We start from the raw sequence: 54,843 nt of genomic DNA on the forward strand, positions 1-54,843 counted from the left end.
GGGCGCGGTTGGCGTCGTCGTGCTCGAGGAACGGGATCATCGCCGTCGCGACCGACACCATCTGGCGCGGCGAGACGTCCATATAGTCGACCTCGTTGGCGGGGACGAGCTCGTTCTCCTCGTTGCCGCGGCGGCAGAGCACACGGTCCTCGAGGAAGCGGCCCTCCGCGTCGACCGGCGAGTTGGCCTGGGCACGAACGTGCCTGTCCTCTTCGTCGGCGGTGAGGTACTTGACCTCGTCGGTCACCTTGCCGTCGACCACCTTGCGGTACGGCGTTTCGATGAAGCCGAACGGATTGACCCGCGCGTACACCGACAGCGAACCGATCAGGCCGATGTTCGGGCCTTCCGGGGTCTCGATCGGGCACATGCGGCCGTAGTGCGAGGTGTGCACGTCGCGGACTTCCAGACCGGCCCGCTCACGGGACAGACCACCCGGACCAAGGGCCGACAGGCGGCGCTTGTGGGTCAGACCCGACAGCGGGTTGTTCTGGTCCATGAACTGCGACAGCTGGGAGGTTCCGAAGAACTCCTTGATCGCGGCGACGACCGGGCGGATGTTGATCAGGGTCTGCGGCGTGATCGCCTCGACGTCCTGGGTCGTCATCCGTTCGCGGACCACGCGCTCCATGCGGGACAGGCCCACTCGGATCTGGTTCTGGATCAGCTCGCCGACGGTGCGCAGGCGACGGTTACCGAAGTGGTCGATGTCGTCGACGTCGACCGGGACCTCCTGACCGCCGGGGGCGGTCATGACGCGGTCGCCCGCGTGCAGGCGGACCAGGTACTCGATCGTGGTGACGATGTCTTCCTTGGTGAGCACCGATCCGGTGACCTGCTCGCCGAGGTGGATGCCCAGCTTCTTGTTGATCTTGTAGCGACCGACGCGCGCCAGGTCGTAGCGCTTCTCCTTGAAGAACAGGTTCTCCAGCAGGGTCTGCGCCGACTCCTTGGTCGGCGGCTCGCCCGGACGCAGCTTGCGGTAGATGTCCAGCAGCGCCTCGTCCTGACCGGCGGTGTTGTCCTTCTCCAAGGTCGACATCATGATTTCGGAGAAACCGAAACGCTCGACGATCTCGTCGTTGGTCCAACCCAGCGCCTTCAGCAGCACGGTGACCGGCTGGCGACGCTTGCGGTCGATGCGGACACCCACGGTGTCGCGCTTGTCGATGTCGAACTCCAGCCACGCGCCACGCGACGGAATGACACGCACGCTGTGCAGGTCCTTCTCGGTGGTCTTGTCGACGGAGTGGTCGAAGTAGACACCCGGCGAGCGAACCAGCTGGGAGACGACGACGCGTTCGGTGCCGTTGATGATGAACGTGCCCTTGTCGGTCATCATCGGGAAATCACCCATGAAGACCGTCTGGCTCTTGATCTCACCGGTGTTGTTGTTGATGAACTCCGCGGTGACGAACAACGGCGCCGCGTAGGTCATGTCCTTGTCTTTGCACTCGTCGATGGAGGCCTTGACCTCTTCGAACCGAGGGTCAGAGAAAGACAGGGACATGGAGCCGGAGAAGTCCTCGATCGGCGAGAGCTCCTCGAGCACCTCCTCGAGTCCCCCGACTAGCCCGACATCGCCGCGAAGGGCGACCTTTTCACGCCATGACGGCGAACCGATCAACCATGCAAATGAGTCCGTCTGTAGATCGAGAAGTCCGGGCACCTCCAAGGGTTCACGGATCTTCGCGAAAGACACCCGCAACGGGGCTCCGGGGATTCCGGCAACTGCCTTGGTCTGGGTGGAGACTGCCAAGATGCGTCCTTCCAGCACCTCACGCGCGTCGCGTGGTGGTCCGCGACCGTCGCTTGTCTGCTACGAATTCCGCTGGTTACAACCCGAACGAAACCCGAACAGGCAACAACGGAAGTAACACCGGAAGGGTGGAACTTACGTGTGCAAATCGAGGTATGGACAGGAGGCAGCCAGCGCAACGTCCAACCGTACACCAATCGTCACGGGGGCGTCAACCTACCACCCGTGCGCACATTCACAAGGCTGGCGCGCCGTGTCCGAATCGCTGGCTGCGTCGGGGACGACGGGGCGTTATGGAGCCACTGTGACAGCTGCCGCTGTTGTGAATAGCGTGACTGCTCGGGCGAAAGTCGTCAAGTAGGGCGGCCTCGCGCATTCGCGCTCGCAAGCGCTCCTGGGCACCGACCAGGCGTCGACGAGATGCCATGGGCCGCTACGCGATCACTGGTCGACGATGTCGCTGGCCAGCCAACGATCATCCACCTTCTGCATGTGCAGCACGATCGGACCCGCGACGCTCTGCTGCGCGACACCGTCCTTCGTGGCGCTGACGACCAGGTTGACCAGCAGCTCGGCCCGATCGTCGGTGAGCAAGGTCACAGCGATCGGATCGGCCTTCGCATCGGCGCTGGTCTGCGCCTGTTTTACCGCCGAGATGGTGGTGTCGGCGTACTTGTCGAGATCGGCGAGCATCTTGCCGGTGAGCACTTGGCGCGCCGTGTCGCGGTAGCCGTCGATGTTCTTCACGTCATAGGCGTAGACGGTCTTCAGGGCGTGATCGGCGGCCGCGCGCACCTCCTCGGTGGCCTTGTTGTCGACGAAGGCCTTGTTCGAGTCGTCGACGCCGGGACGCGACGCGGCGACGGCAGCGAATCCACCGAGCAGGACCGCGGCGATCAGGCAGGCGGCGACAAGGGACCAGAACGAGCGACCCGTTTTAGCGGGGCGCGCACCGCGCTTCCGGAAGCGGCGGGCCGGGCGCGGTTCGGGTCGCTGCTCGGAACGTGTCGCGCGCGTTACCGCGGGGCGGGTGGTGCCCGTCACCCGTGGCTTGCGAGTCGGGGTGGTGCGCGGCGCGGCGGCGCGAGACTGCTGCTCGGTGGACGGCCGTCGCTTGGAGGTGACCCGGTTGACCGGCTTACGAGAAGTCATGTCTGGTTCCTCCTACGATCCAGGCTTGGGCACGCCGGGCGGCTGGTCGGCGGGCGGCTGCGGGGACCGACCCTGGCCACCGCTCAGCAGCACCGGCTGGCTCAGCGAGGAGATCTGTTCGGCCTTCCAGACCTCGCCGGCCTTGGTCACGTCGACGTTCCAGGTGTAGCGGTATTCGGCGGGTGGCTTGTCCTTGCCTGTCTCGGTCACCTGCAGCACCACCAGGGCCGAAGCCTTGTCCTTCTCGCTGTTCAGCGTGGTGAGCGCGGCGCCGAGCACCTTCGAGGTCATGCCGACACCGGTCTGCTTCGCCAGCGTCTCGGCCTGGTCCTTGTTCTTGTCGGCGGACTCGAGCAGCGCACCGGTCATCGAGGAACGGGCCAGGGCCAGCGACCCGGGAACGTCGTCGAGATTCATCGAGGTTATGTTGATCGCGGCTTGGCGAGCGGCGTCGAGTGCGGTGTCGCGGGCGTCGGCGCGCGGGGCGTCGCTGACCGCCGAGCGCACCCAGCCGGTGCCGAACCAGACGGCGGCGACCAGGGCGACGACGAGCAGGGCCGCCGATCCGATCAGCGCGAACGCGCGAACGATGTCGGTGCGACCGGCGGTCTCGGGCTTGTCGTGCGCGCCCTCGACCGGAGCCTCGGCGGCCGCCTCGGACCGGTCCGCGGCGTCGGCGGGGTCCGGCGTTTCCCGCGGCTCCGTGGAGTCGGGCTGCTTGGACAAATCTGCACTCACCTGCGCCACCCTAACGTCATCGGTCCTGGTCACCGCTTCGGCGTAACTCCCATCAGGGTCGCCAGCTGCACGGCGATCGGAGTCAGGTTCAGCCGCTCCGGATCGGTCTTCGGGTTCGAATCCCACGGCTGCACGATGTTCGGATCGGCCAGTTCGGCTCGCTCGCCGCCGCGCACTGCGGTCGGATTACCTTGCGGCACAAGGCACTTGGCATCCTTGTTGAACGGGAACTCGTCGCGGGTGTCGTCGAAGTCGGGATTCTGCGCCTTCATCTGCTCGAGGATCCGCTGCGTTCCCTCGTAGCCGACGGTACAGGCCGGCGGGTTGTTGGTTTCCAGCACGAGGCCGAAGTGTGTGGTGCCATCGCCGGGCGCGGTGGACGAGCCGCCGATCGACAACTGCGGCAGCATCTGCAGCAGCGGGCGGATCGCATAGAACTTGGGCGAGATGGCCTGCAACAGCGACCGCAGGTTGGCCAAGTCCTGGGTGATCGCGCCACCGCTTTCGTGCAGCAGCGCGCCGATCTGCTGGCCCGCGTCGGTGCCGGTGCCGATCAATCTGCGGATGTCCGGGTCGCTCGAGCGCAGCTGCGCGGTGAGCTTGTCGAGGCCGTCGCTGAACTCACGGATGGCGCCGGACTGCTCGGCCTGGGTACCGAGCACCACCTTGCCGTCGCGGATCAGCTGGATGGTCTGCGGCAACGTCTCGTTGAACGTGGTGGTGAACTTGTTCAGCGAATCGACGAAAACCTGCAGGTCGTCACCCTTGCCGTCGAACGCCTTGCCGAGCTCGCGGACGGTGGTGTTCAACGCCGCCAGGTCGACCGAGCGGGTGAAGCTGTCCACGCTGGCGACCAGCTGCTCGACCGGCACCGGCGTGGCCGCCGAGGTGATCACCGAATTGTCGTGCAGGTAGGGCGCGGAGTCGGTGTCCGGTTGCAGATCGACGTACTGCTCACCGATCGCGGAACGATTGGCCACCACGGCTTTCGCCGAGGCGGGAATCTTCGGCGAGCTCGAATCGACGATAAGGTGCATCAGCACGCCGTCGCCGGTCAGTTCCAGCTCGCCGACCCGGCCGACCGGCACCCCGCGGTAGGTCACCTCGGCACCCTTGTAGATGCCGCCGGTCTGGGCCGCTTGCACCTTCACCTCGTACTGACCGAAACCGAGCATGTGGTCGAGCCGAATGTATTTGGCGCCGACGTACACGACGCCGACCACCGCGACGATGGCGAACATGACCAGCTGCCAGCGGACCAATCTCGTCATCGAGCACCACCCACTCCGAGTTGCTCCAGAATCGCCCCCACCGGATTCGGCGGCACGCCCGGCGCGGGCGGCTGCGCCATGTTCGGCGGCAGCGGCAGGATCGACACGGTCGGCCAGCCGGGGCGCGGGCCGTTGCCGTTGTAGTACGGGTTGGTCGGATTCACCGGTACCGGCGGGCCGTTGGTCGGCGGGACGTACACCGGATCCGGTTTGCCCACACCGAGATTGCTCAGCGTGACACCGATCTGCTGATCCACCGACAGCCAGGTATTGACCGAACCACCGAACGTGGACTCCAGGGTGGAGTCGGGGAACGGATAGGTCGGAATCAACGGCAACGCGCTGACCAGATCCGGCGCGGCCTTACCCAACTCCTGCAACGTCGGGCGCAGCGAAGTCAGGTCGCGGATGAGGTCGTCTTTCGAGTGGTTCAGCACGTCGAAACCGGCCTGCCCGACCCGATCCAGCTGCCCGAGCAGCCCGACCAGCTGCGGACGCTGCTGCTCCAGGATCTTGACGCCCTCCGGCAGTTGCTCGAGGATCTTGCCGATCTGCTCGGTCTGCCTGCTCACCCGGCTGCTCAGTACATCGAGACCGTCCAGCGCCCTGGTGATGTCGTTCACCTGATCATCGAGTCCCTTGATCAGGATGTTCGCCTGTTCGAGCAGCGAACGCACCCGATCCTCGCGTCCGCCCATAGTCTTGTTCAACTCGGTGACGATCGGCTGCAGCTGCGCGACGCCGCCGCCGTTGAGCAGCAACGACATCGCGCCGAGCACTTGCTCGATCTCGGTGGCGTGCCTGGTGTGGTCGACCGGGATCACCGAACCGTCGCGCAGCGGCTTCGGGTCTGGATCGCTCGCGGGCTTGGACAGCTCGATGAACTTCTCGCCGAGCAGATTCGACTGGCGCACTTCGGCACGCGCGTTCTCCGGCAGGTTCACCGAGGAGTTCACCACGGCGCGCACGGTCGCGGTCCACTGGTCTTTGCCGATCTTGATGTCCTCGACCCGGCCGACCGGCACGCCCTCGACCTTCACCGCGGACTGCGGCACCAGGTCGAGCACGTCGTCGAACTGGATGTCGATGCGCATCGGGTGCGCACCGACATCGGCGCCACCGGGCAGCGGGACGCTGTAGATACCGTCGGACGCGCACGAGGTGACCAGCGCCGCGGCCAGCCCGACAATCAGCGCGGAGCCGAGACCACGTGTGACAGAACGGATTCGACTCACCGCTCACCTCCCTGCGACGGCGGAAGCTGATCCGACGGCGTGCCGGGCACGGTGCCGGGCACCGGCGCACGCTGCTGGTTCTCATTGCTGAGGATGCCGAACGGCAGGATCAACGTCGGCGTCTTCACGCCGGCGGTGATCTGGTCCGAGATCTCCTTGCAGTGATCGAGAATCGGCCGCATCTGCCTGCCGAGCGCCTCGAACTGCGGATCGCCGGGCCGCAGCTTGGACAGGTCGATCAGCTTGCACATGACACCGAACGGGTCCTGCAGGTCGGTGAAATTGGCACGCATGTCGAGGGTGCCTGATTCGGCATTGTGCACGTTGATCAGGTTGCTCAGCGCCAGCGGCAGCACCGGGAGGGCCGCGGCCAGGTCGTCGCGCTGATCGGACAGCGTCTTGGTGAGCTGGACCAGCCCTTCGGCATTGCTGGCGATCAGGTCGCGGTTGTTGTCGATGAACCGGGCGACGTCGCCGAGCGCGACCGAGAGCAGATTCAGCGCGGCGCCGAGGTCGTCTCGCTCGTTCGCGAGGAAGCTGGAGAGATCGGCGAGCTGGACATTGAATTGGCGCACCTGCGCGTCGTTCTGCGCCAGCATGGTGACGAAGCTCTGCAAATTCTTGACGGTGTCGAAGATGTCGCCGCGCGCGTCGGACAGATACTTGGCGGCTTTGGACAGCTGGGTGAGGCTGTTGGCCAGCGCCTCGCCGTTGCCGTCCAGGTTCGCGGCACCGGTGCGGACCAGCTCGTTCACCGCGCCCTCTTTGTTGGCGCCGTTGGGGCCCAACGCATCCGAGAGTTCGGTGATGCTCTTGTACAGCTGATCGACCTCGACCGGGGTGACCGTGCGATCGCGCGGAATGGTCGCGGTGCGCGCCATCTTCGGCCCGCCGGTGTAGACCGGAGTCAGCTGGATGTAGCGGTCGGACACGATCGACGGCGTGATCTGGGCGGCCCGCGCATCGGCGGGCACGTCGTAGGAGCGGTCGACGCTCATCACGATCTTGACCTGATCGCCTTGCGGCTCAACGGAATCCACCCGGCCGACCGGAACGCCGAGCACCCGCACGTCCGAGCCCTCGTAGATGCCGACCGAGCGATCGAAGTACGCGGTGATCTTGGTGGTGGTCAGCCGATCGAACATCCACCAGAGCACCCCGGCAACCAGCACCGCCACGATCACGACCAGCGCGATGGCCACCTTGCCCTTGCCCGAATCACGCAGTGCGCGCAGCCGATCCGCCATGTCAGTTACCTCCCATGTTGCGGATCGGCGGACGGGCGCCGGGGATCTCCGGCAGCGCGGGCGGGATCAGGTTGACGATCACCGCGTCGAACCAGCGGCCGGTGCCGAGCACATTGGCGTAGAGCCCATAGAACGGCGCCGCGAGTTCCAAGGTCTTGGAGATGTTCTGCTGGTTGGCATTCAGCAGATCGATCGAACCGCGCAGATTCTTCAGCGCCGGGCCGATCTGCTCCTCGTTGTCGTGCACCAACGCGCTCAGCTCGGCGGACACCGTCTTGGCGCCGGACAGCAGCTGCGCGATGGATTGCTGGCGAATGTTGAGCTCGGCGAGCAATTGGCCACCGGAGGCGAGCAGCCGCTCGAACTCCGCGTTGCGGTCGGCGAGCACCTTGGTGGTCTGCCTGGTCGCGGCGAACAGCTTCTTCAGCTCCTCGTCGCGCTTGGCCAGCGTCTCCGACAGGCGGGCGACGCCGTCGATGGAGCCGCGCAGTTCCGGCGGCGTCGTCGCGAACGCATCGGAGAGCACCCGCATGCTGGTGGCCAACTGCGCGGTGTCGATCTGGTCGATGTTCTTGGCCGCATCGGTGAACGCATCCACCACGTCATATGGAGATACGGTGCGCGACAACGGAATCCGTTTCGCCGGGTCGGCCGCCTTGGACCCCTTCGGGTCCAGCGCCAGATATTTCTGCCCGAGCACCGTCTTGATCTGGATCGAGGCGGTGGTCTCGCTGCCGATCCAGGCGTCCTGGGTGCGGAAGTCGACGAGCACCTTCGCGCCGTCGAGCCGCACGTCGGACACCGAACCGACCTTCACCCCGGCGATGCGCACCTCGTTGCCCTTCTTCAGGCCAGCGGCCTCGGAGAATTCGGCGGTGTACTTGGTGCCCGCGCCGATGATCGGCAGCCGGTCGAGGTAGAACGCCGACAGCGTCACCAGCAGCACCATCGCCAGGCCGAGCACACCCATGAAGACGGGGCTGCGGCGGCCGAGCAGAATCCGGTCGTCCATCAGCGGGCCTTCCCGGAGCAGCGCGGCGCGGCGTTGGTGTACAGCGGCTGGTTGATCGTCGGTAGTCCGGCGGGCAGGTTGAGCTGCGGCGCGTCCACCGCGCCGGGGCCGACGACGATGTCGATGCCGCACAGATAGAACTGGAACCAGGAGCCGTAACTGCCCACCCGGCCGAGCTTTTCCATCTTGATCGGCAGGTTGTGCAGCACCGCGTTCACATCGTCCTGGCGCTCGTTGATGGTGCCGGTGAGCTGGCTCAATCCGGCGATCGAACCTTGCAGCGTCGGGCGAACCGGAACCAGCAGATCGGCGGTGGCCGAGGCCAGGTTGCCGAGTGAGGTCACCGAGCGGCCGATGGTGTCGCGTTCCGCGGACAGCCCGCTGACCAGTGCCTCGGTGTTGACGATGAGCTGGTTGAACTGGTCGTCGCGCTGGTTGACGGTGTCGAGCACGGTGGTCAGATTGCGGACCAGCTCACCGATCACCGCGTCCTTGTCCGCGATCTTGTTGGTCAGACTCGCGGTGGTCGCCACCAGGTCGTGGATCGTGCCCTGCTCACCCTGGAACACCTGAATGATCTCGAAGGAGAGCTTGTTCACGTCGTCGGCGGTGAGCGTGCGGAACAGCGGACGGAAGCCGTTGAACAGGGTGGTCAGGTTCAGCGCGGGGTTGGTGCGCTCCAGCGGGATGGTGCCGCCCTCGTTGAGCTTGCGGCCCTGCTCGCCGGTGCCCTGTTCGAGCGCGATGTAGCGCTGGCCGACCAGGTTTCGGTAGCGGATGCTCGCGGTGGTCGAGGCGGGCAGCCAATCCCGGTCGGTGAGTTCGAATTTCACCTCGGCCAGGCGCTTGTCGACGATCGAGACGCCGGTGACCTTGCCGACCCGCACCCCGGCGACACGCACCTCGTCGCCCGTATTCAACGACGTGACATCGGTGAACCTGGCTTTGAACTCGGTGCCGCCACCGCTGTAGTTGGCGATGGACAGGCCGAGCACGGTGGTCGCGAACAGCGTGACGACGACGAAGATGATCAGCTTGGTGAGCGGACCGCCCAAGCCGCGCAGTTTCTGCTTCATCGAACGCTCACCTCGCTGCCACGGAACGCGGGCGCGCCGGCCCTGGTGACCCAGCTCGGCACCTGATCAGGCGAAACACCATGCGCGGCACCGTAGATCGCGCCGAGCGACTGCTGCTCCAGCGGCGAGCCAGCGATAGTCGCGACATTGCTCGCCGGGTAGACGCCGAATTGCGGCGGCGACAGCTTGCCGGTCTCCAGGTCGCCGGGGTTGCGGCTCGGCACCGCGTAGGAACCGTCGTTGTTCGCGCCGCCGGTGTACTGACCGGGGTCGACACCGAGCGGCTTCTCCGGAATGCACCACGGCCCACGGTCATCCAGCCAGCGCGGCTCGTCCTGGTTCGGCAGGTACTTGCCGCGCGGATTGGTCAGCTCGATGGTGACCCGCGTGCCCGGGTGCTCGGTGCCCTTGCCGAGGATCTCGTCGATACGCGGCTTGAGCTGGGCGAAGTTCGCCATCACGCACGGGAAGGTCGGTGAGTAGGTGGCCAGCTGCTCCAACAGTGGACGTGAATCCGCGGACAGGTCGATGATGTTGTCGCGGTTGGCGATCAGGAAGTCGGCGGTGTCCGAGGAGGTCGGCGTCAGCACGGCGTACAGCGAGTCGATGTCCCACCGCCGCTGCACGATGGTCGCGTTGGTGGTTCGCAGGTTGTCCAGCGCGTTGACCAGTTGTGGCGCGGCATCGGAGTAGGTGGCGGCCACCTCGGCGAAGCTGCGCAGGTCCTCCTGCAGGTCCGGCAGCACGCCGTTGACCTGACGGAAGATATTGTCCAGCTTGTCGACGCTCTCGCCGAGCGCGTGGCCCTGGCCGGACAGCGCCTGCGAGAGCGCGCCGAGGGTGGCGGCGAGGTCCTGCGGCGGAATCGCCTGCAGCAGCGGCATCAGGTCGTCGAGCAGCTTGCTCAGTTCGATCGCGTTGCCGCTCTTGTCCTGCCGCAGCGTCACGCCATTGGTCAGGTGCTCGGCACTGCGGTCGGCCGGGATCACCAGATCCACATAGCGCTCACCGAACAGCGTCTTCGGCAGCAGCCGCGCGGTCGCGTTGGCCGGGATCTGGTTCGCCTTGTCCGGTTGGATGGCCAGGTTCAACGTCACCTTGCCGTTGTCGGAGTAGCTCGACCGCACCTCACCGACGCTGACACCGCGGACCTTGACATCGGCGTTCTTGGTCAGCGCATTGCCGACGCTGTCGGTGACCAGGTCGACATCGACCGTCTTCACGAACTGCTTGTTGTAGATGGCGATGGTCGTCCACAGGAACAGCGCCACCACCACGAAGAACGCGATACCGAGCAGCCGGATCCGGAGCTTCTCGGTCGACCGCCACGCCTGCACGCCGCGAGTCATCCCGCCACCCGCACAGTCGTAGTGGTCCCCCAGATAGCCAGGCTCAAGAAGAAGTCGAGCACGTTCACCAGCACGATCGCCGCACGCACCGCGCGGCCCACCGCGACGCCGACGCCGGCCGGTCCGCCGGTGGCGTGGAAGCCGTAGTAGCAGTGCACCATGATGATCACGAACGCGAACACCAGCACCTTGAGGAACGAATAGAGCACGTCCTCAGGTGGTAGGAACAGGCTGAAATAGTGGTCGTACGAGCCGCTGGACTGCCCGTTGAACCAGATGCTGATCATCCGCGACGCCAGGAACGTGCCGAGCAGGCCGACGATGTACAGCGGGATCACCGCGAGGAAACCGGCGATCACCCGGGTGGTGACCAGGAACGGCACGCCGGGCACCGCCATCACCTCGAGCGCATCGATCTCCTCGGAGATTCGCATGGCGCCGAGCTGGGCGGTGAAACCACAGCCCACCGTCGCCGACAGCGCCAAAGCGGCGACCAGCGGCGCGATTTCGCGGGTGTTGATGTAAGCGGTGAGGAAGCCGGTGAGCACCGAGCTACCGAGCGCGTCCAGCGCCTTGAAGCCCTGCAAACCGACGACAACGCCGACCGACCCGGACATGAACACGATGACGCCGATGGTGCCGCCGATCACCGCGAGCGCGCCGCTGCCGAAGGTCACCTCGGCGAGCAGCCGCATGACCTCCTTGCGGTAATGCACCGCGGTGCGCGGGATCCAGGCGATGGCGCGCGAGTAGAACGACATCTGCTCGCCGGCCCGATCGATCACCTTCATCGGTGCGCGGACGACATCGCCCGCCCGGCGCAGGGACTTGGCGATCACGGGGTTGCGGTACTGGGTGGCCACCGGTCAGGCGCCCTTGGCCGGGACGACCTGCAGGTACACCAGGGTCAGGATGAGGTTCACGAAGAACAGCACCAGGAACGTGATCACCACGGATTGGTTCACCGCGTCACCTACTCCTTTCGGACCCCCTTTGGGATGCAACCCCTTGTACGCGGCGATCACACCGGCGATCAGGCCGAATACCAGCGCCTTGATCTCACCGATCCACAGGTCGGGCAGCTGCGCCAGCGCGGAGAACGAGGCGAGGTAGGCGCCCGGCGTGCCGCCCTGCAGCAGCACGTTGAAGAAGTAGCCGCCCGCGATGCCGACGACCGAGACCAGGCCGTTCAGCAGCAGCGCGACCAGGGTCATGCCGAGCACCCGTGGCACGACCAGCTTGTGCACCGGATCGACGCCGAGCACCTCCAGCGCGTCGATCTCCTCACGGATGGTGCGCGAGCCGAGATCGGCGGCGACCGCCGATCCGGCCGCGCCCGCGATGATCAGCGCCGTGACCACCGGCGCCGCCTGCTGCACGGTGGCCAGCACACTCGTGGCACCGGTGAAGGATTCGGCACCGAGCTGCTTGATCAGCGAGCCGGTCTGCAACGCGACGACCGCGCCGAACGGGATAGCGACAAGTGCGCTGGGCAGGATCGAGACGCTGGCGATGAACCACGACTGCTCGATGAACTCCCGCCACTCGAAGGGCCGGCGAAACGTCTTGCGCAGCACGTCGACGAACAGTGCGAAGATGTTGCCGGCCTGGCCAAATCCCGACTCCAGGGGAGTCCGCAATCGCGCCAGGGCAGAGTTCACGAACGCAGATGTTACCCGTTAGTTGTGTTGTGTCGAGTGGTGGTGTCGTACGCGCCGCCCGGGTAACTACCCAGGTCGCTGTTGTTGTACGCCATCACCTGGGTCTCGTCGTTCTGATCAAGTGACTCACGAATCGCCACCTGTGCCGCGTGCGGCAGGGTGTGCATGATCTCGCGAACCCGCTCTTTGCGGCGCAGCACGGCCTGGCGCACCGGCATGCCGGGAGTTGCCTGCATCTGCGGAATGATGCCCTCGACCTCTTCGGCGCCGCCGTGGTGGTGGCCCGCGTCGAACATCGCTTGCTCGCGCGCCATCTGGGCCTCGTCCTTCTCCTCGGACATGCCGATCGGGCCCTGCATGCGGCCGTTGAGGAACTGCTTGACCACCGGCTCCTCGGAGGTGAGCAGCACCTCGCGCGGGCCGAACATGACCAGCTGGCGACGGAACAGCATGCCGATGTTGTCGGGCACGGTGCGGGCCAGGTTGATGTTGTGCGTGACGATCAGGATCGTGGCATCGATCTGCGCGTTGATGTCGATCAGCAACTGGCTCAGGTAGGAGGTTCGCACCGGGTCGAGGCCGGAGTCCGGCTCGTCGACGAGGATGATCTGCGGGTCGAGCACCAGGGCACGAGCCAGGCCGGCGCGCTTGCGCATACCGCCGGAGATCTCGCCGGGCAGCTTGCCTTCGGCCCCGAGCAGACCGGTCAGCTCCAGCTTCTCCATGACGATCTTCTTGATGTCGGATTCCGTCTTCTTCGTGTGTTCACGAAGCGGGAAGGCGACGTTGTCGAAGAGGTTCATCGAGCCGAACAGCGCACCGTCCTGAAACAGCACGCCGAAGAGCTTGCGAATCTCGTAGAGCTCCTTGTTGGAGCAGGTGGTGATATCGGTATCGCCGATATAGATCGAGCCGCGTTCCGGACGCAGCAGCCCGATCAGCGACTTCAGAAAGACGGACTTACCGGTACCTGACGGGCCCAGCAGTGCGCTGACCTCGCCGGAAGGCAAGGTGAGTGAGACATCCTGCCAAATTCGCTGTGACCCGAAGGACTTGGTAACACCTTCGGTTCTGACCTCGACGCCCACGCCAACCTCCACAATTTCTCAGCGAGCTGCCCACCGGCGAACCGCGTGCTCGGTCTCGCGGTGTGTCACGTCACAGTGGGTCCGGCCACTGTATCCCAAGAGCGAGACGGGGCACAGCCCAACCTGACTGAAGAGTAACCCCGTTTCACTCGCTATTTCCGGATTGTTGGCGCAGGTCGCCGGAAACAGCAAACGGGCGGCCCCCCATAGGGGACCGCCCGTCGGCGATTCGGTCGTGAATTACTTGACCGACACCTTGGCGCCGGCGTCTTCCAGCTTCGCCTTGGCGGCCTCGGCGGCATCCTTGGCAACCTTCTCCAGGATGGCCTTCGGGGCACCCTCGACGAGGTCCTTGGCTTCCTTCAGGCCCAGGCCGGAGACGATCTCGCGGACCACCTTGATGACCTGGATCTTCTTGTCGCCCGCACCCTCGAGGATGACGTCGAACTCGTCCTGCTCCTCGACGGCCTCGGCAACGGCGCCCGGGCCGGCGGGGCCCGCGACGGCGACCGGAGCGGCCGCGGTGACCTCGAACTTCTCTTCGAACTTCTTGACGAAGTCCGACAGCTCGAGCAGGGTCATGTTGCCGAAGGTCTCCAGCAGTTCGTCAACGTTGGCCATGATGTTGTTCCTTTCGGTAGTTGATGTACATGAGGGCGACGCGCACGCGAATCACCCGCACGGGGTTATTCAGCGGCAGCGGTGTCGCCACCGGCTTCGGCCTGCTTCTTCTCGACGAGCGCGGCGGCCAGACGGGCCACCTGCGACGCCGGAGCGTTGAACAGACCGGCGGCCTTGGCCATGTTGCCCTTCATCGCACCGGCCAGCTTGGCCAGCAGGACCTCGCGGGACTCCAGGTCGGCGATCTTCTCGACCTCGGACACGGACAGCGGTGCGCCGTCCATGTAGCCGCCCTTGATGATGAGCGCCTTGTTTTCCTTCGCGAAGGTCTTCAGGGCCTTCGCCGCGGTAACCGGCTCACCACTGATGAAGGTGATCGCGGTCGGTCCGACGAACAAGTCGTCCAGGCCCTCCACGCCAGCCTCGGCGGCAGCGCGCTTGACCAGGGTGTTCTTGGCGACGGAGTACGTGGCTTCGGCGCCGAGCGCGCGCCGCAGCTCGGTGAGCTTGCCGACCGACAGACCACGGTATTCCGTGACAACGGTGGCAGTCGAGCTCTTGAACTGCTCCGCGATCTCCTCGACCGCAGTGACCTTCTCGGGTTTTGCCATACTTCGCCTCCTCTCTGATGGTCGGTTCGTTGCGGACTACCGATCAGGGGACGGCGACAAAACAAACGCCCCGGACGCAGAGCGTTCCGGGGCGCACAAATAAATACACGGCCTCGGTTCTCCCTGCGTGGGCCGCCGGCAATGTCGCCGGACCTTCGATCGAACCCATGTGGGCTCGACGACCAACGGTCTTCGGTAGAACGGATTTGGGTAGGAATCGAACTAGTCGATAACTGATGTCCAATGTACCTGGACCCACCCCCATCCGCCAAAACGGGGGGGTTTACAGGGGAATCGAGGCCATTCGGTATCCGATTCGCTGTGCTTCGAATCACATCCGCGGCGACATGTGGGCGAGATCGCCCAAAGAAAGTGTTACCAACGGTGACAGTTACTGTTTGACTGCTTGACTATGGCAACCTCCATAGTCGATCCACCGATGCTGCTGGAACGACGTAACCAGCGCTTTATCGCCTTGGCCGTGATCTGCCTCGCCGAGCTGCTGGTCGTCCTCGACAACACCATCGTGAACGTGGCGCTCCCCTCGATCGGAGTGGAACTCCAGACCGGTGTCAGCGGCCTGCAATGGGTCGTGGACGCGTACACCCTGACTTTCGCCGGGCTATTGCTCGCCTTCGGCAACCTCGGCGACCGCTACGGCCGCCGCCGAGTCATGATCATCGGCCTGGTCGGCGTCGGCGCCATGTCGGTCGCGGGCGCGCTGTCCGGCTCCATGGGCGGTGTGATCACCGCGCGTGCGGCGATGGGCGTGTTCGCCGCGGCGGTCTTTCCCGCGACGCTGGCTCTGATCATCAACATCTTCCGCGACACACGCGAGCGGGCACTCGCCATCGCGGCGTGGACCGCCATGGCGGGCTTCGCCATCGCGATCGGCCCGATCTCGGGCGGCTGGCTGCTGGAACACTTTTCGTGGCATTCCGTTTTCTGGATCAATGTGCCGCTCGCGCTCGTCGCGGTGGTCGCGACGATGATCTGGGTGCCCGAATCGCGGTCCGCCCAGGTGGGGCGGCTGGATCTGCCGGGCATCGCGCTGTCGATCGCGGGCATCACGCTGCTGGTCTGGTCGATCATCGAAGCACCGCGCTTCGGCTGGCTTTCCACCACGACACTGGGAACCTTCGCGCTCGGCGTCGCACTACTCGCCGCGTTCGTCCTCTGGGAATTGCGCACGCGGACACCGATTTTGGATATGACGCTGTTCCGGAATCGCCGGTTCTCGATGCCCGCCTTGGCCATTGCGGTGTGCTACTTCTCGATGTTCGGCTTCCTCTTCCTGATCACCCAGTATTTTCAAGGCGTACGCGAGTACACCCCGCTCCAATTCGGTATCGCCTCACTACCGTTCGCGTTCTCGGTCGCGGTGGGCGCACCGATCGCCACCCTGCTCGCGCAGCGGTTCGGGCCGACGCCGGTCATCGTGACCGGTCTGCTGAGCACCGGACTCGGGCTGTATCTGGGCGGCCAGGTGACCGTGGACAGTCCGTATGTCACTGATGTGTTGCCCGCCATGGTGTTCATGGCGCTCGGCGTCGGCATCGTCCAGGGGCCGGCCACCGAGTCGATCATGGGTTCGCTACCGCTCAATGAGGCAGGCGCGGGGTCGGCGGTCAACGACACCACCCGCGAAATCGGCGGGACCCTCGGTGTCGCGGTGCTCGGCTCGATCGTCGCGTCGTATTACACGACCCGGATCGCCCCGCGCATCGATGCCCTACCCGCCACGTTGATGAACGACAACGAGAAGAGCCTGGTGAAGTCCAGCCCGCTGAGTGTGCTGGAACTCCGCAAACGCCCGCTCCCCCCGTTCTTCGAGAGCCAACGCGAAAACCTGATCATCGCAATGAAATCGGCGGCACTGGAGGGTTCGCACACCGCCTCGCTGGTCGCGGCAGGCGCGGTCGTAGTGTGCGCGATCGTGGTTGCGATCTTCCTCCCGTGGGGTGCGCAAGAGGGTGAGTCGGTCCTACTGGCCTGGCGCAAATCCCCTGCCGATAAACCGGATTCGCCGCACTAGCGCCTGACAACCCCGATCTCACAGAGCGTCCGCACCCTTCACAGAGCATCTACCCCCCGGTGAGGCGTACGGACGCTCTGTGAGATCGAAAGTGCCGGGGGTCAGGGCGATACGCGGGCGACCAGTTTGGTGAGTGCTTCTCTTGCGCCGGTTCGGAATTCCGGGGTGGCGACCAAGCCGTCCGGGCCGACGTCGTCGCGGTCGACCGGCAGCCTGGCGCCGCAATCGGGTGCGATGGCGGCGCCTACGTAGCCGAGGACGAGGGCCAAGGTGGCGGCGGCGCCTTCGCCGCGGCCGGGGGCGGCGACGTTGATCCAGGCGGTGGGCTTCTCGTACAGATCGGCATTGCCGACGGTCCAGTCCAGCAGGTTCTTCAGGCTGCCGGGCAGGGTGCCCGCGTATTCGGGGGTGCAGAACAGTACCGCGTCCGCGCGCGAAAGTTGTTCGCGCAGTGCGAGAACCGATGGATGTGCGGTGCCGTCGTCGTCGGGGTTGAAGGCGGGCAGCTCGGCCAGGCCTTCGTACCACTGCATTTCGACGTCGGCCGGGGCGATCGCCCGCACCGTGCGCAAGGCGGCGGAGTTGGTCGAAGCACTGCGGGTGCTCCCGGAGATCAGCAGGACAACCGTCACCTCATGGCCAACGACGGGGGCCCGGGAATTAGTCCGACCCGGAAACGCGCAACGGCGGGAACGCGAAACGCGTTCCCGCCGTTGCGGACTTGCTCGAGTGCTACTTACGCATCCTCGTCGAGGAGGTTGCGGGTGCGGTTCGGGTCCACCGGGATGCCCGGTCCGGTGTTCGTCGAGACCGTCACCTTCTTGACGTAGCGACCCTTGGCGGTCGACGGCTTCACACGCAGGATCTCCTCCAGCGCGGCGCCGTAGTTCTCCACCAGCTTGGCGTCGTCGAAGGACGCCTTGCCGATGACGAAGTGCAGGTTGGCCTGCTTGTCGACGCGGAAGTTGATCTTTCCGCCCTTGATCTCGTTGACGGCCTTGGTCACGTCGTTGGTGACCGTGCCCGTCTTCGGGTTCGGCATCAGGCCACGCGGTCCGAGGACGCGCGCGATCCGGCCGACCTTGGCCATCTGGTCCGGGGTGGCGATCGCGGCGTCGAATTCGAGCCAGCCGCCCTGGATCCGCTCGATCAGGTCCTCGGCGCCAACGGCGTCCGCACCGGCGGCTTCGGCCTCGGCGGCCTTCTCGCCTGCCGCGAACACGATGACGCGGGCGGTCTTACCGGTGCCGTGCGGCAGGTTGACCGTGCCGCGGACCATCTGGTCGGCCTTGCGCGGGTCCACACCGAGACGAACGGCGACCTCGACGGTCGCGTCGGTCTTGGTGGTGGCGGTCTCCTTGGCCAGCCGCGCTGCGGCGAGCGGGGAGTACAGCTGATTGCGATCGACCTTCTCGGCCGCGGCGAGATACGCCTTGCTTCGTTTTGCCATGATTCTCTGTCCTTAAGTTTCTGGTTCAGACGTGGTTCTCGGGCCTGGCCGGCCCTCCCACCTGTGAGCGCGGACGCTCAGCCTTCGTGCTCGATGGAAGTCTTCGCTACGCCTACGTGGTGACGCTGCGCTACCTCCTCCGGCGCTGAGGCTCAGCCTTCGATGGTGATACCCATCGAACGAGCGGTGCCCGCGATGATCTTCGCCGCCTGATCGATGTCGTTGGCGTTCAGGTCTTCCTGCTTGGTCTTGGCGATCTCCCGGACCTGGTCCATGGTGACCTTCGCGACCTTCAGGCGGTGCGGCTCAGCCGAACCCTTCTGCACACCGGCGGCCTTGAGCAGCAGCCGAGCGGCGGGCGGGGTCTTCAGCTTGAAGTCGAACGACCGATCCTCGTACACCGAGATCTCGACCGGAATGACGTTGCCACGCTGCGACTCGGTCGCGGCGTTGTACGCCTTGCAGAACTCCATGATGTTGACGCCGTGCTGACCCAGCGCGGGACCCACCGGAGGGGCGGGGTTCGCCTGGCCGGCCTGGATCTGAAGCTTGATGATCCCGGCGAGCTTCTTCTTCTTGGGGGGCATCTTTCTTTCCTAGGTGTCTGTTTTCCTTGCTCTTTGCAAGTCCTGGTGAACCAACCCGTGGTCCGGGCCGATTCATCCCGTCGAAGGCCCGGATCGCGTCCGGGCCGACGGAACGTCTTAGATCTTCGCGACCTGGGTGAACCCGAGCTCGACCGGAGTCTCGCGGCCGAAGATCGACACGAGCACCTTCAGCTTCTGCTGCTCGGCGTTGACCTCGGAGATGCTGGCGGGCAGCGTCGCGAACGGGCCGTCCATCACGGTCACCGACTCGCCGACCTCGAAGTCGACCTCGATGACCGGCTTGGTCACCGACTCGGCGGCGGACTCGGCGGTGCCGGCGGCAGCGGCGGCCGGAGCCTTCTTCTGCTGCGCGGCGGGGACCAGGAACTTCACCACGTCGTCGATGGACAGCGGCGACGGACGCGAGGTGGCACCGACGAAACCGGTGACCCCGGGGGTGTTGCGCACCGCGCCCCACGACTCGTCGTTGAGTTCCATCCGGACCAGGATGTAACCGGGCAGCACCTTGCGGTTGACGTTCTTGCGCTGGCCGTTCTTGATCTCGGTGACCTCTTCGGTCGGCACCTCGACCTGGAAGATGTACTCCTCGAGATCCAGGTTCTGCACGCGGGTCTCGAGGTTGGCCTTCACCTTGTTCTCGTAACCGGCGTAAGAGTGGATGACGTACCAGTCACCGGGGGCGCGCCGCAGCGCTGCCTTCATTTCGGCGACCGGATCGGCGGGTTCCGCGTCGATCGGGGCGGCCTCGGCAGCGGCGTCCGCGGACTCGGTGGCGGCGTCCGCAGCGTCCTCGGAAGCCACGTCCTCGGAGTCTTCGGCGGTCGCGACGTCTTCGGTGGTGGGCTCCACCACCGCGTCATCGACCGGGAACTCTTCGTTTGTGTCGTTCTCCGGGGTGCTCACTGGGGCACTCGCTTCCTGTGTCGTCACGTACATCCTCTGCGTGCCGGGGCCGGGCGCGCGGCGGAATTACTCCGCCGGTGTCCGCCCCGGGATCGGCCGGCGGCGTCGGCCGACCGGGTCGAGCGACCGGCAAGCAGTCGCAAGCGCCGGTTCTGCTAGCCGAACAGCCAGGTGACACCCTTGATGAACGCCACATCCAATCCACTGATGAACGCGACCATGAAAATCACGAACACCAGAACAACGCTCGTATAGGTGACCATCTGTTTCCGGTTGGGCCAGATGACCTTGCGCAGTTCTGCGATTACCTCACGCAGGAACTTGATCAAACGCTTGAAGGGGTTACCCGTCTTCTGGCGTTCGGCCCGATCGGTCTTGGCTGCCTTGCGCGACGAAGGTCGATCGAGTGTGGCGATCGAACCCGTGTCGGCCGACGCACTGCGCGTCCGCCGGGCGGATCGTTTGCCGCTCGGCCGAGCCACCGCGGCGGTGTCATCGCCGTCGTCGGCCGCATGCGCGCCGTGGCGAGGGTCCCGCTCGTCGACCACGTCGATCCTTTCGTCGCTGGCATGCTGGTTCTTTCGAGCGACCTGCTAGCTGTCGCTACGGAAGGCAGGGGCGACAGGACTTGAACCTGCAACCTGCGGTTTTGGAGACCGCTGCTCTGCCAGTTGAGCTACGCCCCTTCGGTTGGACCGTGTTGGCCGTCCAACCACCGTTCGATATTCAGTTGTGCGGTTCCGGCGTCACCACAACACGCGCCACTGTGACATGACACGCGCGCTGCCTTGTCAGTTGCCGGCCCCATCGGCGAAATCCTTGCGGATTCGCCAGGAACCAGTCCCACAGAGCAGCGCGCAGCGGCTGGTGACCCCAGAAACCTGAGTGTACGTTACCGTCCGCGCCGTTAGCCAATCAGGGTCAGTCGACCAGGTCAGGCCAGTTGCACGGTTGCCGTCGCGCGCCCGAAGATCTTGCGCCCCGCCGACTTCGCCACGATGGCGACGACCGCGGTCCGCGTCTCCGGATCCACTGACTTCACTTTACCGGTGTACTCGATTTCGGCGGCCTCATCGGTGCCGACGTAGACCGGGCTGGTGAAGCGGACGTTGTACTCCTTGACCGCGCCGGGATCGCCGAGCCAGGAGGTGACGAAGCCGCCGCCCAGACCCATGGTGAGCATGCCGTGCGCGACCACGTTGTCCAGGCCGACGAGCTTGATCACCTCGTCGCTCCAGTGGATCGGGTTGGCGTCGCCGGAGACGCCCGCGTAGTTCACCAGATCGCCGCGGGTGAGCCGGACGATGCGGGTGGGCAGCTCGTCGCCGACCGTGACGTCCTCGAACCTGATCGCGTGCTTGCTCGGCGCGACTTCGGGCACCGTGGTCGCGGCCACGGGCGGGTCGATGACGTTGGCGCGTGGGCGGTGGTCCGGCGCGTCTTCGCCGATGCCGTGCATCAGCACGTTGCGCACCACGGTGTTGAGGTTCGGGTCGATGTCGCCGCCGCTGCGGCCGATCAGCGTGGTGTAGGTGGTGAGCACCAGCTCGTCGTTCTGCGCGGTGACAATGTTCTTGGTGACGATGATGTCGCCGCCGAAGGCCTGCCGGAACGAGTGCAGGTAGACGTCGCAGACCAGTTGGTCGCCGACCTTGATCGGCCGGTGGAATTCAAGGATCTGGTCGGTCTGCAGGATCTGGCTCAGGTCGTAGCCGGTGACGATCTGCTCGAAGAGCTTGCGCTGGGCCAGAATGCCGACCAGGGAGATGAAGGTGAGCGGCGCGAGCAGGCCGTCGTAGCCGTACTCCTGCGCCAAGTCCTCGTCCCAGTGCACCGGGTGGTAGTCCTGCACAGCGCGCGCGTATTCGCGCACCTTCTCGCGGCCGACCTCGTAGTAGTCGTCGACGCGGTAGTGGTGCCCGACCATCGAGGCCGCGTGCGCCGCGGGGTCGAAGGTGTCGACCGCCTGAACCGCTTCGTCTGTACCGGTGTTGATTGTCACGGGAGGACTGTACCTATCTGACCCCGAGCCCGGAGTCGGCGGAGCGTCTACCACCGCGCATCGGACCGTAAAATGCGTCAGGGCCGGACTAACGTCCGGCCCTCGCACTGTCACGATTCGAGATTGCCGAGAGCGATCAAGCTCCCGACGCCGATCCACGCGGCAGCATCACGCGTGGCGGACTAGCGGGATTCTTTATGTCCCCGGTGCGTGCCGCAGTTCGGGCAGAACTTCTTGAGTTCCAGCCGATCCGGGTCGTTGCGCCGGTTCTTCTTGGTGATGTAGTTGCGGTGCTTGCACTGCTCGCAGGCCAAGGTGATCTTTGGCCGGACATCGGTGGACTTCGCGGCCACGATATTCCTTCTTTCGGGTCAACCAGTTGGTCTGATCGGTTTTGGTAGCGATGGCCGGACTTGAACCGGCGACACAACGATTATGAGTCGTTTGCTCTACCGACTGAGCTACACCGCCATAGGGTCGCATTGCTGTGGTGCCGCGCCCCGGCCCCACCAGAGTGGGAACTAGCCCCACCAGAGTGGGAACTATATGCGATGCCGAGTCGGTCACCACCGGCAATCCGGCGAGCCCCCTAACGGAATCGAACCGTTGACCTTTTCCTTACCATGGAAACGCTCTGCCGACTGAGCTAAGGGGGCATGACTACTTCCGCACCAGGCTCCGAACACTCGACCCCGGCGCGGCGAAGTCTTGAACGAGGTTACACACTCAGGGGTCAGAGCTCCAAACCGGGTGGTCAGACCCGGTATTCAACCAACCTTCACACAGCAGACCGCCACCCAACAGCGTCGAGCAGCGGTGCGGCGGTACTCAGCGGTGACAGAACCTATGCGCTCGCCGCGACCACCGAATGGGGGTCCGGGGGGCGAAGCCCCGCCGGGCAGGGTGTGGGGGTTGCACCCCCACAAGACACGAACGAAGTGAGCCCCGCACGCGCTTTCTGCGTGCAGGGCTCACCAAGCGAACGGAGTGGCAGGTGTAGGATTCGAACCTACGTAGGCTTTCACCGACAGATTTACAGTCTGCTCCCATTGGCCGCTCGGGCAACCTGCCGTTCACGCCGTTTGAGGCGCGGAGAGCAGAATACATCGAACCCCAGCCCTGAATGCAAACCGGCTGGCTATCGGCCGTGCGCGCGCACTAGCGTCCTAGTTCCGGGTACAACTGTCGAGTGCCGGTTTTCCGGTGAAGTGACCCGTCGAACCGTGAGGAACAGGAGCGCAGTGTGGCCGATTCGTCTTTCGATGTCGTCAGCAAGGTCGACCGTCAGGAGGTCGACAACGCCCTGCATCAGGCCGAGAAGGAGCTGACCACCCGCTACGACTTCCGCGGTACCGGTGCGTCCATCGAGTGGTCCGGTGAGGACAAGATCGTGCTGACCGCCGAGGCCGAGGAGCGGGTGAAGGCGGCGTTGGATGTGTTCAAGGAGAAGCTGATTCGCCGCGACATCTCGCTCAAGGCGTTCGACGCGGGCGATCCGGTCGCGTCCGGCAAGACCTACAAGATCACCGGCACGCTGGTGCAGGGCATCGATACCGAGCACGCGAAGAAGATCACCAAGAAGATCCGTGACGAAGGCCCCAAGGGCGTGAAAGCGCAGATCCAGGGCGAGGAACTGCGGGTGAGCAGCAAGAAGCGCGACGACCTGCAGGCCGTCATCTCGCTGCTGAAGGGCGAGGACTTCGGCATCGCCTTGCAGTTCGTCAACTATCGCTAGCCCGGGGGCACCTCAGTAGCGCTTCGGCCCGCCCGCCATTTCTTCGAGGCGGGCGATGCGCTCGGCCATCGGCGGATGCGTCGAGAACCAGCGGGCGGCACGCTCACCCGTGCGGAACGGGTTGGCGATCATCATGTGCGACTGGGCGGTCAATTGCGGCTCAGGCGGCAACGGGGCGGCTTGCACGCCGCGTTCCAGCTTGCGCAGGGCCGAGGCGAGGGCCAGCGGGTCGCCGGTGAGTTCGGCGCCGGACTGGTCCGCCTGATATTCGCGGGAGCGGGAGACGGCCAGCTTGATCAGGCTCGCGGCGATCGGACCGAGCAGCGAGACGAGCAGCACACCGAGCATGTTGGGTCCCTCGCCGTTGCGGTTGCCGCCGAACGCCGAGGCGAAGAAGGCCAGGTTGGCCAGGCCGGAGATGACGGCGGCGAGGGCGCCCGCGACCGAGGAGATGAGGATGTCGCGGTTGTAGACGTGCGATAGCTCGTGACCGAGCACGGCACGTAGTTCCCGCTCGTCGAGGATCTGCAGGATGCCGCTGGTACAGCAGACCGCGGCATGCCGAGGACTGCGGCCGGTGGCGAATGCGTTGGGGGCGTTGGTCGGGCTGATGTAGAGCCGCGGCATCGGCTGTCGCGCGGTGGTCGCGAGCTCACGCACGATCCGGTAGATCACCGGCGCCTCCAGCTCGCTGACCGGCTGCGCGTGCATGGCCTTCAACGCGAGTTTGTCGCTGTTGAAGTACGCGTACGCGTTCATGCCGACGGCGAGCAGAATGGCCAGAATCAGGATCGTCGGGCTGCGGAACATCGCCCCGGCGAACACGATCAATGCCGAGAGCCCGACCATCAAAACAAAGGTCTTGAGCCCATTCGCATATCCGTGCCCGTGCATAGGTCTCCTTGCCCACTCCCCCGATCGTCGAGTGTCTTACAGCAGCTCAACGATAGGAGCACGAACCAAAGTTCCTGCTGAACTCAGCCGACACGCTCGATGGTGTAGCGGACCAGGTGTTCGAGGGCGTCGTTGGCCGGTCCGGCGGGCAAGGCGGACAGTTCGGCGTGGGCGATGTCGGCGTAGCCGTGCAGCTTCTCCTTGGCCAGCACCATGCCGCGGGAGCGGGCGAGCAGGTCGAGTGCCTCCTCGACTTCCGCGTCGGTTTCCAGCGGGTGGTCGAGCAGCTTGCGCAGGCGGTCGCCCTCGACGCCCTCGTCGCGCAGCGCGTAGAGCACGGGCAGGGTGTGCACGCCCTCGCGCAGGTCGGTGCCCGGCGTCTTGCCGGACTGTTCGGCGGCCGAGGAGATGTCTATGATGTCGTCGGAGATCTGGAAGGCGGTGCCGACCGCGTCCCCGAGCCGGGCCAGCCGCTCGACGTGCTCGGTGCTCGCACCGGAGAAGGTGCCACCGAACCGGCCCGCGGCCGCGATCAGCGAGCCGGTCTTCTCCCAGACGACCCGCAGGTAGTGCTCGACCGGGTCCTGGGATTCGCGGGCGCCCATGGTCTCGCGCATCTGGCCGGTGACCAGTTCGGCGAAGGTTTCGGCGATGATCCGCACCGCGTCGGGGCCCAGCGTCGAGGTCAGCCGGGAGGCGTGCGCGAACAGATAATCACCCGCCAGGATGGCGATGTTGTTGCCCCAGCGGGCATTCACGCTCGGTGCGCCGCGACGCATGGTCGCCTCGTCCATCACGTCGTCGTGGTAGAGCGTCGCGAGGTGCACCAGTTCGACGACGGTGCCCGCGGTGATCAGCGCGGGATCGGTCGGGCGCGGGCCGAGTTGTCCGGTGAGGATGGTGAACAGCGGCCGGAACCGCTTGCCGCCGGCCTTGGCCAGGTGCAGCGCCGCCTCCTGCAGGAATTCCTCGCCGTCGGACAGCTCGGCGACCAGGAGCTTCTCGACCTCTTCCAGGCCGTTGCGCACGGTCGCCGCGAGCTCGACGTCGACGAGATCGACCCCGGCCACCACCGTGCTCTCGTCCCGCACTGCCGATGCGCTCATTTCTTCTCCCACCGATCCGTCCGACCCCACGGTAGAGAACCTAGCGTGTCCCCAGCCGATGGCCCATGAACACCGTCACTATGCGGTGTATCAGACACTTTCGCACACCGTTTTCCGCCTGCCCCGGTGGCCCGCGTTCCTGGTGACGCGACCGCCGTCGACACGAACAAGATTGCCCTGCAAGTATTGAGACATGGGTTCACCCGAAGTCACCCCCGATGCCGGGGACGCGCTGCCCGCCAGGGCCGAGGTGCTCGTCGTCGGCGCGGGCCCGGCCGGATCGGCGTCGGCCGCCTGGGCCGCGCGGGCCGGGCGAGACGTGGTGCTGCTCGACGCCGCGGTCTTCCCCAGGGACAAGACCTGCGGCGACGGGCTGACACCGCGCGCGACGGCCGAGTTGGAACACCTCGGCCTCGGCGACTGGCTGCGTGCGCACACGGTCAACCACGGTCTCCGAATGACCGGTTTCGGCCGGGAAGCCTTGCTGCCGTGGCCCGCCGGTTCCTTTCCGACTTATGGAAGCGCCGTTCCCCGAACCGAACTCGACGACAAGCTGCGCGAGACCGCGATGAAGTCGGGCGCGCGGATGATCGACGGAACCAAAGTGGTCGATGTCACCCGCGAGGGTGATCGCGTCACCGGTGTGATCGTGCGGACTACCGAGGGCACACACACCATCGAGTGCGCGACGCTCATCGTCGCGGACGGTGTGCGTTCGCCGATCGGACGCCAGCTCGGCCGCACCTGGCATCGGCAGTACGCCTACGGCACGGCGGCCCGCGCCTACATCAAGTCCGGCCGCAGCGACGACCAGTGGATCACCTCGCATCTCGAACTGCGCGACGCCGATGGCGCACTGGTCCCCGGCTACGGCTGGGTGTTCCCGCTCGGCAACGGCGAGGTCAATATCGGTGTCGGCTCGCTGGCCACCGAGAAACGGCCGTCGCACATCGCGTTGAAACCCCTGCTGGAGCACTACACCAAGCTGCGCTTCGACGAGTGGCAGTTCGAGGGTTCGCTGCGCGCGGTGGCCTCGGCCCTGTTGCCGATGGGCGGCGCCGTGTCGAATGTGGCCGGGCGCAACTGGGTGCTGGTCGGTGACGCCGCGGGCTGCGTGAATCCGTTGAACGGTGAGGGCATCGACTACGGCCTGGAGGGCGGCCACATGCTGGCCGAGTTGCTCGACGAGCCGGATCTCACGCGCGTCTGGCCCGAACTGCTGCGCGCGAAGTACGGCCGGACCTTCTCGGTGGCGCGGCGGATCGCCGGGCTGGCCACGCACCCGCGGATGGTGCCGGTCGGCGGGCCGCCGGTGATGCGGTCGAAATACTTGCAGCGCACGGCGGTCCGGGTGATGGGCAACCTGGTCACTGACGAGGACGTGGACCTGACCGCGCGGGCGTGGCGGGCGGCGGGCCGGATGTCGATGCGCGTCGATGACCTCCCGCCGTTTGCCTGACCTCGCGGACCTGCTGTTTCCCAGCTCGCACAGCGGTCCACCGGTACCCTGATCATGCTGTGCGAACCAGCGACGCACGGGACGACAGGGTCGGCAACCAATGAGCGGACAAGCAGGTGGACGACCCGCGCTGTATTTGCTGCCGCATCTGCGGCGGGCGCGGGACCTCGCGGATCGGCAGTATGCCGACCCGCTCCGTCTCGATGAATTGGCCACTGCCGCAGGGGTTTCCAAGTATCACTTCCTCCGGGCGTTCGCCGCCGTCTATGGGCTCACCCCCGCCGCGTATCTGGCGGAACGACGGATCGAGCGCGCCCAGGACCTGTTGCGCGCCACCAACCTGACGGTGACCGAGGTCTGCATGCTGGTCGGCTACAGCAGCCTCGGCTCGTTCAGCAGCAAGTTCCGCCAGCTGGTCGGCGTCTCCCCTTCCGAGTATCAGGCCAAGTTCGCCGACGGCGCGCCCCGCATTCCGGGCTGCTTCGTGTTCATGCACGGCCTGAGCGACCGCAAGCGCGATACCTGAGCCGATCGCGCAATTTCAGAGAAGCGCCGACCGATAGCGCGCCCATAGCCTGGTCGCATGACAACGATTACGAACGTCTCGCTGGTCACCCTGTACGTCACCGACCAGACCGAATCGAAGCAGTGGTACATCGATAAGCTGGGGTTCGTCGAGGTTGCCGATATCACCATGGGCGACAACGGGTTCCGGTGGGTCACCATCGCCCACCCGGCGCATCCGGAGCTCGAGATCGGGCTGATGATCCCCGGGCCGCCGCTGGACGAGAATCTGGCCGAGGCCATCCGCCGCGCCCTGGCGAACGGCACCCATGGCGCGCTCGGCCTACGCACCGAGAACTGCCAGAAGACCTTCGAGGAACTCACCGCCAAGGGCGTCGAGTTCATCCAGCCACCGGCCGAGCGGCCCTACGGCACCGAGGCGATCATCCGGGACAACTCCGGGAACTGGCTGGTACTGGTGGAACAGAAGGAATACTCCCCCGAGGATTTCCAGTAGCCGAGCCATCCCGTCGTCCCGGCGTGGGCCGGGACAACGGGGGCCGGTCCTCGCCTCAGGCGGTCGCCTGTGCGGCGACCCACTCCTCGATGAACTTGCGCTCGCTGTTGAGCACTCGATGGTGCAGTTGCTCGGCGAGCGGTTCGATGGCGCCGCCGACCAGCGGCACCTTGACCTGCACGGTGCCGACCACCTCGATCTCGGAACCTTCGGCGGTCGACCGCATTTCGTAGGTGCCCGACATCTCCGTGGTGATGCCGCCGGTCGCACCCTCGAAGGTGCCCTTGGCAACCTCACCCCGCAGTGCCTGCCAGTTGTCGGTGCGCGAGAGCATGAGCTCGCTCTTGAGTACCTTGCTCACCACGCTGGGAATCTTGTCCTGCGCGGCCTTTTCGGTCATGTGGATGCGGATGCTGCCCGCACCCTCGGGATGCGAGAGATCCAATGTTGCGGTCTCGGCGTCGGCGAAACGCGCCTGCCAGACTTTGTCGTCGGTAAGTGCCCGGTGAAGATCTTCGACCGGGACGGTGTAAGGCACGGTGAAGCTGAATTTTCGGGACATGCGCGACACCGTAGCCGAGTCTGTCGGTAGCCTGTTGCGGTGTTGGAAACCACCCAGTCTGATCGCCGGTCGATCCGCCTGCGGCGGGCCAGGATCGGCGTGCTCACGGCTGCGACGGTGGTCAGTGTGCTCGTCGTGCTGTTGGTGCTCGCCGCCTGGCGCAACGACTATCTGATCAGCTCGGACAAGGGTGTCACCAGCGCCGAGGTGCTTTCCGCCGGTCGGCTGCGGTCGGCCGTCATGTATGTGACCCCGGACGGGGAGACGCACAATCCGAAGGTCGGCGTGCTGTATCCGACCAACCTCACCGCGGGTGAGCGCATCCGGGTGGAGTACAACCGCGCGGATCCCGATCTGGTGCGGGTGGAAGGACGCGATGTGCGCGTTGCCATTCCACCCGCCTTGTCGGTGATCGTCGTGGTGTGGCTGCTCGCGCTGCCGACGCTGTGGCTGCTGGTGCGACTCGGCAGGCGACGGCCGGAATCGGCCTGAGTTACCGAGCCCACGGCGGCGACAGCTTGCTGCCGTCCGGCATGGTGGCCTCGAAGCCCGCGGCGATCGCGATGAACGCCTCGGCCGGTTCGTCGCCGGGATTACCCACCGCGATCGGGCTGCCCGCGGGAACTACGACAACATCCCCGGCCGCCAGAATCTGCCCGCTTACGTCGAGTTTCCCGGCGACGACCATGAAGATCTCGTCGCGATCCAGCACGTGCGGCCCGTCCGGGGTGTGCCGCGGGGCGACGGTGAGCCGCCAGGTACACACCTCCGCCGAGCCGCGGCTCGGCGACGCCATGGCGGTGAATTGGACGCCGGGGACCTCGAAGCGTGGTGCGTCCTCGGCTCTGATGACGAGCATGTGACTCCTAAATAGACAAGCCAGCTTGTTCAAGTTGGCTTGTCTATCATGGCGGTATGACGGCGCCTTCGCAAGACCTGGATTTCGGCATTCTGCTCGGCTTGAGCTATCAGGAGTTCGTGCGTGAGCTCCGAGAAACCCTGGTGGCGGACGGATTCGACGACACCGGGCGCTCCGACGGGTATGTGCTGCGGTCGCTGCTGCGCGGGCCGATGAATATCAGCGAACTGGCCGAACGGCTGGAGATCAGTAAGCAGGGCGCGGCACAGATCGTCGACGACATGCAGCGACGCGGCTACGTCGAACGACGCGACAACCCCGCCGACCGACGAGCCAAGCTGCTGTATCCGACCGCCCGCGGCAATGAATTGGTGCGGGCCGCGAAGAAGTTCCATCGCCGATACGAGCAGCGCCTGATCCGTGCGCACGGCGCCGAGGCGGTGGCGGTGTTGCGCACCCTGCTCGGCGCGATCGCTACCGAGGAGGGCATGGCCGATCCCCGGCTGCACGTCTTCGGCATGTGAATATCCGCAGCTCGCGCTCCTACCGGCCCGAGGAGTTCGCCGGAACTTTCCGTGTCCTTCACGCTTGCGTGGCGACCCGGCGCGGTGCGGCGGTCAACCTGGAAGAGTGCGTGTAGCGATCGTTGCGGAGTCGTTTCTGCCGAATATGAACGGCGTCGTCAACTCCGTGCTGCGGGTGCTCGAGCACCTGGACCGGCACGGGCACGACGCGTTGATCATCGCACCGGACACCCCGCGCGGGCTGCCACCGGCCGCGCGCTGGCACGAGCGGTTCCGGGTGCACCGGGTGCCCGCCGTGATGGTCCCGAAGATCAGTTCGCTGCCGGTGGGCCTGCCGCAGCCGGGCATCGTCTCGGCAATCGACGACTTCGATGCGGACGTGGTGCATCTGGCCTCACCGTTCCTGCTCGGCGCGGGCGGCCTCGGCGCGGCCATGCGACTGGATCTGCCGACGGTGGCGGTGTATCAGACCGACGTCGCCGGATTCGCCAAGAGTTACGGGCTCGCGTTGGCCAGCCGGGCGGCGTGGGCCTGGACCCGGCGCATCCACGAGGGTGCGACCAGGACGCTGGCACCGTCCAGGGCGGCCGCGGAAGACCTGGCGCGGCACGGCATTCCGCGCGTGCACCGGTGGGGACGCGGGGTGGACATCGCCCGGTTCAACCCGGCGGCACGACGCCCGGAATTGCGCGAGTCCTGGCTCGATGGCGACAAGCTGGTCGTCGGCTTCGTCGGACGACTCGCGCCGGAAAAGCACGTCGAACGGCTCGCGGTGCTGGCGAACGATCCGGACATTCAGTTGGTGATCGTCGGCGACGGACCGGAGCGGGACCGGCTCGCGCGGATGATGCCGACCGCCGTCTTCACCGGCGAACTGGGCGGCGACACGTTGGCGCAGGCGTACGCGAGCCTGGATGTGATGGTGCATGCGGGCGAGCACGAAACCTTCTGCCAGGGCGTGCAGGAAGCCCTCGCCGCGGGCGTCCCGGTGATCGGGCCGGACGCGGGCGGCCCGCGCGACCTGATCGCGCACTGTCGCAACGGCTATCTGCTCCCGGTCGACCGCTTCACCGAACTATTGCCGAGTGCCGTTGCGGCACTGCATGATCCAACAGTGCGAGCCCGATTCGCCGGGGCCGCACGCAAATCGGTGCTGCACCGCACCTGGCCCGCGATCTGCACCGAGCTGATGGGCCACTACGCGGACGTGACCGGGACCCGAATGCGGCTACCGCATACCGCTTGACGAGTGCTTCCCGGCCGCGGAACGCGCACGGCCGTAGCCCGGGCTGAAGTGCGCCCGACCCACCATTGGATGTGACCGAGGAATCTCCTACCAGGCTCGGTTCGCCGCGTCCCGCGCGTTATGGTCAGGCGGTGGCGAAAACAGAATCGACTCGGGCCTCCTTGGACAAGCAACCGCATGAGGTCGCGACGATGTTCGACGGTGTCGCACGGCGGTACGACCTGACCAATACGGTGATCTCCGCCGGCCAGGATCGCTACTGGCGCTGGGCGGTGCGCAAGGCACTCGCGCCACGGCCCGGCGAGCGGATCCTGGACCTCGCGGCCGGCACCGGAGTGTCCACCCTCGATCTGGCGAAGTCCGGCGCCTGGTGCCTGGCCGCCGACTTCTCCCAGGGCATGCTCGCCGCGGGCAGGCACCGCAAGGTGCCGATGGTGGCGGCCGACGCGATGGCGCTGCCGTTCGCCGACGATTCGTTCGACGCGGTGACCATTTCCTACGGTCTGCGTAACATCTCCGATCCGGACGCCGCGCTGCGCGAGATGCTGCGGGTCACCAAGCCGGGCGGGCGGCTGGTCGTCGCCGAGTTCTCCACGCCGATCGTGCCGGGGTTCCGCACGATCTACATGGAATACCTGATGAAAGCCCTGCCGAAAGTGGCGCGGGCGGTCAGCAGCAACCCGGACGCGTACGTCTACCTCGCCGAATCCATCCGAGCGTGGCCGAATCAGCGGCAGCTGGCGCTGCGGATCGCGGGTACCGGATGGTCGTCGGTGAAATGGCGCAACCTCACCGGCGGGATCGTCGCGCTGCATCGCGCCTACAAGCTCGGCTGAGCGATATACGTCACACCTCACCAGCGGTTTTTCCCGCTGTGAGGCGGATTGTGACCTGCCGATAACGCGCGGTAAACCCCGCGCAATCGGCGATGGCCATGATCGGGGGCATGTTGGACGCAGGCACGGACGGCGCGAGCGGCACCGCGAGGACCGCGTGCTCGTACTGCGGTGTCGGTTGCGGCATCACGGTGCAGACGCGGCCGGGTGCCGACGGGTCACCGGTGATCGCCAAGGTCAGCGGCGACAAACTGCACCCGGCGAACGCGGGCAGGCTGTGCACCAAGGGCTCGACGCACCTGGAGCTGATGCGGGCGCCCGGCCGGATGGAGACCGCGTACCGACGGCCCGAGCGCGGGCAGGAACCGGTCCCGGTGCCGGTCGACGAGGCCGTGCGGGCGGCGGCGGCCGGACTGCGGGCAATCCTCGACGAGCACGGACCGGACGCGATCGCGTTGTACGTCTCCGGGCAGATGTCGCTCGAGGCGCAATACCTGGCCACCAAGCTGGCCAAGGGCTACCTGCGGACCGTGCACATCGAGGCCAACTCGCGGCTGTGCATGGCGAGCGCCGGAACCGGCTACAAGCAGTCGCTCGGCGCGGACGGCCCGCCCGGCTCCTACGACGACTTCGAGCACGCCGACCTGTTCTTCGTGATCGGCGCGAACATGGCCGACTGCCATCCGATCCTGTACTTGCGGATGGCCGATCGGCTCAAGGCCGGCGCGAAGTTGATCGTCGTCGATCCCCGGCGCACCGACACCGCCGCACGGGCCGACCTGTTCCTGCAGATCGCGCCCGGCACCGACCTGGCACTGCTGAACGGACTGCTGCATCTGCTCGTCGAAAACGGTGATATCGACAAGGAATTCATCGCCGAGCACACCGAGGGCTGGGACGGGATGCCCGAGTTCCTCGGCGACTACCCGCCCGCGCGGGTCGCCGAGCTGACCGGGCTCGCCGAAGCCGATATCCGTACCGCCGCCCAGTGGATCGGCGAGGCGGACGAATGGATGACGCTGTGGACGATGGGACTCAACCAGTCCACCCACGGCACCTGGAACACCAACGCGATCTGCAATCTGCACCTGGCCACCGGCGCCATCAGCCGCCCGGGCAGCGGACCGTTCTCGCTCACCGGACAACCGAATGCGATGGGCGGGCGCGAGATGGGCTACATGGGCCCCGGCCTGCCCGGTCAGCGCAGTGTGCTCTCCTCCGCTGATCGCAGCTTCGTCGAAACCGTGTGGGGGCTCGAGCCCGGCACGCTGCGCAGCGAGGTGGGCCCCGGCACCATCGACATGTTCCGGGAACTGGCCGCGGGACAGATCAAGGCCGCCTGGATCATCTGCACCAATCCCGTTGCCTCCGTGGCCAACCGCAAGACGGTGCTGGACGGCTTGGAGGCCGCCGAGTTGGTGATCGCGCAGGATGCCTACACCGAGACCGCCACCAACGCCTATGCCGACCTGCTGCTGCCCGCCACCCTGTGGGCCGAAGCCGATGCGGTGATGGTGAATTCGGAACGCAATGTCACGTTGTTGCAGCGCTCGGTCGATCCGATCGGTGACGCCCGTCCGGACTGGCTGCTGATCGCCCAGGTCGCCACCGAGATGGGTTTTCCCGGTTTCGAGTTCGCCTCCAGCGCCGAGGTTTTCGCGGAGATCAAGCAGTTCGCCAATCCGGCGACCGGATACGACCTGCGTGGCATGGATTTCGAGCGGCTGCGGGAAGGCCCGATGCAGTGGCCTTGTCCCGACGGTGCGGGACCGCGCAACCCGATCCGCTACCTCAATGACGGGGTCAGCCAGCACCTGTACGTCGACGAGACCGGCCACCAGCCGCGGCTGGCGTTCGCCACGCCCAGTCGTCGTGCGGTGTTCTGGGCGCGCCCGCACCTACCGCCGACCGAAATGCCCGACGACGACTTCCCGTTCGTCCTCAATACCGGTCGGCTGCAGCATCAATGGCACACCATGACCAAGACCGGGAAGATCGACAAGCTGAACAAGCTGAACGGACAGCCGTTCGTCGAGGTACATCCGGCCGACGCCGAACGGCTCGGGGTGCGGCCCGGCGACCAACTCGAAATCGCTTCGCGCCGCGGACGGGCCGTGCTGCCGGTGCAGATCAGCGACCGGGTGCGGCCGGGTGATTGCTTCGCGCCGTTCCACTGGAACGACGAGCACGGCGAGTATCTGACGATCAACGCGGTCACCAACGACGCCGTCGATCCGGCCTCGCTGCAACCGGAATTCAAAGCGTGCGCGGTCTCGCTGCGTCGAGTGGCCGTGCCCGCGACGGGCACGCCGGAATCGCCCGCCGTGCCGACGCCCTCGATGGCCGCCGCGCATCCGTTGGCAGGCGCGTTCGGGCTGGACGCGGCCACCACACCGACGCTCACCGAGACGGAGCGCATCTACCTCAGCGGGTATCTCGCGGCGCTGCAAGCGGTTCCGGTGACCGGGCAACCCGTACTGCCCGCCGCCGCGCCGGTGTCGTCGCAGAGCAGGCTCTGGATCGATGGAGTACTCGCGGGCATGTACTCCCGCGCGAACACGCCGGACGCGACACCCGCTCACCCGGTGACCGTGCTGTGGGCGTCGCAGACCGGGACCGCGGAAGAACTCGCCGCGACGGTTGCCGCCCGGCTGACCGAATGCGGTTTCGCCCCACAGCTGCTCGACATGGACTCGTGCGCGCTGAACGGACTGACCGGTGACGTGCTGGTGATCACCAGCACCTTCGGCGACGGCGGGCCGCCGGACAACGGCACCGACTTCTGGAACCAGTTGGACGGCAGCGCGGTTCGACTCACCGGCGTGCGCTACGCGGTGTTCGCGCTCGGCGACTCCTCCTACGACGACTTCTGCGGGCACGGCCGCAAACTGGATGAGCGGCTCGCCGAATACGGTGCGGCGCGGTTGCTGCCGCGGGTCGACAGTGAACCGGATTTTCTGGAACTCGCCGAAGGCTGGCTCGACTCGGTGCTCGCCGTGCTCGGCGAAACGGGCGGCGACGAAGCACCCGACGATGGTGCGGGTACCCCGCGTAATGGTCCGTCCCCGGGCCTGCCGACCCGTACCCGGAGCGCGACCATGACGGCGGTACTCCCCCGCGCCACCGCGCCCGCTCCGGGGCGTACCCGTCGGGACATCGCGCCGTTCACCCGTCAGGCACCCGTGCCCGCTCCACTGGTACGCAACGAACCGCTCACCCTCGACGGTTCGTCGAAGGAGGTGCGGCAGTTCGGTTTCGACCTGCGCGGGCTGGACGCCGACTACGAGGTCGGCGATTCACTCGGGGTCTGGCCGACCAATGACGCGGCGCTGGTGAACGAATGGCTCACCACCACGGGTCTGGACGGCCGCCGGATCATCGAGGTGGACGATCGGGAACTGTCGCTGGCCGAGGCGCTGCGCACACACTACGACATCAGCAAGGTGAGCAATGACCTGCTCGCCTTTGTCGCGGAACGCAATTCGAACACCAGGCTGGCGAAGCTGCTGCGGCGGGACAACCGCAACGAACTCGACAACTACTTGTGGGACCGCCAGGCCGTCGACGTGCTGCGCGACTTCCCGGTGCGTGCCGATCTGGTCGACTGGCTCGGCACGCTGAAAAAGCTGCAGCCGCGCCAGTATTCGATCTCGTCGAGCCCGCTGGTCAGTCCCGACGAGGTGCAACTGACCGTCGGCATCGTGCGCTACGGCGATCCGGCCGCCACCGGGTCGGCGGCCCGGCGCGGCGGGGTGTGCTCGACCTTCCTCGCCGACCGGGCAGGCGGCGACCCCGCCGCCGTACCGATCTTCCTGCAGCGGGCCCCACACTTCCGACCGCCCGCCGACCCGACCGCACCGATGATCATGGTCGGTCCCGGCACCGGCATCGCCCCGTTCCGCGGGTTCCTCCAGGAACGCAGGGAACTCGGCTGCACCGGCCGCAACTGGCTGTTCTTCGGTGAGCAGCACGCGGCGAAGAACTTCTACTACCGGGCGGAACTGGAAGACATGTTCCGCTCCGGCTTCCTCACCCGCCTCGATCTGGCGTTCTCCCGCGACCAGCGGGAGCGGATCTATGTGCAGCACCGCATGATCGAACACGGCGCCGAGCTGTGGTCCTGGCTCTCCGACGGCGCCCACCTCTACGTCTGCGGTGACGCGACCCGGATGGCCAAGGACGTCGACGACGCGCTGCTGCGCATCGCCCGCGTCCACGGCAACCTGGACGAAGCGGGTGCCCAAGCGTTCCGCAAACAACTCGTCGCGCAGAAACGCTACGTTCGCGACGTCTACTGAGCTCGTTCGGTCAGACCGCGGGCGGGTTCAGGCGGGTGAAGTCGGGCAGGCGGTAGTACGGGTAGTAGGGGTAGGGCGGGGTGGTGGCGCTGGCCTTGTCCAGCCGGGCGATCTGGTCGGGGGTGAGTTCCCAGCCGATGGCGCCGAGGTTCTGGCGTAGTTGGTCCTCGTTGCGCGCGCCGACGATGACGGTGGCGACGGTGGGTCGGCGCAGCAGCCAGTTGAGGGCGATCTGGGGGACGGTTTTGCCGGTTTCGGCGGCCAGCTCGTCCAGGACGTCGACCACGTCGTAGAGCTTTTCGTCGTCGACCGGCGGACCGGCCGCCGCGGTCTGGTGCAGTCGGCTACCTTCCGGAAGGGGTTGGCCGCGACGAATTTTGCCGGTCAGCCTGCCCCAGCCGAGCGGGCTCCAGACGACCGCGCCGACGCCCTGGTCCTGGCCGAGCGGCATGAGCTCCCACTCGTAGTCGCGGCCGACCAGCGAGTAGTAGACCTGGTGCGCGACGTACCGAGTCAGTCCGTGCTTGTCGGCCGCGGCAAGGGATTTCATCAGTTGCCAACCGGCGAAGTTGGAGGCTCCGAGGTAGCGGATCTTGCCCGCGCGCACCAGATCATCCAGCGCGGCAACAACTTCCTCGACCGGGGTGCCCGCGTCGAAGGCGTGCAGCTGGAACAGGTCGATGTAGTCGGTGCCGAGCCTGCGCAGCGAGGCCTCCACCGCGCCGATCAGCCTGGCCCGTCCGGAACCGGCCTGCGTCGGGCTCGGACCGGTGGGCAACGACGCCTTGGTCGAGATGAGCAGCTGATCGCGCCTGCCCTTGATCGCGGCACCCAGCACCTCCTCCGAGGCGCCGTCGGAGTAGACATCCGCGGTATCGAACATGGTGACGCCCGCCGCCAGGCTGATGTCGACCAATCGCCGTGCCTGCTGGGCGTCGGTGTCACCCCAGGCGCTGAAGAGCTCGCCGCGGCCACCGAAGGTGCCCGCGCCGAAGCTCAGGGCCGGGACATGCAGACCGGACGCGCCCAAACGACGGTACTCCATTGCGACTCCTAAAGGGTCTATAGTTCCGTTAACACCTCGAACCATACACCGGTTCGGCATTAAATGAAACTGGAGTTCCATTATGACTGGAGACGAGGCCGCTCCCGGCTCCGTTCGCCCCGGCGGACGCACGGCCCGGGTCCGCGAGGCCGTCCTGCGCGTCGCCGGTGATCTACTCGCCGAGCGCGGCTTCGCCCACCTGGATCTCGCGGAGATCGCGGCCGCCGCCGAGGTCGGCAAGACCACCGTCTACCGGCGCTGGCGCAACCCGACCGGACTGGTCACCGACCTCCTGGCCGAGATGGCCGAACAGTCCCTGCCGCGCGCCGACACCGGCTCACTGCTCGGCGACCTCACCGCCAACGCTCGCCTGGTCGCCGCAACGCTGGCAGATCCCCGCCAGGGCAAGCTCTTTCAGGCCGTCATCGCCGCCGCCAGCTGTGACGAAGCAGCCGCCACCGCCCTGCGCCGCTTCTACGATGTCCGCCTCACCGAATGGTCACCCTGCGTCGAGCAGGCCGTCGAACGCGGCGAGGCCCCGGCGGACACCGATGCTCGCGCCGTGCTGTCGGCAGTGTCCGCCCCGCTCTACTACCGCTTGCTGGCCAGCGGGGACCCGATCGACGACGATGCCGCGACCACCGCCGCCAAAGCGGCCGTGAACGCGGTCACCGCAGGCACATTCGTCAAATCCGAGCGCTGACCCGATCGGACCGCTTAGTGGCGGCTATCCCGCCCAAGACGCGCTGCGGCCGGTCAGGGCGAGCACGCGATCGAGGGCAGACGCCTCGGCAGGCACGGGGAGGACCGGGCCGAAGAGACCGGGGGTTCCTTCGGGCGGGGTCTCGCGCAGCATGTCGAGTAGGACGGCGAGGTCCGCCGCGGTCGCGGTGAAGGGCTGGCCGGTGGCCTGGGCCAGATCCCAGCCGTGCACGACAAGTTCGTCGAGCGCGATCATCGCCATCACCGGGGCCTGCTCGGTGACGCCGCCCGCTTCGGTCTCGCCGTCCCAGGCGCCCGGCTCCCGCCACGCACCCACGAGTGCCTTCAGCTGGGCGGGGATGCGGGTGCGCCAATCACCGGGCAACGCGCTCTCCGCCCCCACGGCGGGCGCGACCGACCCGCCGACGGCTTCCTTGGTCGCGGCCTGGCGAAACGCCTCGGTCAGGTCGACGACGTGGGCGAGCAGATCCCGCACGGTGGTGTCGGCACACGGCGTGGCCGCGCCGAGCTGATCATCGGTGATGCGGCCGACGATGGTCTCGAGTGCGGTGGCGGCGGGTTCGAAATCGAATTCCGGATTCATCAGGTCTCCTGGGCAGGGTTGGGCGGCTCCAGTTGTGCAGACGATGCGGCGGTGCGGGATTCATCGGTGGCCGCCCGCGCGGTGCACCGCGACCAAGTCGTGACCGCGAAAAGCCCTGGAAAAGAGGAGAATTGGTAGATGAAGGGTGATCGTGTGGAGATCGTTGTCGACTTCGGCGACGGGTCACGAAGCTATGAAGTGGTCGCGACGCGTGCGGGGCGGCGAGTCGAGGTGCGCATCGCGCGCGGCGTTGTGGAAGTCAGCGAGGTGACGCGGACCGGGACACCGGTGCGGACCGCGCGATTCATGGCGGGCCGCACGCTGGCGCTGGTCGAATATCCCGCCAACGGAACGGGGCCGCTCGCCGGTGAGTAGGCGTGGCCGAAGGGTTGCCCGCGAGCCGGACCTGGCGCATTCTCGACAGTGTTGTCCGCCTTGATTGTGGCGTGCCACGACCGGGTATGCCTCGATCCAGGACAACCCGGAGAGGAGCGCACGATGACAGATCGCAGCACGTCCCGCCCCATAGATGAGGTGCCGGAGGCCGACCTTGTCGAGCAGTCCGTCCCGGCGTATCCGAACGACCCCACCTACCCGGATGACACGCCCGATCGCGACGGTGCCATCGACCAAGAAATAGCCGAGAACGTCGACCGGGACGTCTGGAGCGCCGATACGGCCGACGTGATCGAACAGGCCATCCCCGTCCCCCTCGACGACGAACCGGATCCCGCCTGACCGCAGTCTCGGACCACACGCTCTCGAGCGGTACGGATCCCGAAAGGCAGCCCGCTCAGGGGCCGATCTTGGCGCGCACCGTGGCATGCAGCTCCCGCAGGCTGGAGCGCTCGGTGGCGACCTCGAGCACCCGGGTGCCGTGCGCGTTCCCAGCCAGCTCGACGGCCAGCTGCTCGGGATCGACCTGCCGGTGCGGGATACGGTAGGCGGCGCACAACGCGGCAAGATCCATCCCGTGCGGTGTGCCGAAAACCCGCTCGAAGACGCCCGCGTACTGCGGGTCCCCCTGCTCGAGCAGTTCGAAGATGCCGCCGCCGTCGTCGTTGGCCACCACGATGGTCAGGTCGGTGGGACGCGGTTCACCGGGACCGATCAACAGGCCCGCCGCGTCGTGCAGGAAGGTCAGGTCGCCGATCAGCGCGATGGTGCGGCCCTCGTGCGTCAGCGCGGCGCCGACGGCGGTCGACACCGTGCCGTCGATGCCCGCCACACCACGATTGGACAGCACCTTGATGCCGGGGCGCGGATGCGAGACCAGCGCGGCGTCCCGCACGGGATTGGAAGCGCCGAGCAGTAATTGGTCGCCGTCGCGCAACGCGTTCATCACCACCGCGGCCACATGCAGGCCGGTCGGCTTCGGATGCCGGTCGAGTTCGGCGCGCACCACCTGGCTCGCCTTGTCGTTGAGTTCGCGACAGTACGCCAGCCACTCCGGCCGGGGCGCACCGGTGGTGACCGCGCGCGTTCCGGTGCCGAGCACATTGCCGGAGACATCGGGCCAGCGCGGGCCGGTGGTGAGCGCGTAGACCCGAACAGCCGGATCGGCAAGAACTTTGGACACCTGACGGTGCAGGGTCGGCCGCCCGGTGATGATGGCCTGGCGTGGCTTCAGCAGCGGCAGCGCCAGCGGATGCAGGGCGGGGCCGTGCATCGGGGCGGTGGGTTCCGCGACGGTGGGCAACTCCGCCAATTCCGGGCGCAGGCCCGCGCCGTGCCCGGAGATGACCACCGTGTCGGGGGTGAGATCGAGATCGAGCGGCACATCCAGCGTCGCGTACTGGGTCTGCGTCCATGCTTGGTCGCCGTCGCGTCCGGCGGGCGCGGTCTCCCCGGGCGCCAGATCGGGCACCAGCGGCTCGCGCAGCGGGATGTCGAAGTGCACCGGGCCCGCGTTACCCGAGCGGGTGCCACGGGCCGCGGCGAGCACCCGGCAGACGGCCGAGCGCCACTGGCTGTTCTGATGCCCGTACGGCACACAGTCGGCGGTCGCGACCTCCACCTCGGCGAGCCCGAGGCTGATGGTGGCGCGCACCTGGCTACCGAACAGGCCGAGTTGCTCCACGGTCTGGTTCGCACCCGAACCGAGCATTTCGTACGGCCGGTTGGCGCTGAGCACGACCAGCGGTATGCGCGCGTAATTGGCCTCCAGCACGGCAGGCCCGAGATTGGCGACCGCGGTCCCCGAGGTCATCACGACAGGTACCGGGCGACGGCTGGCCACCGACAAACCGATGGCGAGAAAGCCCGCGGTGCGCTCGTCGATGCGCATGTGCAGCCGCAACCGGCCTGCCGCGTCGGCGGCCTGCAGCGCGAAGGCCAGCGGCGCGTTCCGCGAGCCTGGGCACAGGACGACATCTCGCACACCCCCGCGCGCGAGTTCGTCCACCACGACCTGCGCTTGTGCTGTAGACGGGTTCACGACTCCAGCCTCTCAGACAGTGGCCGTCCCGTCTCCGTCGCCCTGCTCACAGTATTTTTGGCCGCGTGGCCGCGGCGTGTTCGCGGCCCCTGAATGTCAGCATCGCGTAGCGATTCGATGAGGGGCGGTGGCCGGGCGACGGGTGGGCCGCGAACGGGGAATGCTCGGTCTCGCTTCGCTCGAAACCGGCGGTTTTGCCAAGGGTTCGGCATCGCACATCGAAGGCCAGTGCATACCTGCCTTCGATGTGCGACATCACCGGGTACTAATTCAGTTGGCGTGCTTCTGGATAAGGTCGCCGACGCGCGGCAGCGCCTCGATGACGTTCTTCTTCGCCGACGAACGCATCGACGAATAGACCTTTTTCAGCGCCGGCCGGGTGGACGCCTCGGCGCGGGCGTCGGTCACCGAGAGCAGTGCCTCGGCGACCTCATCGGACTTGGCGACCAGCAGATCGCCGAACTTACCCGACCCGGAAGCGACGTATTCCTGCCAGAACGGGTCCAGCTGCGCAACAAGTTTGGGCGCCAACGACTCCAGCGCATCAGGCACGATCGACGGGCTGATCTTCTTGACCGCCGCGTAGCCACCCTTCACAGCCAGGCCGGACGCACCACCCTTGTCCGAGACCTCGGCATCAAGAACCTCGACGGCATCGGCAAGGAAAGCCGGGCGCTTGGCGTCGTCGAGCAGGGATTCAGACAGTGCTGCAACCACTTTCAGGTCCTCCGGAATAGGTTTCGATGAACGAGCAGCCGCAACTATACGCATCACGCCCAAACCGGTCGCGGTACTCACCGTCCTAAGGCTGCCACGGCAGCAACTGCACCATCAGTCCTTCACAATCTGCGAGCACATTGCCCTGCTCATCGAGCAATTCGGCGGTGATGAAGGTCTTGCGTCCCTCGATGCGATCGACCCGGCCGCGCACGGTCAACGGCGTCTCCAGCGGAGTGATCTTGCGGTAGTTCACATGCAGATACGCGGTGCGACTGATCGGCCGGCCGGCGTAGTGCACGATCATGCCGAGCAGATCGTCGAACAGCAGCGGCAGCACGCCACCGTGCGCCGCGCCGTTGCCGCCGAGATGGAAACGGCGGAACTCGCCGGTCATCCGGATGCCATCCGGGCCCGCTTCGATCACCCGCCAGGGCAACAGCAGAAGGCTTCCGCGCCCTGGCAACTCGACGGCGCGGCCCGCCGGGCCCTGGAGTTCCGGCGCGCGGTAGGGCTCGAGCATCGCGATGAGTTGTTCAGCTTGCGCGAGTGCGTCGCCGTAGATCTCATCGGGCGCGTCCACGGAAACGGCGAGATCCTGCAATGTCCGCATCGCCTCGACGAACGGGCCGAAGTTGCGCCCGATCTCGGCACGGGACACCTTCGGAAATCCCCCGTGCTTCTCGTACCGGGACTCGTCCACCGCGCTGCGGTCGATAACCGGTTTCACTCGCTCTGGCCCTCCCGCCACCCGGCCGCCACCCCTCATCGAATCGCTGCGCGATGCTCTATCCATACCTGCACGGTAATGCCTTCTTTTACACCGTCAAGTCGCTCGGTGATCGCACCCCGGGTAAGTCGGGGCACGGCCCATCCGGACCCGAGAGCAATAATCACAGGCGTGACGTTCAATCCGAAGTTGTGGCGGCCCGTCCCAGGGTTCGAGAATCTGACCGACATCACCTACCACCGGCACATCGAACAGGGCACGGTCCGTGTCGCTTTCGACCGCCCCGAGGTGCGCAATGCGTTTCGCCCGCATACGGTCGACGAACTTTATCGGGCGTTGGATCACGCGCGGATGACCCCGGATGTCGGCGCGGTATTGCTCACCGGCAACGGCCCGAGCCCGAAGGACGGCGGCTGGGCCTTCTGCTCCGGCGGCGACCAGCGCATCCGCGGCCGCAACGGCTACCAGTACGCCAGCGGCGAGACCGCGGACACCGTCGACCAGGCGCGCGCGGGCCGGCTGCACATCCTCGAGGTACAGCGACTGATCCGCTTCATGCCCAAGGTGGTCATCGCGCTGGTGAACGGCTGGGCCGCGGGCGGCGGACACAGCCTGCACGCGGTCTGCGACCTCACCCTGGCCAGCCGCGAGCACGCCCGGTTCAAGCAGACCGACGCCGACGTGGGCAGCTTCGACGGCGGCTACGGCAGCGCCTATCTGGCGAAGATGGTCGGTCAGAAGTTCGCCCGCGAGATCTTCTTCCTCGGCCGCCCGTACACCGCCGAGGAGATGCACCAGATGGGCGCGGTGAACAAGGTCGTCGACCATGCCGAGCTGGAAGACGTCGCGCTGGACTGGACTGCCGACATCAACGGCAAATCCCCACAGGCGCAACGCATGCTGAAGTACGCGTTCAACCTGCTCGACGACGGACTGGTCGGCCAGCAGCTGTTCGCGGGCGAGGCGACGCGAATGGCCTACATGACCGATGAGGCCGTCGAGGGCCGCGACGCGTTCCTGGAGAAGCGCAAGCCGGACTGGACGCCGTACCCCTGGTACTTCTGACGTGGACATCCTCAGCAGCCGAATCATTCTGCGACCCGCCGACTACGCGCGGACGCTCGGTTTCTATCGCGACGGGCTCGGGCTGGCCATCGCGCGGGAGTACCCGGGCGGCACGGTCCTCTTCGCCGGGCAATCGCTGATCGAGGTGGCCGCGCACGGCGGGTCGGGCGGATCGTCGTCGTTCGAGGGCGCCATCTGGTTGCAGGTGCGCGACGCCTCGGACGCGGCGGCCGAGCTCGCGATCAAGGGGATCGCCATCGAACGGCCACCGGTTCAGGAGCCGTGGGGACTGATCGAAATGTGGGTGCGCGACCCGGACGGAGTGCCGGTCGTGCTCGTCGAGGTGCCGAAGGATCATCCGATCCGCAGGGATTCACGCTGGTCAGCGGACTGACGGCGGGCTCGGAACGCCACCGGATCGGCGAACCGAGTTGCCAAGGCCTGTCCCGGCGAGGACGATAACGCTCGGATGGCCCCCGACCGCCGATGTCCGGCCCGGCCACCATGCGTAACCCGTCCTACGAGTGAATCGCAGTCTCGATGCCTGGCGTACCTGAGCCCCATTTCCTGGGGGTGGCCGCACATGTCTCGCGCCGCCCCGGCAAACCGACCACCCGTTCCGCGTTCGGCGACGCGGCCATGACACGATCCATAACGTGAGGACGCTCCGTACGTTGCCGATGCCCACCGGTTCCGGTGCGGGCGAGGTACTTCCCCATCTGCGAGAAGCGTTGGAGGGCACGGGGCCCGCGTGGCTGCCGATCCCGACCAGCGACCGACGCGAGGCCAGACGCCTCAGCGACGCCCTGGCTCCTGGCGAGACGATCGATGACGAGGTCGCCCTGGTGGTGACCACCTCGGGCACCACCGGCGTGCCCAAGGGCGCCATGCTCAGTGCGGCCGCCCTGCGGGCCAGCGGCACCGCGACGCACGACCGGCTCGGCGGACCGGGCAGCTGGCTGCTCGCCCTGCCCACCCACCACATCGCCGGTATTCAGGTGCTACTGCGCAGCATCCTGGCGGGCACCCAGCCCACCATCCTCGACGTCTCGGGTGGGTTCCTGCCCGAGGCGCTGGCGGGTGCGGTCGCGAGCATGCGCGGCGAGCGCCGCTACACCGCGCTGGTGCCGACGCAGCTGATCAAGGCGTTGGACGCGCCGGTCGCCGCGAAGGCGCTGGCCGAGTTGGACGGCGTGCTCGTCGGCGGCGCGGCCACTCCGGCACCGGTCTATGAGCGCGCGAAAGCGGCCGGTATCAAGGTTGTTCGCACCTACGGTATGAGCGAAACCTGCGGCGGGTGCGTGTACGACGGCATTCCGCTGGACGGCACGAAGGTACGCATCGAGGACGGCCGGGTGCTGCTCGGCGGCGCGATGATCGCCTCGGGCTACCGCGGCATGCCCGATCATCCCGCCTTCGCCGAGCCCGGTTGGTTCCGCACCGAGGACGCGGGCAGCTTCGACAACGGCAGGTTGAGCGTCAGCGGCCGACTCGACGAGGCGATCATGACCGGCGGTCTACTGGTGATTCCGCAGGTCGTCGAGGCCGTGCTGATGAACCACCCGGCCATCCGCGAATGCGTGGTGCTCGGCCTGCCGGACGACCGCCTGGGTCAGCGGGTCGCGGTCGTCGTCGTACCCGCCCCCGGAGCGGTGCCGACGCTCGACGAACTTCGCGAATACGTTGTGGCCGAACTGGATTCCATCGCCGCGCCCCGCGAACTCGCCGTGGTGGACCACATTCCGCTACGCGGCCCGGGCAAGCCCGACCGCGCCGAGCTGCGCGCCCACCTGCTCGCCGAGTCGAGCCGCTGACACCGGTCCGGTCAGCCCGCGAACGGGTCGCGGACCGAGATGGCCGGGTATTTCCGGAAGTCGCGGTCGCGGGTATAGATCGTCGATACGCCGTGTTCGAGCATCAGCGCGACGATCACCGCGTCGGGCACCTCATTGCCACGCCCCCACCGACCTGGTGGTAGCAGCGCCAAAAGTTCTCGCCCTCCGCGACGACCCGGATCGACGGCGATGCCAGCACCGCGTCGACGGCCCGCTGCGCCACCGCGACAGGTAGTGGCGACGAGCAGATCGACGGATGGGTGACGATCCGCAGATAGCTCTGCAGCACCGGCCAGAACAAGGTGGTCAATTCCGGCCCGCGCAGTAGTTCTCGCACGAGTGCGGCAGCCTGCTGATGGACCGGCGATCCGGCGTCCGAGGCGTAGATCAGGATGTTGGCGTCGACGGTGCGTGACATCAGCCATCCGCGTCCAGGGCCGCGTACAGCGCGTGCTTGTCCTCGATATCGACCCGCAGCCCGAGGTTCGCACTCGGCCAAGCGATATCGGCGACCACGTGCTCTTCCCTGGCGAGCTCACGGGCGAGCAGTTCGGAAACCAATTGCCCCAATGTCTTCCCCTCCCGTTTGGACCGACGCCGAAGCTGTTCCAAGACGACTGCGTCGATGTCTATCGTCGTACGCATGCATCTGATGCTACACGCTGACGCATCTGATGCATGAGCCCGCGCCATCCGCACGCAAGGGCGATGCAAGACGGCGGCCGCAAAGTCTTGACCATGACTTCTTTCGCACCCACTGCAGCACTCGCCGTCGAGGCGGACGGCTTGGTCAAGGTCTTCGGGGAACAGCGGGCAGTCGACGGGGTGAGCCTGGCGGTACCGCAAGGCTCGGTGTACGGCGTGCTCGGGCCGAACGGCGCGGGCAAGACCACGACCATCAAGATGCTGGCCACGCTGCTTCGCCTGGATGGCGGTAGTGCTCGCATCTTCGGCCACGATGTGGTCACCAAACCGACCGCCGTACGGTCGCTGGTCGGCGTCACCGGGCAGTACGCCTCGGTCGACGAGGGCCTGTCCGCCACCGAAAATCTGATCCTGTTCTCCCGCTTGCTCGGCTTCAGCCACGCCGACGCCCGCCGTAAGTCGGTCGAACTGCTCGAAGAGTTCGATCTGCTCGAAGCCGCGACCAAGCCGCTCGAGAACTTCTCCGGCGGTATGCGGCGCAGGCTCGACCTGGCCGCCAGCCTGATCGCGACGCCGCCGCTGCTGTTCCTCGACGAGCCGACCACCGGTCTCGACCCGCGCACCCGCGCCCAGATGTGGGAGACCATCCGCAGACTGGTCCGCGACGGCACCACGGTGCTGCTCACCACGCAGTACCTCGACGAAGCCGATCAGCTGGCCGACCGCATCGCGGTGATCGACCACGGCCGGGTGATCGCCGACGGCACCGCCGACGAACTCAAGGCCTCGGTCGGCGGCTCCTCGGTGCACCTGACCCTGGCCGACCGGGCTCAGCTCGATGAGGCGCGGCGCATCGTGAGCGATTTCCTCGGCACCGACGCCCAGATCACCCCGGAAGCCGGTCGGCTCACCGCGCCACTGCGGGACGCCGGGATGACCGCGGATCTGCTGATTCGACTGCGCGAGTGGGCGATCGCGGTGGACGAGATCACCGTCAGCAAGCCGAGTCTGGACGAGGTCTTCCTCACCATCACCGGCCATCCGGCCGAAGACAACACCGACAACGATTCCGAACGGAGCGCCGCATGACCACCCTCACCGCCCCCACTCCGGCGCGGCACGCCGCACCGGCCGAGATCCCAGATGTCAGCAACCACATCAGCTTGCGCCGAGCCGTGTCGACCTCGTTGACCATGGCCCATCGCGGGCTGCTGAAGCTCGAGCACAACCCCGAGCAGCTCTTCGATGTGACGGTCCAGCCGATTTTGTTCACCGCGTTGTTCGCCTTCATCTTCGGCGGCGCGATGAAGGGCAGCGTGCACGACTACCTGCCCATTCTCATCCCCGGCATCCTGGTGCAGACGGTGATCCTGAGTTCGGTGGTCACCGGAACGCAGTTGCGCGAGGACATGGACAAGGGCGTCTTCGACCGGTTCAAATCCCTTCCCATCGCGCGTATTTCGGCGCTGGCCGGCGCGCTGATCGCCGATATGGTGCGGTACGTCATCGCCACGGTCCTCACGGTGATCGTCGGACTCGGTATCGGCTACCGGCCCGGCGGCGGATTGGCGGGTGTGGTGGTCGCCGGACTGGTGATCATCGTCTGCTCGTTCGCGATCAGCTGGATCTGGGCGCTCATCGGCGTGACGGGCAAGAGTGCCGCGGGCGTGCAAGGCATGTCGATGATGATCATGTTCCCGCTGACCTTCATGTCGGGTGCGTTGGCACCGGTGAGCACCATGCCGGGTTGGCTACAGGGCGTCAACCACGCAAACCCGGTCTACTACATGGTGAATGCGTGCCAGCAGCTGATGAACGGCAACGTCTACGGCAGCGACTTGGCCTACTCGCTGATCGGCTCGCTGATCGTGATCGCCGTTTTCGCCCCATTGGCGCTGCGTGCGTACATGCGTCGCGCGTGAGATCCGAAACCAGATGAGGCACAACGGAACGCCGGACGGCCCGGGCCGTCCGGCGTTCCGGCCGGTCAGCTCAGCGCGCCTCTCGCAGCAGCCGCATGATCCGGTCGGCGGAATCCCGCCGGCGCAATCGGTTCGCCGCGGTCCTGGCCGCCGCCACCTGGTCCGCGCCGAGCACCTGACCGACCAGATCGGCGTGCCGCGACCAACGCATCGACGGAAAGTCCTGGCGGCAGAAGACATTGGGCGCCAATGCGACCAGCTCCAGGCCACGCACCGGATCCTGTTCGGTGACAACCAGATACGAGCCGACTGTGCAGGCGATCGCACCGATCTGGGGCAGATCTCGATGCTGCGCCAACATCGGCGCCGCGCCATCGACGATTCGATCGACGAGCTCGCCCGCCGTATCCGCCGCGCCGTACAGCACCCGGGCGGCCACCACCGACGCGCCGAGCATCAGAATCCCGGGTCCTGAATTCACTTCGATCCCCGGCCAGCCGGACAATTCCAATGCCCGCTGGTAGCGGGCGAAGCCACCCTCGATATCGCCCTCGGCGAGCGCCACCTCGGCGGCGCTGTGCAGCACCGTGGCGAGCAACTGGTTGTGCCCGTCGATCGGGCCGTCGATCTCCGCCGAACCGAGCGCCAGGTCCAATTCGTGCCTGGCCTGTTCCAGCTCGCCGTTGCCGACCAGCGCCGCGACCAACATGGCGCGGGTCTCGACGGTGTCCTCGTACGCGCCCAAGGCCTGCAGCAGGCCGAGCGAACGACGGTAGTACTCGAGCGCTTTCGGGTACTCGGCGATCTGGCCGTGTACCTGGCCCAGGTGCCTGCACACCATCGCCGCAGTCCAGACATTGTCCTGCCCGAAGGTGTCCAGCGCGCGGACCGCGTCCACCATCGAGCCACGCAGGTCACCGAGGTTCTCCCGCAGGTTCGCGCGCAAAAGTAGTGCGCTGGCATGGGTTTCGGGGTCGTCGGATCGGACTGCGTGTGCGATCAACCGGGACAGGCCACGGCCGTCGGGCCGGGTCAGCACGAGCCCGGCGATAAAACGATTGTTCTCGGTGATATCGGCCCGGCTGCGCAGCAATCGGCGCACCCGTGACCGCACTCGCGCGAGGTCACGCACGGCGCCATTGCTATAGGCCAGGTGCATGAACATCGTCTGATAGCTCATCAGCGCCAGGTCGGGGGCGGGCGCGTCCGGCCCGGTAAGGGGCGGGTGGAGTTCGGCGACCCGCGGCGCCCAGCCGACCACCTCCATGTGCGAACCGCGCAGCACCCAGAGCATGGAGACCACCGGGAACACGGTGTACGCGGTCAGCGCGTCCCGGCGATCGAGCGCATAACGCAGTGCCGCAAGCAGATTGTCGAGCTCCGTGCCCACCGACAGCGCCAGCTCCATCTGGTCGCCGGTGAAGTAGCGTTGTGCGGCATCGGTGGCATAGTCCTTGGCCCACGCCATCATTCGCTCGATCACCAGGTCCGCCTCGGCCGGGTTGCGGGACAGCTGTTCTTCGCCGTATTCCCGCACCGTTTCCAGCATCCGGTACCGGGTGCCGAGGACCTCGTCATCGAGCAGGGTGAGCAGCGATTGGTTCACCAGTCCGTCGACGGCCGTGGCCACGTCGTCGATCTCGGGTCCGCTCGCGACCTGCTCGGCGGCCGACAGCGTGAAACCCGCTGGGAAACGGCATAGTCGGCGCAACGCCCGCTGCTGGGAGTCGTCCAGCAGGTTCCAGCTCCAATCGATCACCGCGTGCAAGGTGCGGTGGCGTTCCGGCGAACTGCGATCACCGTGCCGCAGCAGCGCGAACCGATCCGTCAGCCGCAGGTTGATCTCCTCGACGCTCATCACCCGCGCCCGCGCGGCGGCCAGTTCGATGGCCAGGGGCAGACCGTCCAGGGTGCGGCACAGCTGGGCGACGATCTCGGGATCGAGCCGGACACCGGGACGCACCGCCCTGGCGCGCGCCGCGAACAACTCGGTCGCGGGCGAGCCGGCCGGATCAATGGTCAACGGCGGCAACGGATACACGGTTTCGGCGGTGATCATCAGCGGGGCCCGGCTGGTGGTCAGCACGGTCAGCCGATCCGCTACCCCGATCAGGTCGGCGACCACCACGGCGACGGCGTCGATCAGGTGCTCACAGTTGTCGAGGATCAGCAGCATCGGACGGGCCGCCACGGCTTCGCGCAGGCGTTGGCGCATGTCGACGCGGTTACGCAACGGCGTGGTGCCGTACCCGACGTCGCTCAGGCCGAGCGCCGCACTGATCGCGGCCTCGATCTCGATCCTGGCTTCGGCACCGTCGGCCCGGACCGACGCCAGCTCGACCAGCACCACCCGCCGGGTGGTGGACACCCTGGTGCCGAGTTCGTTGGCGATGCGGGTCTTTCCGGAACCGCCGGGGCCGAGCACGGTGGTTACCCGGGATACCTGCAGCAATCGGTCGAGCTCGGCCAAATCGTCCTCGCGGCCGAGCAATACGTTGGGCGCCGCCCGCAGGCCGATCGCCGTGGGCACGGTGAACTCCGGGGCGGTGTCGGGTGCCGCGGCGCCACCGTTGCTCGAAAGCGTTGCCGCGCCGAGCGTCTGCGGAGCCGCTGCGGGCCCGACTCCGGGCGCGGCAAAGGTGTTGCCGCCCAATGTGTTGCGACCTGAGTTGTTGCGGCCCAACGTTTCGCCACGCAGGATCGCCGTATTCAACTCGACCAGCGCCGGTCCGGGATCCGCGCCGAGGCGCTCGGCGAGGAGTTCCCGAAAGGCCGCGAACGAGGTCAGCGCCTCATTGGGGCGGCCCGCGGCGGCGAGCAGTCGCATCAGCGCGAGCTGAGCGGGTTCGTCCAGCGGATCGGCATCGGCCCGGTGCCGTGCGACCCGCAGCGCCCCCTCGATATCGCCGTTCGACTCGCGCGCCGCCTGCTCGAGCGCGTCCAATTCGGCCAGGCGGCTCGACGCCGCCGCACGCAGCGCATCGGCGACCTCGCCGGGCGGTAGATCGGCACCGGGCTCGCCGCGCCACAACGCGCGGGCGTGCGCAATGGTGTCGAGACAGGCCGCATGGTCACCGGCAGCATCGTATTCATGAGCCCGGTGCACCAGTTCGGCGGCGAGCGACAGGTCGACTCGGTCGGCACGCAACGTCAAGCGGTAACCGGCCGGGCCGATCTCCAGCGCACCGTCCGGCAACAGGGAACGCAGCCGGGACACCTGGGTGTGCAGCGCGTTCATCGGCGCACGCGGCGGCTGCTCGCCCCACACGTCGTCGATCAGCGACTGCGCACTGCGACTACGGCCGGGGCGCATCGCCAAGGCGGCGAGCAGCAAGCGGGAGCGGGTCCCCGGCAGCGCGGCCAGCGCGCCGTCTCGGCGCAGCGCGATCTCGCCCAGCAGGGCAACCTCGACCGGTTCGCCTGCGGGCGTTCGCGACACTTGACCGCGCCCATTCGGGGCGCTCTGATCCGACAACATTCCGCGGTCATCGTATGCGAGCGGCCGGGACCGGGCCGACCTGGCTTTTCGCCCCATTTCCGGTGGTCGGTCGCCTACGCTGTCCGCATGGCTGAGTTCGAAGTGGTCCGGCAGGCCGTGATCTCGGCCGAGCCGTCGCGGATTCACGGGTTGATCGACGACTTGCACGAGTGGACCAAGTGGTCACCGTGGGAGGACATTGATCCACAGTTGCAGCGCACCTACTCGGGACCGGACTCCGGGGTCGGCGCCGAGTACGCCTGGAACGGCGACCGGAAGGTCGGCAGCGGAAACATGGCGATCGTCACCAGCGCCGACCGCGAGATCGGCATCCGGCTGACCTTCGAGAAGCCGTGGAAGGCCACCAACCAGGTGCTGTTCGAGCTGAATCCGACCGAATCCGGCGCCACCCAGGTGGTCTGGCGGATGACCGGTGAGCAGCGGGGATTGATGCGCGTGCTCTCGAAGGTGATCCCGATGGATCGGATGATCGGCAAGGACTTCGAGAAAGGTTTGGCCCGGCTGAAAGCCGTCGCCGAGGCGGGCACGGACTGAGCGGCCCGGACAGCCCGAAACAACCACGCCGATTAAGCTGCGGGGATGGCTACTGCAGCGCAATGGATCGAGGGCGCGCGTCCACGCACCCTGCCGAACGCAATCGCCCCCGTGCTGGCCGGAACCGGCGCCGCCGCCTCGCTCGACGGCGCGTTGTGGTGGAAAGCCGTTCTCGCGCTGCTGGTTTCGCTGGCCCTGATCGTCGGCGTCAACTTCGCCAATGACTACTCCGACGGCATTCGCGGCACCGACGACGTGCGGGTCGGCCCGGTGCGGCTGGTCGGGCAGCAGCTGGCCTCGCCCGCCGCCGTGAAGAATGCCGCCATCGCCAGCCTCGTCCTCGCCGCGATCATCGGGCTGATCCTGGCCGCGACCACGGCCTGGTGGTTGCTGCTCGTCGGCGCGGCCTGCCTGGCCGGCGCCTGGTTCTACACCGGCGGCAGCAAGCCCTACGGCTACAGCGGATTCGGTGAGGTCGCGGTCTTCGTGTTCTTCGGCCTGGTCGGCGTGCTCGGCACCCAGTTCGTCCAGGCCGAGCGAATCGACTGGGTCGGTGCGCTGCTCGCGGTCTCGGTCGGCGCGTTCTCCAGCGCGGTGCTGGTCGCGAACAACCTGCGCGACATCCCGACCGACACCCAGTCCGGAAAGGTCACCCTCGCAGTCAAACTCGGCGATCCGCGCACCCGCACCCTGCATCTGGCGCTGCTCGCCGTGCCGTTCCTCGCCACGCTGGCCCTGGTCGCCCGCACCCCGTGGGCGCTGGTCGGCCTGCTCGCGATCCCGCTGGCCGTGCGCGCCAACGCGCCGGTCCGCGCCGGCAAGGGCGGCCTGGAACTCATTCCCGCACTGCGCGACTCCGGCCTCGCCCTGCTGGTCTGGTCGGCCCTGACCGCGCTGGCCGTCGGCTTCGCCTAGTCGTTGTCGGGCACCAGGATGCCGAGGATCCAGTTCACGATCGAGACGATCAGGCCGCCGATCACCGCGGCCCAGAAGCCGTCGACGCGCAGGCCGTAGTCGGTGGTCTCGGTGATTTTCGCGGTCAGCCACAGCATGAGCGCGTTGATCACCAGCAGGAACAGCCCGAGCGTGACGATCACCAGCGGCAGCGACAGCAGCTTGACGATCGGTTTGACCAGTGCGTTCACCACCGTGAACACCACGGCGACGGCGAGCAGCACGAGGATCTTGCCGCCGTTGCCGTTCTCCGCCGGACTGATGATGTCGATCTTGTCGACCCAGGCGGCGGCCAGCCAGATGGCCACGGCGTTGATGATCAACCGAATCAGAAGCTGCATGCGCTCATGCTAAAGCGAGTGCCTCGCCTACGCTCGGCCCGACGCGGCTGACGACGGACTTCGGCGGGCTGCGCCCGCTATGCGAGTGGGTGGACCGGTGTCGACTCGAAACGCGAATCGCGCCGACACCTGTCCACCACCTCAGGCAGCGCGGTCGAGCAGGGCGAGCACCTTGGACCGGATGTCCTGGATCGAATCCGAGCCGCCGAGCAGGCGCTCGGTGGTCTGATTGGGTGCGCGCAGGATGCCGAGCAGCACGTGCGCGGATTCGATGGTCTTGTCCTTGCGGACCAGTGCTTCCCGCAGGGACAGCTCGAGCACCTTCTTGGCGTCCTTGGTGAACGGGATATGCCCGAGATTGCCGCCGCGGCCCCAGCCGAACAGCCCGCGCGGCTCCGGCGGTACCGCGCGGTCGAGTGCGTCCGCGCCGAAGTTGGCCTCCAGGGATTCCCGCACGGCATCGAGATCGATGCCGATCGAACGCAGCGCTGCGGCGTCCTCCTCCCCCAGCGGTTCGAACTTGCCGCGCGCGGCCAGCGCACTCATCACCCCGTCGTGGGTGAGACCCGCGTCGGCCAGTAGTGCCTGCAGTTCCGGCTCGCTCTGCGACAACAGGCCGAGCAGCACATGCTCCACCTCGATGCTGGGCGACCGCAATGCTCGCGCGTCTTCCTGAGCCGTCACGACGGCCGTTTTCGCCGATCTGGTGAACCGTTCGAACATCAGCGGTCCCCGCCTTTCCGATTGTGCTTCTGGTGGGCTGCCTGCTTGCTGACCTCGAGCGCCTCGGCGATCGCCTGCCAGGACCAGCCCTGGGCACGAGCATTGGCCACCTGGATCGCCTCGAGACGTTCGAGCAGCCGCCGCAGTGCGAGCACCGCGCGCAGCCCGACCTCAGGGTCGGGACTGCCCGCGGCGGCCGCCAGAGTGGTTGCTTCAGTCATGCTGTCAATTTTGATTGACGCGATGGGCGATGTCAATCAAAATTGACGAGCGTTCGCTGTCGGAGAAATGCGACGGCACCGCGCCACCCGGCGCGGTGCCGATTGTCGTCGAGCGGGTTCAGCCCGCCCAGATGCCGGTGGCGGCGAACTTGTCCAGGATCGCGGTCGGTTCGGCCAGACTCATGCCCTGCGATTCGACCCATGCGTCGTCGAAATACGTTCCGGCATAACGGTCTCCGCCGTCACACAGCAGAGTGACCACGCTGCCGCCGCGGCCTGCCGCGAGCATTTCGGAGATAATGGCGAACACGCCCCACAGATTGGTGCCGGTGGAGCCGCCCACCCGGCGGCCGAGCACCCGGCTGGCGTAGCGCGCCGCCGCGATCGAGCCCGCGTCGGGCACCTCGAGCATCCGGTCGACCACTTCGCCGACGAACGAGGGCTCCACCCGCGGCCTGCCGATGCCCTCGATGCGCGAGGACATCCCGGTCTCATAGCCGGCGTCGCCCGT

General features: G+C 66.8%; 57 protein-coding genes and 4 tRNA genes (2 of these 61 only partly in view). 20 read left to right on the forward strand and 41 right to left on the reverse strand.

The window, feature by feature from the left end:
* From ACFK0J_RS36420 to rplJ, 14 genes are all read right to left on the reverse strand, one after another.
* Window positions 1-1,777, reverse strand: the 5' portion of a protein-coding gene (locus tag ACFK0J_RS36420) for a DNA-directed RNA polymerase subunit beta (protein ID WP_378734237.1). Its footprint begins 1,730 nt before the window's first position; 1,777 of the gene's 3,507 nt are visible here — the first part of the coding sequence; it begins with the start codon at window positions 1,775-1,777; the stop codon falls past the left edge of the window.
* Between the two features lie 423 nt (window positions 1,778-2,200).
* On the reverse strand, window positions 2,201-2,911 hold the full coding sequence (locus tag ACFK0J_RS36425) for a hypothetical protein (protein ID WP_378734238.1): 711 nt from the start codon (window positions 2,909-2,911) through the stop codon (window positions 2,201-2,203).
* 12 nt (window positions 2,912-2,923) lie between these two features.
* Window positions 2,924-3,649: a hypothetical protein gene (locus ACFK0J_RS36430; protein ID WP_378734239.1), complete on the reverse strand. Its 726-nt coding sequence runs from the start codon at window positions 3,647-3,649 to the stop codon at window positions 2,924-2,926.
* A 29-nt stretch (window positions 3,650-3,678) separates the two neighbouring features.
* On the reverse strand, window positions 3,679-4,920 hold the full coding sequence (locus tag ACFK0J_RS36435; RefSeq protein WP_378734240.1) for an MCE family protein: 1,242 nt from the start codon (window positions 4,918-4,920) through the stop codon (window positions 3,679-3,681).
* Window positions 4,917-6,146: an MCE family protein gene (locus ACFK0J_RS36440; protein WP_378743268.1), complete on the reverse strand. Its 1,230-nt coding sequence runs from the start codon at window positions 6,144-6,146 to the stop codon at window positions 4,917-4,919. The genes ACFK0J_RS36435 and ACFK0J_RS36440 overlap by 4 nt, the downstream gene beginning before the upstream one ends.
* 5 nt (window positions 6,147-6,151) lie before the next feature.
* A complete protein-coding gene (locus tag ACFK0J_RS36445; RefSeq protein WP_378734241.1) occupies window positions 6,152-7,402 on the reverse strand; it encodes an MCE family protein in 1,251 nt (416 codons plus the stop codon).
* A gap of 1 nt (window position 7,403) precedes the next feature.
* Entirely contained in the window at window positions 7,404-8,414 is a 1,011-nt protein-coding gene (locus ACFK0J_RS36450; RefSeq protein ID WP_378734242.1) for an MCE family protein, read from the reverse strand.
* On the reverse strand, window positions 8,414-9,490 hold the full coding sequence (locus ACFK0J_RS36455) for an MCE family protein (RefSeq protein WP_378734243.1): 1,077 nt from the start codon (window positions 9,488-9,490) through the stop codon (window positions 8,414-8,416). The genes ACFK0J_RS36450 and ACFK0J_RS36455 overlap by 1 nt, the downstream gene beginning before the upstream one ends.
* Window positions 9,487-10,839 (reverse strand): MCE family protein, encoded by a 1,353-nt coding sequence (locus ACFK0J_RS36460; RefSeq protein WP_378734244.1) that lies wholly within the window; start codon window positions 10,837-10,839, stop codon window positions 9,487-9,489. Before ACFK0J_RS36460 ends, ACFK0J_RS36455 begins: the two co-directional genes overlap by 4 nt.
* The gene (locus ACFK0J_RS36465; protein ID WP_246634834.1) at window positions 10,836-11,630 is read right to left on the reverse strand and encodes an ABC transporter permease; all 795 of its coding nucleotides are present in this window, start codon (window positions 11,628-11,630) and stop codon (window positions 10,836-10,838) included. Before ACFK0J_RS36465 ends, ACFK0J_RS36460 begins: the two co-directional genes overlap by 4 nt.
* Before the next feature lie 75 nt (window positions 11,631-11,705).
* The gene (locus ACFK0J_RS36470) at window positions 11,706-12,500 is read right to left on the reverse strand and encodes an ABC transporter permease (protein ID WP_218471877.1); all 795 of its coding nucleotides are present in this window, start codon (window positions 12,498-12,500) and stop codon (window positions 11,706-11,708) included.
* 11 nt (window positions 12,501-12,511) lie between these two features.
* The gene (locus ACFK0J_RS36475; protein WP_218471878.1) at window positions 12,512-13,588 is read right to left on the reverse strand and encodes an ABC transporter ATP-binding protein; all 1,077 of its coding nucleotides are present in this window, start codon (window positions 13,586-13,588) and stop codon (window positions 12,512-12,514) included.
* A gap of 240 nt (window positions 13,589-13,828) precedes the next feature.
* On the reverse strand, window positions 13,829-14,209 hold the full coding sequence (gene rplL / locus ACFK0J_RS36480) for a 50S ribosomal protein L7/L12 (RefSeq protein ID WP_107659495.1): 381 nt from the start codon (window positions 14,207-14,209) through the stop codon (window positions 13,829-13,831).
* 65 nt (window positions 14,210-14,274) lie between these two features.
* Entirely contained in the window at window positions 14,275-14,820 is a 546-nt protein-coding gene (gene rplJ, locus ACFK0J_RS36485) for a 50S ribosomal protein L10 (protein WP_218471880.1), read from the reverse strand.
* Window positions 14,821-15,232: 412 nt separating this feature from the next.
* Between rplJ and ACFK0J_RS36490 the strand changes: the two genes are divergently transcribed.
* Window positions 15,233-16,855 carry an MFS transporter gene (locus tag ACFK0J_RS36490; RefSeq protein ID WP_378734245.1) on the forward strand — a complete coding sequence of 541 codons (1,623 nt, stop codon included), beginning with the start codon at window positions 15,233-15,235 and terminating at the stop codon, window positions 16,853-16,855.
* A gap of 101 nt (window positions 16,856-16,956) precedes the next feature.
* Here the strand turns inward: ACFK0J_RS36490 and ACFK0J_RS36495 are convergent, their stop codons facing one another.
* The 11 genes from ACFK0J_RS36495 to ACFK0J_RS36545 all read right to left on the reverse strand — a co-directional run bounded on the left by ACFK0J_RS36495 (window position 16,957) and on the right by ACFK0J_RS36545 (window position 22,889).
* Entirely contained in the window at window positions 16,957-17,487 is a 531-nt protein-coding gene (locus ACFK0J_RS36495) for an NADPH-dependent FMN reductase (protein ID WP_378734246.1), read from the reverse strand.
* Between the two features lie 104 nt (window positions 17,488-17,591).
* Entirely contained in the window at window positions 17,592-18,305 is a 714-nt protein-coding gene (rplA, locus tag ACFK0J_RS36500) for a 50S ribosomal protein L1 (protein WP_378734247.1), read from the reverse strand.
* A gap of 152 nt (window positions 18,306-18,457) precedes the next feature.
* Window positions 18,458-18,892, reverse strand: a complete 435-nt coding sequence (gene rplK, locus ACFK0J_RS36505; protein ID WP_378734248.1) for a 50S ribosomal protein L11 — start codon at window positions 18,890-18,892, stop codon at window positions 18,458-18,460.
* A gap of 117 nt (window positions 18,893-19,009) precedes the next feature.
* The gene (nusG, locus tag ACFK0J_RS36510; protein WP_378743270.1) at window positions 19,010-19,816 is read right to left on the reverse strand and encodes a transcription termination/antitermination protein NusG; all 807 of its coding nucleotides are present in this window, start codon (window positions 19,814-19,816) and stop codon (window positions 19,010-19,012) included.
* Window positions 19,817-19,971: 155 nt separating this feature from the next.
* Window positions 19,972-20,364 (reverse strand): preprotein translocase subunit SecE, encoded by a 393-nt coding sequence (gene secE, locus ACFK0J_RS36515; protein WP_218471884.1) that lies wholly within the window; start codon window positions 20,362-20,364, stop codon window positions 19,972-19,974.
* Between the two features lie 65 nt (window positions 20,365-20,429).
* A tRNA-Trp gene (locus ACFK0J_RS36520) sits at window positions 20,430-20,502 on the reverse strand.
* Window positions 20,503-20,750: 248 nt separating this feature from the next.
* Window positions 20,751-21,812, reverse strand: a complete 1,062-nt coding sequence (locus tag ACFK0J_RS36525; RefSeq protein ID WP_378743272.1) for a fused (3R)-hydroxyacyl-ACP dehydratase subunits HadA/HadB — start codon at window positions 21,810-21,812, stop codon at window positions 20,751-20,753.
* A gap of 188 nt (window positions 21,813-22,000) precedes the next feature.
* A complete protein-coding gene (rpmG, locus tag ACFK0J_RS36530) occupies window positions 22,001-22,171 on the reverse strand; it encodes a 50S ribosomal protein L33 (RefSeq protein ID WP_014988500.1) in 171 nt (56 codons plus the stop codon).
* A gap of 42 nt (window positions 22,172-22,213) precedes the next feature.
* Window positions 22,214-22,289: transfer RNA gene (locus ACFK0J_RS36535), tRNA-Met, on the reverse strand.
* Between the two features lie 112 nt (window positions 22,290-22,401).
* A tRNA-Thr gene (locus ACFK0J_RS36540) sits at window positions 22,402-22,474 on the reverse strand.
* A 332-nt stretch (window positions 22,475-22,806) separates the two neighbouring features.
* Window positions 22,807-22,889 (reverse strand) — tRNA-Tyr (locus ACFK0J_RS36545).
* A gap of 172 nt (window positions 22,890-23,061) precedes the next feature.
* Between ACFK0J_RS36545 and ACFK0J_RS36550 the strand changes: the two genes are divergently transcribed.
* Entirely contained in the window at window positions 23,062-23,553 is a 492-nt protein-coding gene (locus ACFK0J_RS36550; protein WP_378734249.1) for a YajQ family cyclic di-GMP-binding protein, read from the forward strand.
* 12 nt (window positions 23,554-23,565) lie between these two features.
* Here the strand turns inward: ACFK0J_RS36550 and htpX are convergent, their stop codons facing one another.
* Both htpX and ACFK0J_RS36560 read right to left on the reverse strand, forming a co-directional pair.
* Entirely contained in the window at window positions 23,566-24,447 is an 882-nt protein-coding gene (htpX, locus tag ACFK0J_RS36555; protein ID WP_378734250.1) for a zinc metalloprotease HtpX, read from the reverse strand.
* An 83-nt stretch (window positions 24,448-24,530) separates the two neighbouring features.
* Entirely contained in the window at window positions 24,531-25,553 is a 1,023-nt protein-coding gene (locus ACFK0J_RS36560) for a polyprenyl synthetase family protein (RefSeq protein WP_378734251.1), read from the reverse strand.
* A 193-nt stretch (window positions 25,554-25,746) separates the two neighbouring features.
* Between ACFK0J_RS36560 and ACFK0J_RS36565 the strand changes: the two genes are divergently transcribed.
* From ACFK0J_RS36565 to ACFK0J_RS36575, 3 genes are all read left to right on the forward strand, one after another.
* Window positions 25,747-27,012: a geranylgeranyl reductase family protein gene (locus ACFK0J_RS36565; protein ID WP_378734252.1), complete on the forward strand. Its 1,266-nt coding sequence runs from the start codon at window positions 25,747-25,749 to the stop codon at window positions 27,010-27,012.
* Between the two features lie 100 nt (window positions 27,013-27,112).
* Window positions 27,113-27,538: a helix-turn-helix transcriptional regulator gene (locus ACFK0J_RS36570; RefSeq protein WP_378734253.1), complete on the forward strand. Its 426-nt coding sequence runs from the start codon at window positions 27,113-27,115 to the stop codon at window positions 27,536-27,538.
* 57 nt (window positions 27,539-27,595) lie between these two features.
* The gene (locus ACFK0J_RS36575; RefSeq protein ID WP_378734254.1) at window positions 27,596-28,033 is read left to right on the forward strand and encodes a VOC family protein; all 438 of its coding nucleotides are present in this window, start codon (window positions 27,596-27,598) and stop codon (window positions 28,031-28,033) included.
* A 55-nt stretch (window positions 28,034-28,088) separates the two neighbouring features.
* Here ACFK0J_RS36575 and ACFK0J_RS36580 read toward each other — a convergent pair whose 3' ends face one another.
* Window positions 28,089-28,595, reverse strand: coding sequence for a DUF2505 domain-containing protein (locus ACFK0J_RS36580; protein WP_378734255.1), 507 nt, complete (start codon window positions 28,593-28,595; stop codon window positions 28,089-28,091).
* 39 nt (window positions 28,596-28,634) lie between these two features.
* Here ACFK0J_RS36580 and ACFK0J_RS36585 point away from each other — a divergent pair, with 39 nt between their 5' ends.
* The gene (locus ACFK0J_RS36585; RefSeq protein ID WP_378734256.1) at window positions 28,635-29,087 is read left to right on the forward strand and encodes a DUF3592 domain-containing protein; all 453 of its coding nucleotides are present in this window, start codon (window positions 28,635-28,637) and stop codon (window positions 29,085-29,087) included.
* Window position 29,088: 1 nt separating this feature from the next.
* Here ACFK0J_RS36585 and ACFK0J_RS36590 read toward each other — a convergent pair whose 3' ends face one another.
* The gene (locus ACFK0J_RS36590; protein ID WP_378734257.1) at window positions 29,089-29,454 is read right to left on the reverse strand and encodes a cupin domain-containing protein; all 366 of its coding nucleotides are present in this window, start codon (window positions 29,452-29,454) and stop codon (window positions 29,089-29,091) included.
* A gap of 56 nt (window positions 29,455-29,510) precedes the next feature.
* Here ACFK0J_RS36590 and ACFK0J_RS36595 point away from each other — a divergent pair, with 56 nt between their 5' ends.
* The 4 genes from ACFK0J_RS36595 to ACFK0J_RS36610 all read left to right on the forward strand — a co-directional run bounded on the left by ACFK0J_RS36595 (window position 29,511) and on the right by ACFK0J_RS36610 (window position 36,358).
* Window positions 29,511-29,978, forward strand: coding sequence for a MarR family winged helix-turn-helix transcriptional regulator (locus ACFK0J_RS36595; protein WP_378734258.1), 468 nt, complete (start codon window positions 29,511-29,513; stop codon window positions 29,976-29,978).
* 106 nt (window positions 29,979-30,084) lie between these two features.
* Window positions 30,085-31,224, forward strand: a complete 1,140-nt coding sequence (locus ACFK0J_RS36600; RefSeq protein ID WP_378734259.1) for a glycosyltransferase family 4 protein — start codon at window positions 30,085-30,087, stop codon at window positions 31,222-31,224.
* Between the two features lie 131 nt (window positions 31,225-31,355).
* Window positions 31,356-32,060 carry a demethylmenaquinone methyltransferase gene (locus ACFK0J_RS36605; protein ID WP_378734260.1) on the forward strand — a complete coding sequence of 235 codons (705 nt, stop codon included), beginning with the start codon at window positions 31,356-31,358 and terminating at the stop codon, window positions 32,058-32,060.
* Window positions 32,061-32,170: 110 nt separating this feature from the next.
* Window positions 32,171-36,358 (forward strand): molybdopterin-dependent oxidoreductase, encoded by a 4,188-nt coding sequence (locus ACFK0J_RS36610; RefSeq protein WP_378734261.1) that lies wholly within the window; start codon window positions 32,171-32,173, stop codon window positions 36,356-36,358.
* A gap of 10 nt (window positions 36,359-36,368) precedes the next feature.
* Here the strand turns inward: ACFK0J_RS36610 and ACFK0J_RS36615 are convergent, their stop codons facing one another.
* Window positions 36,369-37,403: an aldo/keto reductase gene (locus ACFK0J_RS36615; protein ID WP_378734262.1), complete on the reverse strand. Its 1,035-nt coding sequence runs from the start codon at window positions 37,401-37,403 to the stop codon at window positions 36,369-36,371.
* A gap of 82 nt (window positions 37,404-37,485) precedes the next feature.
* On the opposite strand from ACFK0J_RS36615, the gene ACFK0J_RS36620 reads away from it, so the two are divergent.
* A complete protein-coding gene (locus tag ACFK0J_RS36620; RefSeq protein WP_378734263.1) occupies window positions 37,486-38,106 on the forward strand; it encodes a TetR/AcrR family transcriptional regulator in 621 nt (206 codons plus the stop codon).
* A 24-nt stretch (window positions 38,107-38,130) separates the two neighbouring features.
* On the opposite strand, the gene ACFK0J_RS36625 is transcribed toward ACFK0J_RS36620, so the two are convergent.
* Window positions 38,131-38,709, reverse strand: coding sequence for a TIGR03086 family metal-binding protein (locus ACFK0J_RS36625; RefSeq protein ID WP_378734264.1), 579 nt, complete (start codon window positions 38,707-38,709; stop codon window positions 38,131-38,133).
* A gap of 138 nt (window positions 38,710-38,847) precedes the next feature.
* Between ACFK0J_RS36625 and ACFK0J_RS36630 the strand changes: the two genes are divergently transcribed.
* Entirely contained in the window at window positions 38,848-39,084 is a 237-nt protein-coding gene (locus ACFK0J_RS36630) for a hypothetical protein (RefSeq protein WP_218471899.1), read from the forward strand.
* Window positions 39,085-39,207: 123 nt separating this feature from the next.
* Entirely contained in the window at window positions 39,208-39,447 is a 240-nt protein-coding gene (locus tag ACFK0J_RS36635; protein WP_378734265.1) for a hypothetical protein, read from the forward strand.
* A 55-nt stretch (window positions 39,448-39,502) separates the two neighbouring features.
* On the opposite strand, the gene menD is transcribed toward ACFK0J_RS36635, so the two are convergent.
* From menD to ACFK0J_RS36650, 3 genes are all read right to left on the reverse strand, one after another.
* Window positions 39,503-41,146, reverse strand: a complete 1,644-nt coding sequence (gene menD / locus ACFK0J_RS36640) for a 2-succinyl-5-enolpyruvyl-6-hydroxy-3-cyclohexene-1-carboxylic-acid synthase (protein ID WP_378734266.1) — start codon at window positions 41,144-41,146, stop codon at window positions 39,503-39,505.
* Between the two features lie 270 nt (window positions 41,147-41,416).
* Window positions 41,417-41,863, reverse strand: coding sequence for a DUF6918 family protein (locus tag ACFK0J_RS36645; protein WP_218479383.1), 447 nt, complete (start codon window positions 41,861-41,863; stop codon window positions 41,417-41,419).
* An 85-nt stretch (window positions 41,864-41,948) separates the two neighbouring features.
* Window positions 41,949-42,593, reverse strand: coding sequence for a PaaI family thioesterase (locus ACFK0J_RS36650; RefSeq protein ID WP_378743274.1), 645 nt, complete (start codon window positions 42,591-42,593; stop codon window positions 41,949-41,951).
* Window positions 42,594-42,764: 171 nt separating this feature from the next.
* On the opposite strand from ACFK0J_RS36650, the gene ACFK0J_RS36655 reads away from it, so the two are divergent.
* The 3 genes from ACFK0J_RS36655 to menE all read left to right on the forward strand — a co-directional run bounded on the left by ACFK0J_RS36655 (window position 42,765) and on the right by menE (window position 45,472).
* On the forward strand, window positions 42,765-43,658 hold the full coding sequence (locus ACFK0J_RS36655; RefSeq protein WP_378734267.1) for a 1,4-dihydroxy-2-naphthoyl-CoA synthase: 894 nt from the start codon (window positions 42,765-42,767) through the stop codon (window positions 43,656-43,658).
* Window position 43,659: 1 nt separating this feature from the next.
* Entirely contained in the window at window positions 43,660-44,052 is a 393-nt protein-coding gene (locus ACFK0J_RS36660) for a VOC family protein (protein ID WP_218471903.1), read from the forward strand.
* Window positions 44,053-44,338: 286 nt separating this feature from the next.
* Entirely contained in the window at window positions 44,339-45,472 is a 1,134-nt protein-coding gene (menE, locus tag ACFK0J_RS36665; protein ID WP_378743276.1) for an o-succinylbenzoate--CoA ligase, read from the forward strand.
* Window positions 45,473-45,587: 115 nt separating this feature from the next.
* Here the strand turns inward: menE and ACFK0J_RS36670 are convergent, their stop codons facing one another.
* Both ACFK0J_RS36670 and ACFK0J_RS36675 read right to left on the reverse strand, forming a co-directional pair.
* Window positions 45,588-45,911: a hypothetical protein gene (locus ACFK0J_RS36670; protein ID WP_378734268.1), complete on the reverse strand. Its 324-nt coding sequence runs from the start codon at window positions 45,909-45,911 to the stop codon at window positions 45,588-45,590.
* Window positions 45,911-46,138 carry an antitoxin gene (locus tag ACFK0J_RS36675; protein ID WP_378734269.1) on the reverse strand — a complete coding sequence of 76 codons (228 nt, stop codon included), beginning with the start codon at window positions 46,136-46,138 and terminating at the stop codon, window positions 45,911-45,913. The genes ACFK0J_RS36670 and ACFK0J_RS36675 overlap by 1 nt, the downstream gene beginning before the upstream one ends.
* Window positions 46,139-46,231: 93 nt before the next feature.
* Between ACFK0J_RS36675 and ACFK0J_RS36680 the strand changes: the two genes are divergently transcribed.
* Together ACFK0J_RS36680 and ACFK0J_RS36685 are read left to right on the forward strand one after the other, a co-directional pair.
* The gene (locus ACFK0J_RS36680; RefSeq protein ID WP_378734270.1) at window positions 46,232-47,227 is read left to right on the forward strand and encodes an ATP-binding cassette domain-containing protein; all 996 of its coding nucleotides are present in this window, start codon (window positions 46,232-46,234) and stop codon (window positions 47,225-47,227) included.
* Window positions 47,224-48,060, forward strand: coding sequence for an ABC transporter permease (locus tag ACFK0J_RS36685; protein ID WP_378734271.1), 837 nt, complete (start codon window positions 47,224-47,226; stop codon window positions 48,058-48,060). Before ACFK0J_RS36680 ends, ACFK0J_RS36685 begins: the two co-directional genes overlap by 4 nt.
* Before the next feature lie 70 nt (window positions 48,061-48,130).
* Here the strand turns inward: ACFK0J_RS36685 and ACFK0J_RS36690 are convergent, their stop codons facing one another.
* Window positions 48,131-51,499: a BTAD domain-containing putative transcriptional regulator gene (locus ACFK0J_RS36690; RefSeq protein ID WP_378734272.1), complete on the reverse strand. Its 3,369-nt coding sequence runs from the start codon at window positions 51,497-51,499 to the stop codon at window positions 48,131-48,133.
* A 126-nt stretch (window positions 51,500-51,625) separates the two neighbouring features.
* Between ACFK0J_RS36690 and ACFK0J_RS36695 the strand changes: the two genes are divergently transcribed.
* Together ACFK0J_RS36695 and ACFK0J_RS36700 are read left to right on the forward strand one after the other, a co-directional pair.
* Window positions 51,626-52,093, forward strand: a complete 468-nt coding sequence (locus ACFK0J_RS36695) for an SRPBCC family protein (protein ID WP_378734273.1) — start codon at window positions 51,626-51,628, stop codon at window positions 52,091-52,093.
* Between the two features lie 45 nt (window positions 52,094-52,138).
* Window positions 52,139-53,008 (forward strand): 1,4-dihydroxy-2-naphthoate polyprenyltransferase, encoded by an 870-nt coding sequence (locus ACFK0J_RS36700; protein WP_378734274.1) that lies wholly within the window; start codon window positions 52,139-52,141, stop codon window positions 53,006-53,008.
* Here ACFK0J_RS36700 and ACFK0J_RS36705 read toward each other — a convergent pair.
* The 4 genes from ACFK0J_RS36705 to ACFK0J_RS36720 form a co-directional block, all read right to left on the reverse strand.
* Entirely contained in the window at window positions 53,005-53,388 is a 384-nt protein-coding gene (locus ACFK0J_RS36705; RefSeq protein ID WP_378734275.1) for a phage holin family protein, read from the reverse strand. The genes ACFK0J_RS36700 and ACFK0J_RS36705 overlap by 4 nt on opposite strands.
* Before the next feature lie 141 nt (window positions 53,389-53,529).
* Window positions 53,530-54,111 carry a Clp protease N-terminal domain-containing protein gene (locus ACFK0J_RS36710; RefSeq protein ID WP_378734276.1) on the reverse strand — a complete coding sequence of 194 codons (582 nt, stop codon included), beginning with the start codon at window positions 54,109-54,111 and terminating at the stop codon, window positions 53,530-53,532.
* Window positions 54,111-54,332: a helix-turn-helix domain-containing protein gene (locus ACFK0J_RS36715; protein ID WP_378734277.1), complete on the reverse strand. Its 222-nt coding sequence runs from the start codon at window positions 54,330-54,332 to the stop codon at window positions 54,111-54,113. The genes ACFK0J_RS36710 and ACFK0J_RS36715 overlap by 1 nt, the downstream gene beginning before the upstream one ends.
* A 118-nt stretch (window positions 54,333-54,450) precedes the next feature.
* A protein-coding gene (locus tag ACFK0J_RS36720; RefSeq protein ID WP_378734278.1) for a PLP-dependent cysteine synthase family protein crosses the window boundary here: on the reverse strand, window positions 54,451-54,843 show its 3' portion. It continues 693 nt past the right edge of the window; 393 of the gene's 1,086 nt are visible here — the last part of the coding sequence; the start codon falls outside the window, past its right edge — the gene reads right to left on this strand; the stop codon is at window positions 54,451-54,453.

Origin of the sequence: Nocardia brasiliensis (genome assembly GCF_042691675.1) — a bacterium.
GTDB lineage: Bacteria > Actinomycetota > Actinomycetes > Mycobacteriales > Mycobacteriaceae > Nocardia > Nocardia brasiliensis_D.

Excerpts from the sequence above, each read along its gene's own strand:
- ACFK0J_RS36425 (WP_378734238.1), bottom strand. The coding sequence starts at position 2,911 with ATGACTTCTCGTAAGCCGGTCAACCGGGTCACCTCCAAGCGACGGCCG.
- ACFK0J_RS36435 (WP_378734240.1), bottom strand. The coding sequence starts at position 4,920 with ATGACGAGATTGGTCCGCTGGCAGCTGGTCATGTTCGCCATCGTCGCG.
- ACFK0J_RS36445 (WP_378734241.1), bottom strand. The coding sequence starts at position 7,402 with ATGGCGGATCGGCTGCGCGCACTGCGTGATTCGGGCAAGGGCAAGGTG.
- ACFK0J_RS36450 (WP_378734242.1), bottom strand. The coding sequence starts at position 8,414 with ATGGACGACCGGATTCTGCTCGGCCGCCGCAGCCCCGTCTTCATGGGT.
- ACFK0J_RS36455 (WP_378734243.1), bottom strand. The coding sequence starts at position 9,490 with ATGAAGCAGAAACTGCGCGGCTTGGGCGGTCCGCTCACCAAGCTGATC.
- ACFK0J_RS36460 (WP_378734244.1), bottom strand. The coding sequence starts at position 10,839 with ATGACTCGCGGCGTGCAGGCGTGGCGGTCGACCGAGAAGCTCCGGATC.
- ACFK0J_RS36465 (WP_246634834.1), bottom strand. The coding sequence starts at position 11,630 with ATGAAGGTGATCGATCGGGCCGGCGAGCAGATGTCGTTCTACTCGCGC.
- rplL (WP_107659495.1), bottom strand. The coding sequence starts at position 14,209 with ATGGCCAACGTTGACGAACTGCTGGAGACCTTCGGCAACATGACCCTG.
- rplJ (WP_218471880.1), bottom strand. The coding sequence starts at position 14,820 with ATGGCAAAACCCGAGAAGGTCACTGCGGTCGAGGAGATCGCGGAGCAG.
- ACFK0J_RS36490 (WP_378734245.1), top strand. The coding sequence starts at position 15,233 with ATGGCAACCTCCATAGTCGATCCACCGATGCTGCTGGAACGACGTAAC.
- rplA (WP_378734247.1), bottom strand. The coding sequence starts at position 18,305 with ATGGCAAAACGAAGCAAGGCGTATCTCGCCGCGGCCGAGAAGGTCGAT.
- rplK (WP_378734248.1), bottom strand. The coding sequence starts at position 18,892 with ATGCCCCCCAAGAAGAAGAAGCTCGCCGGGATCATCAAGCTTCAGATC.
- htpX (WP_378734250.1), bottom strand. The coding sequence starts at position 24,447 with ATGCACGGGCACGGATATGCGAATGGGCTCAAGACCTTTGTTTTGATG.
- ACFK0J_RS36560 (WP_378734251.1), bottom strand. The coding sequence starts at position 25,553 with ATGAGCGCATCGGCAGTGCGGGACGAGAGCACGGTGGTGGCCGGGGTC.
- ACFK0J_RS36565 (WP_378734252.1), top strand. The coding sequence starts at position 25,747 with ATGGGTTCACCCGAAGTCACCCCCGATGCCGGGGACGCGCTGCCCGCC.
- ACFK0J_RS36570 (WP_378734253.1), top strand. The coding sequence starts at position 27,113 with ATGAGCGGACAAGCAGGTGGACGACCCGCGCTGTATTTGCTGCCGCAT.
- ACFK0J_RS36575 (WP_378734254.1), top strand. The coding sequence starts at position 27,596 with ATGACAACGATTACGAACGTCTCGCTGGTCACCCTGTACGTCACCGAC.
- ACFK0J_RS36580 (WP_378734255.1), bottom strand. The coding sequence starts at position 28,595 with ATGTCCCGAAAATTCAGCTTCACCGTGCCTTACACCGTCCCGGTCGAA.
- ACFK0J_RS36590 (WP_378734257.1), bottom strand. The coding sequence starts at position 29,454 with ATGCTCGTCATCAGAGCCGAGGACGCACCACGCTTCGAGGTCCCCGGC.
- ACFK0J_RS36595 (WP_378734258.1), top strand. The coding sequence starts at position 29,511 with ATGACGGCGCCTTCGCAAGACCTGGATTTCGGCATTCTGCTCGGCTTG.
- ACFK0J_RS36610 (WP_378734261.1), top strand. The coding sequence starts at position 32,171 with ATGTTGGACGCAGGCACGGACGGCGCGAGCGGCACCGCGAGGACCGCG.
- ACFK0J_RS36615 (WP_378734262.1), bottom strand. The coding sequence starts at position 37,403 with ATGGAGTACCGTCGTTTGGGCGCGTCCGGTCTGCATGTCCCGGCCCTG.
- ACFK0J_RS36620 (WP_378734263.1), top strand. The coding sequence starts at position 37,486 with ATGACTGGAGACGAGGCCGCTCCCGGCTCCGTTCGCCCCGGCGGACGC.
- ACFK0J_RS36625 (WP_378734264.1), bottom strand. The coding sequence starts at position 38,709 with ATGAATCCGGAATTCGATTTCGAACCCGCCGCCACCGCACTCGAGACC.
- ACFK0J_RS36630 (WP_218471899.1), top strand. The coding sequence starts at position 38,848 with ATGAAGGGTGATCGTGTGGAGATCGTTGTCGACTTCGGCGACGGGTCA.
- ACFK0J_RS36635 (WP_378734265.1), top strand. The coding sequence starts at position 39,208 with ATGACAGATCGCAGCACGTCCCGCCCCATAGATGAGGTGCCGGAGGCC.
- menE (WP_378743276.1), top strand. The coding sequence starts at position 44,339 with ATGCCCACCGGTTCCGGTGCGGGCGAGGTACTTCCCCATCTGCGAGAA.
- ACFK0J_RS36670 (WP_378734268.1), bottom strand. The coding sequence starts at position 45,911 with ATGTCACGCACCGTCGACGCCAACATCCTGATCTACGCCTCGGACGCC.
- ACFK0J_RS36675 (WP_378734269.1), bottom strand. The coding sequence starts at position 46,138 with ATGCGTACGACGATAGACATCGACGCAGTCGTCTTGGAACAGCTTCGG.
- ACFK0J_RS36680 (WP_378734270.1), top strand. The coding sequence starts at position 46,232 with ATGACTTCTTTCGCACCCACTGCAGCACTCGCCGTCGAGGCGGACGGC.
- ACFK0J_RS36685 (WP_378734271.1), top strand. The coding sequence starts at position 47,224 with ATGACCACCCTCACCGCCCCCACTCCGGCGCGGCACGCCGCACCGGCC.
- ACFK0J_RS36695 (WP_378734273.1), top strand. The coding sequence starts at position 51,626 with ATGGCTGAGTTCGAAGTGGTCCGGCAGGCCGTGATCTCGGCCGAGCCG.
- ACFK0J_RS36700 (WP_378734274.1), top strand. The coding sequence starts at position 52,139 with ATGGCTACTGCAGCGCAATGGATCGAGGGCGCGCGTCCACGCACCCTG.
- ACFK0J_RS36705 (WP_378734275.1), bottom strand. The coding sequence starts at position 53,388 with ATGCAGCTTCTGATTCGGTTGATCATCAACGCCGTGGCCATCTGGCTG.
- ACFK0J_RS36710 (WP_378734276.1), bottom strand. The coding sequence starts at position 54,111 with ATGTTCGAACGGTTCACCAGATCGGCGAAAACGGCCGTCGTGACGGCT.
- ACFK0J_RS36715 (WP_378734277.1), bottom strand. The coding sequence starts at position 54,332 with ATGACTGAAGCAACCACTCTGGCGGCCGCCGCGGGCAGTCCCGACCCT.